Below are 56,984 nucleotides of genomic sequence, written 5' to 3'. Positions count from 1 at the left end.
CTCCGGTCTCGATCGGCGATGAGGTGGTCCTGTTCGGCGACCCCACCCTCGGCGTACCGTCCGCGACGGACTGGGCGGATGCCGCCGACACCATCAACTACGAGATCGTCACCCGCATCGGTCCGCGCGTCCCCCGGCGGACCTCGTGAGCGTGGACCCTGCGTTCCTCGGTCGACGAGAGATCGCGACCGCCGACGCGATGGAGCAGTTGGGCGTGCGGATCGGGGAACAGCTGGAAGCAGGCGACCTGCTCGTCCTGACGGGCCCGCTGGGCGCGGGGAAGACCACGTTCACCCGCGGCCTCGCCGAGGGGCTCGGAGTGCGCGGTCCCGTGCAGAGTCCGACCTTCGTCATAGCCCGCACGCATCCCTCGCTGGTCGGCGGAGCGCCACTCGTGCATGTCGACGCCTACCGGCTCGGTTCCGCCGCGGAGCTCGACGACCTCGATCTCGACCTCGAGCGATCGGTCGTGGTGGTGGAGTGGGGACGCGGTATGGCCGAGGAACTGGCCGACTCGTGGTGGGATGTCGAGGTGGAGCGCCCGGTCGGATCCTCCGATCTGGATCCGTCCGAGCTCGACGCCGACGCGCCGAGGATCGTCACGATCGTGCGAGAGAGCATCGTATGACCCCGGCCGTGGATCGCGCTCTCGTCGCCGTGATCGTCGAGGACGACCCCGATGTGCGATCCCTCCTGGAAGAGGTGTTCCTCGCCGCCGGTTTCGAGACGATCCTCACCGGTTCCGGGTTGGAGGGGCTCGCGGCCATCGAGCAGCACCAGCCGGTGATAACGACGCTCGACATCAATCTCCCCGGCATCGACGGCTTCGAGGTCGCACGACGCATCCGGCGGATCAGCGACACCTTCATCATCATGCTCTCCGCGCTCTCCGAGGAATCCGACGTGGTCCTCGGTCTCACGTCGGGAGCAGACGAGTATCTGGTGAAGCCGTTCCGTCCGCGCGAACTGCGTGCGCGCATCGAGGCGCTGCTGCGGCGCCCCCGCGTCGCCGATCCCCGCCCCTCGGAACCCCACCCTTACGAACCCCGCTCCGTGCTTCCCCGGCTCCCGGAGACCGGACGAGCGGCGGTCGAGCCCGACCCGGCGGCAGACGGTGCCACCGTCCTCACCTGGCGGGGCCGTGTCCATCGGGATCTCAGCCTCGACCTCGACACGCGGATGGTCCTGATCGGGCAGCGGCGCATCGACCTCACGCCGACCGAGTTCGACCTGCTCGCGATGCTGCTCGAGGCCGGGCTCCGCGTGCGCAGCAAAGCCGATCTCGCGCGAGGGTTGCGCGGGGCACCCGAGGGCTCGAACGAGTACGTGAGCGAGCCGGACAAACGGGCGATCGAGACCCATATCGCCAATCTGCGGCGCAAGCTCCGCGACAGCACGACGCAGCCGCGCTACATCGAGACGGTGCGCGGCGTCGGCTATCGTCTCACGCCGGCCGATGGTCCGTGAATGCCGCGGGGCGGGACCGTGGTTCCCCAACCACGGCCCCGGTTGCCTGCGAATCCCCACTCGCGTGGCCCCAGCGTCTGCGTTGTTCCCCAGTCGCAGTATCGGCCCCCACTCAGAATGCTAGGGGTGCGAGGCCACCTGAAGAGCGGGCTGCATCGATCTTTGAGTAATCTTGCGGCAAAGCTGAGGTTCGAGGGGGAGGGTGAGCGCTGATGGTCCGCACTGTGTCTATCTGGCGCTGGCAGCTCGTCTTCACCGGCAGCATCGTGGCGATCGTCGTGATGATCACCGCGTTCAAGCCGCAGACCTTCGCCAACCCACTGGTGGTCGCCGGCGTCGGTCTCGTGATCGTCACCACGCTCATGACCCTGGCGCTGCCGTGGCACCGGCTCCCGCGCACGGCCGCCACCGTCGTGCCGCTCCTGGACGCGCTCGCCGTGGGCTTCACGACCAACGCGCCCGACCTCCGCCTCGGGTTCCTCTGGGTCTTTCCCGTCGTGTGGCTGGCCAGCTACTTCACGATGCCCTGGGTGCTCGGAGGCATCGCCTTCATCAGCGCCACTCTCGTGCTGTTCGCCGATCAGAGCGGTACCCCGGCCGACATCCTGCTACGGCTGCTCACCCTCGTGATCACCCTGGGCTTCCTCGGGGTGACGGTCCGCATCGGCGCGCAGCGCTCCCGCGCCGCGCGCCGCCTCCTGCAGCGCCGATCCGAGCAGGTCAACCGCGCCGCCGAGCGGGCGGAGGCGAACCAGCGACGCGTCACGCAGATCGTCGACGCGCTGAGCGTGGCGCTCGTGGTCGTGACGACCGGCGGGCGCGTCCTGCAGATGAACGACGCCTACCGCACGCTCTACGGTCGTGATCGCTTCGGTGCCGCTCTGCCCTCGGCCGCGGTCGAGTACGACGCGCGGCGTGGCACGGCGCTTCCGCCATCGCGCACCTCGCTCGCCCGAGCCGCCGGTGGCGAGCGGCTGCAGGCGGAACGGGTGTGGCTGTTCGACGGCACGGGACAGTGGCGTGCGCTCGAGGTGAGCACACAGCCGATGGCCACCGCGGGAGAGGGCGAGGACATCACGCTCGTCGTGATCGACGACGTGACGGCGCTGCTCGAAGTCGACGAGGAACGACGCACCTTCAATGCGGTCGTCTCCCATGAACTGCGAAATCCGCTCACCGCGATCCTCGGTCACGTCGATCTGCTCCGCGAGCGCGACGACCTGCCGGGACGCGTGCCGGCGCAGCTCGAGATCATCGCGCACGCGGGTGAGCGGATGCAGGACCTGGTCTCGAGCATCCTGCAGCAGACGAGCCGCTCCGCGCAGGAGCCGTTCGCCCCGGTCGATCTGCGCGAGGTCGTCGAGGCGGCGGCCGCCTCGTACGCACCCGTCATCGCCGGCAACCGACAGGAGCTCGGGATCGGGGGCGCCGCACGCCTGGTGATCTCGGGCGATCCCTTCCGGCTGCGGCAGGTGCTCGACAACCTCCTCAGCAACGCCGCCAAGTACACCCCTGCAGGAGGGCGCATCGAAATCGGTCTGGGGACGGCCACGACGGGTCAGGCGGAGGTCACGATCGTCGACGACGGATTCGGGATGACCCCGGAGGATCTGTCACGGGTGTTCGAGCCCTACTTCCGCACCGAGAGCGCTGTGCGTGCCGGCATCAGCGGCACGGGACTGGGAATGGGGATCGTGCGCGAGATCGTCGCTGCGCATGAGGGCAGCATCGACGTCTCCAGCGAGATCGCGGTCGGCACCCGGGTGACACTCCGCTTCCCGCCGCGTTCCCCGGAAGAGGTGCAGACGTGAACCCGCTCGTCCCCGTCAACGTCGACATCACGACGAGCATGGTGGCCGTCGTCACCGTGCTCACGGTGATGGTCGTGGGCCTCGGCACCCTCGCCCGCCCGTCGAAGGCGACGGTGACCTGGGGAGCGGCCTTCGGCCTGGGGATGCTGGCGGCCTACCTCTGGCTCGCGGGCCAGCAGACCGAGGAACCGGTGTTGCGCGGAGCCGCTTCCGCGTTGATGCTCTGCTTCGAACCGCTGGTCTGGATCGGCCTGCGGATGCACCTCGGTCGGCGAGCGCGCTGGTGGCCGGTCGTCGTCTTCATCCTGGTCTCTCCCACGCTCCTGGTGGCCACGGCCGGCAGCGTCTGGTATCTGCCCTCGTTCCAGCTCGTCTTCCTCGGGAGCGCCGTCTTCGCAGGCCTGGTGGCCTACGAGCTGCTGCGGGACAGGCCGGCCGTCAGGGACATCGTGCTGCCGTTGGCCCTCGCTTCATGCGGCTTCGTCGTGGTGGCGGTCGTGAGCGCCGTGTCCGCCGTGGTCTCCGGTGGCGCCGGCACCGAGGCGCAGTTGAGCGCACTGCGCGGTATGAATGCCGTCGGCACGGTGGTGGTGAGCACGTGCGCGGCGTTCACCCTGGTGCTGCTGGTGCGTTCGGAGCAGAAGACGAGGGACGCCGATGACATCGCCGACCGCGCCCGTCGCCGGCTCCGCAAGGCCGAGGCGCAGAACGACCTGCCGTGGTCGGTCCTCGACATCCGGCTCGACGATCCGGCCGACCTCCGGGAGGCGTCGACGGGTTCCGCGTTCGCCATGATCGTCGACCGTTTCCATCACGACATCCAGGAGGGGCTCCCCGCGTCGGCCGACGCCGATCGGGTCGCCGACGGTCGCGCGATCGTCGTCATCCGCGGTGGCGACGAGTCGGTCCGGCACCACCTGCGGGGGATCCTGACCCGCATCTCGGTGATCGACAGGGAGACGGCGGTCACCGGGATCCGATCCTCGGCGAGCATCGGCTGGGCGACCGCCTCGGTCGTCGGTTACGACTACGACGCCCTCGTCGCCGCGGCGGGCAGAGCAGCGGTCAGGGCGCGGGATGCCGGCGGCGATCAGTGGAAGCGCGCCACCGCGGCGGATCTCACGTCGGCCTGAGGAGATGTCCGGCTAGGCGGGGCGGGATTCCCGGCCGCGGGCGAGGGCGGCGGCGATCGCTCCTTCGGCCTCGGCATCGGTCTCCGCGGCGGCGGACACGTTCTCGGCGACGACCGCCTCGATGATCTCGGTGCGCTGGATGCGCGTCTCGCGCGGTGCCTTCACGCCGATCCGCACGCTGTCGCCCTTGATCTCGAGCAGCGTGATCTCGATGTCGCCGTCGATGCGCACGCTCTCACCGATCCGCCTCGTCAAAACCAGCATTCGTTCAGCCTAGTGCTGCGGGGACGACGCCGACCGACGGCGTGGGGATGTCTCGTACGACACCGACGGTCTCGATCGTGAGGGCGGCCGCGGTCGCCTCGGTGTACGAGAGCACAGGGAGGCCGTCCGTCTGCGCCGAGACGAGGCGTCGCACGGCCGGCCGCAGCGACGGTGCGCACACCAGCACCGGCTCGCCGCCCTCGTGTACCGAGGCGACGGCCTGCTTCACGGAATCCACCACCGCCTCCATGCGCTGTGGATCGAACACGATCTGGCTGCCGTCGTCGCCCGGGCGCAGGCTCTCGAGCATCGCCTGTTCGAGCATCGGGTTGATCATCACCACGCGCAGGGTGCCGGCATCCGCGAAGCGGGCGGCGATCGCGGGGCCGAGCGCGGCCCGTGCGGCTTCGATCAGGCCCTCGGGGTCGGTGGAGACCCTGGCGCGCAGGGCGAGCGCCTCATAGATGCGGCTGAGGTCGTTGATCGGCACCCGTTCGGCGAGGAGGCCCTGCAGGACGCGCTGGACCTCGGCCAGGGACATCAGCGCGGGCGTGAGCTCCTCGACGGCAGCGGGGGAGACCTGTTTGAGGGCGTCCGTGAGCTGGCGCACGTCTTCGCGGCTGAGCAGGCGTGCGGCATGGGCGTGGATCACACTGGACAGGTGCGTGATGATCACGCTTGCCCTGTCGATCACGGTCGCACCGGCGAACTCGGCGCTGTGGCGCATCTCCATCGGGATCCACTTGCCTTCGAGCCCGAAGACCGGGTCGAGCGTCGCGGTGCCGGGGAGGCTGTCCAGCCCCTGCCCGAGGGCGAGCACGGAACCCACCGGCGCCGTGCCGCGGCCGGTCTCGACACCGGCGATGCGGATGACGTAGGTCGCCTGCGGCAGCTCGATGCTGTCGCGGGTGCGGACGGGCGGCGCGATGAGCCCGAGATCGAGGGCGATCCGGCGTCGGAGGGCCTTGACACGCGCGAGCAGATCGTCGGGTCCGCCGGTGACCAGATCGATGATGTCGGGGGCCAGGAGGATCTCGAGCGGATGCACGCGCATCTTCTCGATGAGTTCCTCGGGCTGGTCGGCCGGGGCGGCGGAGGGGCTCTGCGCGGCGGCGGCCGCCTCCTCGCGCTTCTGGGTCGCCTTGATGCGCTGGGCGATGAGGAGGAGGAGGGCGCCGATCGCGACGAACGGCAGCATCGGCATGTGCGGGATGAGCGACATGATGATCGCGGCGCAGCCGGCGATGATGAGCGCATTGCGGGATTGGCCGAGCTGGGCGGATGCCGCCGTCCCCATCTCCGCCTCCGCCGTGGAGCGGGTCACGATCATGCCGGTGGAGACCGCCATCAGCAGCGCCGGGATCTGCGTGACCAGACCGTCACCGATCGTGAGCAGGCTGTAGGTGTTCACGGCCTCGTCGATCGTCATGCCGTGCTGCACGATGCCGATGGCGATGCCGCCCACGACGTTGATGATGATGATGACGAGACCGGCGATCGCGTCGCCCTTCACGAACTTGGACGCACCGTCCATCGCTCCGTAGAAGTCGGCCTCGGCGGCGACCTCGGCGCGACGCTCGCGCGCCTCCGCATCGGTGATGAGTCCGGCGTTGAGATCGGCGTCGATGGCCATCTGCTTGCCGGGCATCGCATCGAGCGTGAATCGTGCACCGACCTCGGCGACGCGCTCTGCGCCCTTCGTCACCACGACGAACTGGATGACGACCAGGATGAGGAACACGACGGCGCCGATGATGAGCGAGCCGCCGACCGCGATGGCGCCGAACGCCTCGATCACCTGCCCTGCGTACGCCTCGCCGAGCACCAGACGGGTCGAGGCGACGTTCAGTCCCAACCGGAACAGCGTCGCCACGAGCAGCAGCGAGGGAAAGACGGAGAAATCGAGCGGCTTCTTGACGAACATCGACGTGAGCAGGATCACGAGCGCGAACATGATGTTCAGGATGATGAGGATGTCGAGCAGGAACGGCGGCACCGGCACGACGAGGAGCATGATGATGCCCACGACGCCGATCGGCACCCCGAGCTTGGGAAGCAGCTGTCTCATGCGGTCCTCCGGTAGGGAAGGGAGTGGATGCCGCGGGCCGCCCCGCGTCGTCGCAACGAGTCGACGAACACGAGCACGCGTGCCACGGCGTTGTACAGGTCTTCGGGGATCTCCTGGCCCAGCTCGCACGCGGCGTGCAGGGCCCGGGCGAGGGTGATCTCGCGCACCAGCGGCACACCGGCGCGCACGGCCTCGTCGCGGATGCGCTCGGCGATCACCCCGCTGCCCTTGGCGACGACCTTGGGGGCGGCGCGGCCGGGCTCGTACCGCAGGGCGATCGCGATGTGCGTCGGGTTGACCACGACGACGTCGGAGCCGGCGACGGCCGCGATCATGCGGTTGCGGCTGACGGCGAGCTGACGCGAACGTCGCTGCTGGCGGATCAGCGGATCGCCTTCGGAGTTCTTGTTCTCGTCGCGGATCTCGCGCTTGGTCATGCGTGTGTGCTTGCGGTTGCGGCGCATGACCACGAACATGTCGATCGCGGCGAGGGCCAGGCCGACCCCGATCGCGGTCTGCAGCAGCGCGGTCGTGCCCTCGCTCGCGGTGCCGAGCAGGCGGGAGATCGAGTGCGCGCCGCTCGCGGTCAGCACGGGCATCAGGCTCGCGATCACGAACCAGAGGGCGATGCCGATGGCCGCGGTCTTCATGAGGGCCTTGGCGCCCTCCCAGAGGGCCTGCATGCCGAACACCCGGCGGATCCCGGTGACGAGGTTGAACTGTTCGAAACGGCCGGTGAGCGGCTTCAGATGCACCCCGCCCTGGATGACCGCGCCGATCAGGGTGACGATCGCGACGGCGGCCAGCATCACGGTGAGCGTCGGGAGCACGGAGGCGAGTCCGCGCCCGAGGGCCGCCAGAGCCGCCTGCGGTGTCGGAGCATCGACCAGGGACGTCAGCGTGAGCAGCTGCTCGGTTCCCGCCGAAGCCCCCAGGGCGATGGCCGCCGGCATCGTGACGGCCGCCGCGCCGATCCCCAGCCAGGCGGTCAGATCCTGGCTGCGTGACAGCCGCCCCTTCTTGCGGGCCTCGCTGAGGTGCTTGTCCGTCGCCTTCTCGCTGCGTTCGCCGCTGTCCGTACCGCTCATTCGTGCACCCCCTGCATCATGCGCAGGGCCTGCGCGGCGAGGGAATCGACGATGCCGGGGAGGACGGCGTAGACGGCGCCCGCGAGCAGCAGCGTCAGCAGGATCTTGACCGGGAAGCCCATCGCGAACGCGTTCAGCGCGGGAGCGACGCGGGTGATGAGTCCCAGCCCGACATCGGCGAGGAACAGCACGAGCACCAGGGGCCCGGCGATCTGCACGGCGGCGAGCACCATCTGCGAGACCCCGTCGACGAGGAGCTCTGCGGGTCCCGCCGCCTGGAACATGCCGTCGACGGGCACGGCCTCGAAGCTGCGGGCGAGCCCGGCCAGGATCAGCTGATACCCGCCGGACGCGAACAGCAGCGTCAGCGCGGTCAGGTGGAAGAGCCGGGTGAACTGGGCGCCGTTCACGAGCGAGTGCGGGTCGAAAGCCTGAGCGAGCTGGAACCCGCCGAACACGTCGATCAGGCTGCCGGCCGCCTGCAGCGCCGAGAAGCACAACAGCACGAGGAAGCCGAGCAGGGCACCGGTGACCAGCTGCAGAACCAGGGCCCCGAGGAACGGGCCGGTGTCGAGGTTCACGTAGCCGGGGGCCACGGCCGTGCCCACCGCGAGGGAGAGCCCGATCGCGAGCATCGCCTTCACCCGCACCGGAATCGCCCCGTACGAGAACGGCGGGGCGATCATGATGAAGGCCGTGATGCGCACGGCGGTGAGCATCGTGGCTTCCAGCCAGGCGAAGTCGATCGGGATGTACACGTCGTCATCCGCTCAGCAGCGAGGGGATACGGGCGAACATCTCGTTCGTGAAGGCGATCATCTCCGCGATCATCCAGTTGCCCGCGATGAGCAGGGCGATCCCGACGGCGACGATCTTCGGCACGAACGACAGCGTCACCTCCTGCACCTGCGTGATCGACTGCAGCAGCGAGATGGCGAAGCCCACCACGAGGGCGGTGACCAGCACGGGCGCGGCGAGTTTCGCCGCGATGAGCAGCCCCTGCGTTCCGATGTCGATGACGGCTTCGGGACTCATCCCACCCCTCCGTAACTCTCGAGCAGCGCCCGGATGATGAGCCCCCAGCCGTCGACGAGGATGAACAGCAGGATCTTGAACGGCAGCGAGATCATCACGGGCGGGAGCATCATCATGCCCATCGACATCAGCGCCGCGGCCACGACGAGGTCGATGACCAGGAACGGGACGAAGATCACGAAGCCGATGATGAACGCGGCCCGCAGCTCGGAGATCATGAACGCGGGGATGAGCGTGTACATCGGGACGCTCGAAGGGTCCTCGGGGTTGGGCTGACCCGCCATCCGGGTCATCAGGGCGAGGTCCTCTTCGCGCGTGAAGCGGAGCATCCACTCCTGCAGAGGCAGTTGGCCGACGTCGATGGCCTGCGTGAAGGTGAGCGTGCCGTCGATGTAGGGCTGCACTGCCACCGTGTTGATCTCGGTGAGCACCGGCCACATGATGAACAGCGACAGGAAGAGCGACAGGCCGGCCAGCACCTGGTTGGGCGGGATGGTCGGCAGCGAGAGGGCATTCCTGGTCATCGCCAGCACCACGAAGATCTTCGTGAAAGACGACATCATCAGCAGGAGCGCGGGGGCGACCGAGAGCAGGGTGATGCCCAGCAGGGTCAGGATCGAGCCGGACGGACCGCCGTCGACGCCGTTGATGTCGATCGTGACGCCCTCGCCCGGGTCGTCCGGGGTCACCTGTGCGTGGGCGGCCGTGCCCGACAGGAGCGTCATCACGACGACCAGCACCGCGGCCGCGGCGAGGATCAGCGCGATTCGCCGCAGCGCGCGCCCGTCGACGACCCCACGGGCGACGCTCATCGGGTGCGCCGGATGGCCTCGGCGGTCTGCCGCCAGGTTTCGGGGGAGAGGATGGAGCCACGCAGCGGGTCGTTCCGGTGACGGACCCGGCGTTGCGGCGCCGGGGTCACGGGAGGGCCGGCCGCCGATTCGGTCAGGGCGGTGGCGGCGAGGATGCGGTCGAACTCCTCGGCGTCGGACGCCGCCTCTGACGTCGTCGCCGACCACGTCGACCGTGCGGTCTCCTCCGGCTCATCTGCGGGTCTGACCGGCAGACGGTCGACGACGTTCACGCCGTGCTCGGTGACGCCGAGCACGTACCGGGCGTCCTCCGTCTGGATCACGACGATCTGCGCCTTCGGGCCGACCCCCTGGCGCCCGAGCACCGTGATCGCCTCGCTGTCGCGGCGACGCGCCTGCGTGCGCGCGACGCGTCGCTGCAGGAACCACAGCACCCCGAGCACTGCGGCGAGCGAGAGCACGACCCGTAGGCCGAGCAGGAGGTCGTCCAGGGTCAGGCCTCGACGTTCTCGAGGATGCGGGTGATCCGCACCGCATAGTCCTGGTCGACGACGACGACCTCGCCGTGCGCGATGATGCGTCCGTTGAGCTTGATGTCGGCCGGAGCGCCGGCGGAGCGATCGAGCTCGACGATGCGTCCCGGTTCCAGATCGAGCACATCGCGCACCGCCATCCTGGTGCGCCCGATCTCGACGGTGAGCTCCATCTCGACGCCCGCGATGCGGTGCAGCCGCCGCGAGGACGAGGAGGCACCGGCGGGCGCGCGCGTCACGACGACGGCGAGCCGGCCGACCGTGTGGTCGGCGTCGTCCTGGAGGTCGAAGAGCTGCACGGCCGGGTCGGCGAAGAGGGAGGAGGCATCGCCGACCGTGCCTGCGCCGAGGGCACCGGCACCGAGCGCGCTGGTCGCGCTCTCCAGCGCGTCGCGCAGCCGGTCGGCCAGGGGCGTGCCGCCGAGGCCGTCGACCAGGATCTCGGGCTCGAACAGCTGTACCGCCAACTGCGCGCTCGCCTCACCGACGAACTGCACGACCAGGGCGTCGCCGGTGTCGCCGGAGACCTGCGAGGCGCGCGCGACGAGAGGGGAGGCGGTCGGCAACGATGCGGCGAAGGCGGCGGCGACGGCGGACTCGTAGGTGGTGGTGCTGGTCACGCGGGCTCCTCGGCGAAAGCGGGATCGGGGACGGTGGTGGTCACGACGCAGGCCAAGCGCGCTCCTGCGCTACCGACGGCTGCCGTGGCGACGGTCTGATCACCGACGGAGAGGACCATCGGACGATCGGCGGAGTGCGGGAACGCGATGACGTCGCCGACGGACAGATCCAGGACCTCGCGGGGCAGCACGGCTCGCGGTGCGAGTCGCAGCGCGAGTTCGACCGGGGCGATCTCGACCTGGCGACGGATCCGGGCGGGTGCCGCGGTGCGCTCGTCGTCGGACGGACGCACGGTGAAACCGGCGAGCACGGAGGCCGGCAGCATCACGCTCGTCGGCACGGTGCGACCGGCGAGACGCATCGAGAACCGTGCGACGATGACGGGTTCGCCGGATGCCGCCACCTGGGCGAACTGCGAGCTGTACTGGATGCCGCTGAAGGCGACCCCGGTGGGGAGAAGACCGTCGAGCGCACCGGTGAGGTGGTCGATCGCGTCGACGATCAGCGATCGGATCAGGGCCTGCTCGATCGGGGTGAACGTGCGGTCCTCTGAGGCTGCGGAAGCTCGTCCGCCCACCATCTGCACGATCCAGGCGGTCGCGGCGGAGGTCGGCAGCTGCACGATGAGGCGCTCTTCCGAGTCGGGCAGGGCGCACACGATCATCGTGGTCGTCGTCGGCAGCGACTGGGCGTACTCGCCGTATGTCATCATGCCGACGTGCTCGACCGCGATGGTGGCGCGCACGTGGATCTTCGCCGAGAGTTGCGCGGACCACTGGCGGGAGAAGGTCTCGAAGGCCAGTTCCAGGGCTCGGGTGTGCTCGCGCGAGAGGGTCGCCGAACGGCCGAAGTCGTACACCTCGACGTCGGCGCTCTTCGTAGCCGTTCCCGCGCGCACGTCGGAGCGCACGCTGTCCTCGATCACCACGAACCGGACTATCGGGCGGTGAACGGCGTGCGTTAGGTGAGAAGGCGGGTCAGGAGGACGGCTTTCCCGCCTGTGCCTGGGGGATGAGCGCGCGCACCTCCTCGTTCGCATCGGAGAGGACGACGATGTCGACCCGTCGGTTCTGGGCCAGGGCATCGGGGGAGTCGCCTGGGGCGACCGGCCTCGTGTCGCCGAATCCGACCGACTTCAGGTGCGCGGGCGGCAGCCCCGAGGCCTCGACGAGGTGCCGCAGCACCTGGGTGGAGCGTCCGGCGGACAGCTCCCAGTTCGTGGGGTACGGGGCGACCGATCCGCGCACGTCGGCGTGGCCCTCGACCGAGATCTCGTTGGCGGTGGTGACCAGCACCGAGCCGAGCGCGTCGAGGACGAGGAGCGCTTTCGCACTGAGCGTCGTGCTGTTCGTGTCGAAGAAGGTCTCGGCACTCACGAGGCCGATCGTGAGGCCGCGCTCATCGATCGTGAAGGTGACGTCGGCTTCGAGACCGTTCTGGGCGAGCACCTGACGCAGGCGCTCACGCAGCGCCGACAGCTCGTTGAACTCGGTCTGCGCAGCGGCGAGGTCGATGTCGGCGAAGTCCTCGCCCTTCTCATCGACCAGTTCGGGAGGCACGACCACGCCTGTCGTGGCGTCGATCTCGTCCGAGGGCTCCTGCCCGAAGCCGGTCGCGAGGGAGGCGCTGAGAGCCTCGAACTTCTCCTGGTCGACGGTCGACATCGCGAACAGCACGATGAACATGCACATCAGCACCGTGACCATGTCCATGTATGACGCCATCCACCGCTCGTCCGGACCGCTGTGCTCCTCCTGCGGCACGCGGCGACGGGCACGGACGCTCATGACGCCTGCTCCGTCTCCTCGGCTGCTCGGGTGCGGGCCTTCCGGCCGGAGCGGGCGGAGGAGCGTTCGGACACGAGGGCTCGCAGGCGCTCGCCGACGAACTGCGGCGGTGCGCCGGCCTGGATCGCGAGCATGCCCTCCATGAGCACGGTCATGCGTTCGAGCTCGAGCTCGCCGAGACGCTGGAGGCGTCCGCCGATGGGCAGCCAGATGAAGTTGGCCGAGAGCAGACCCCACAGCGTCGCGACGAACGCTGTCGCGATCATGGGACCGAGCGTGTCGGGCTTGTCGAGCTTCTCCAGCACGTGCGTGAGGGAGACGACGGTGCCGATGATGCCGACCGTGGGCGCGAAGCCGCCGAGCGTCATGTAGAAGCGTGAGGCGGTGCGGTTGCGGGCGGCGGTCGAGGTGAGCTCATCCTCCAGCAGCGTTCGCAGGTCTTCGGCGTCGGTCCCGTCCGCGATGCTCTGCAGTGCCTGGCGCAGGAACGGGTCCTTCTCGTCCTCGAGTCCCTGCTCGAGGGCGAGGAGCCCTTCGGCGCGCGCCTTCTCGGCGTAGCCGACCACCGTGTCGATCATGCTCGACGCGGTGCGGCGCTCGCCGCGGAAGGCGCGGGGGAGCGACTTGACCGCATGCAGCGCATCGCGCACCGTGCCGCTCGCGATGCCGACGGCGATCGTGGCTCCGAAGACCAGCACCATCGGGGCGGGGATCAGCAGCGATCCGATGGTGGCGCCCTCGAGGTTGATCATGGCGATCAGTGCGCCGAACGCGAGGACCAGTCCGAGGATGAGAGACGGATCCATCAGAGACCGACCTCGGCATCGGGGGCGGCGGAATCCGATCCGGCGGTGCTGATCAGAGCGGCGGCCGTGGCGAGCACTCCGGCGCGGAACCGGGTGATCTGCGCGATCACGTCATCCATCGTCTCGGTCACGACGAAGGTCGCACCGTCGACCATGATGAGCGTCGTGTCCGGCGTGGCCTGGACACGTTCGATCAGGTCGGGGTTCACCGCGAACCGCGAACGGTTCAGGCGCGTGAGGACGATCATGGGCTCCATCCTGGAAAGATCCGTCCGTGTTCCGGGGAGCACGGACCCGACGGCCCGTCCTGGGCTGTCGGGGGTGACTGTCGGCCGGCCGGCTCCGGTCGTTAGCAAGGCCCGGTTCGTGAGGTTCGCGCGACGAAGTTGCCGTCGGCGGAGAGCAGAAGCGCGAGCAGTCCGACATTACTCGTCTTTAATTGATCTAAACCTTAGTAACGAGTGCGATACTCGTCTTTGTGGACACTGATGCAAGTACGCCGGGAACCAGGTGGCCGGCACACACCGTGGAGACGCTTCCGTGGCGCCAACAGGTCCGTGGCGGCACACGGGAGGATCGGACGCTGGCATCCGTCGACGCCACGATCCCCCCGATGATCGCGGGTCTCGACTACGCCGCCCCCATGGCGACAGTCGTCGCCTCGGAGGGTGCTCTGCTTGCTATCGCGCAAGCGGATACCGACGCGGAGGGGCATTCGGCGGCGCTGAGCCGATTCATGATGCGCACAGAATCCGTCGCGTCGTCGAAGATCGAGCGGATCACCGCCAGCGCGACCGACTACGCCAGGGCGCTGGCCGGCAACCGTTCGAACGCCTCGGCCACGAGCATGGTGGCGGCGAGCACGGCACTGCATGGCCTCGTCGCCGGAGTCGGCGACCGAGGTCTGTTCGCGGTCGAGGACCTCCTCATCGCTCACCACGACTTGATGAAGGACGATCCCGTCGAAGCGGCGTATGCCGGTCGTCTGCGTGACATGCAGAACTGGATCGGGGGAAGCGACCACTCGCCGCGAGGTGCGCTTCATGTGCCACCGGCACCGCAACGAGTCGCCGCGTTGATGGACGACCTGATCGCTTTCCTCAACCGAGACGACATCCCGGTGATCGTGCAGGCGGCGATCGGACATGCGCAGTTCGAGTCCATCCATGCGTTCACGGATGGCAACGGTCGTCTCGGCCGCGCCCTCGTGTCGGCCGTGCTTCGTCGCCGTGGCGCTGCCGTCAACGCCGTCGTTCCCCTGGCGAGCGGGCTTCTCGCCAAACGGGACGAGTACTTCGCCGCGCTCGGCGACTATCGGCGGGGTGAGCCGTCGCCGCTCATTGCGCTGTTCGCCCGGGCGGCCCGCGCAGCGGCTTCGTGCTCGCGCGAATCCATCGCCCGCATCAAAGGTCTTCCAGCCGAGTGGGCGAACGAGCTGCGCCCGCGGGCCGGTTCTGCGGTCGCCGCGCTGATTCCCGGGTTCTACGATCACCCCGTCATGGCAGCAGGCGAGATCGAGCAGCGCTCAGGTTCGTCGGAGCAACAGGCCTACAAGGCCATCGCTCAGCTCGAAGCGGCAGGATTCGTGCAAGAGATCACCGGACGCAAGCGGGACCGTGTCTGGGTCGTCGCCGAACTGCTCGCGGAGCTCGACGACCTCGACCGGCGGATCCAGGCGGAGATGGGCAACTGAAGGGCCAACCGGCGGGACTGCGATCACGTGGGTGTCGCTCCGAGATGCTTCGTGCTCGCTGTGCGACCGAGACGGCTCAGCGGTCGGCGAGCAGGCGGTCGCGCACCTGACGACGCAGCACCTTGCCGATGAGCGACCGGGGGAGGTCGTCGACGGCGGTGATCCGGCGAGGCACCTTGTAGGGGGTGAGCCGGGTGCGGCAGAAGTCGCGCAGCGCATCCACGTCGAGGGCCGCACCGTCGCGGAGCACCACGGCGGCGGCGACCTCTTCTCCGCCGTGGGGTCGCGGCAGGCCGACGACCGCCGCGGCGACGACATCGGGGTGGGCGACCAGCGCGTCTTCCACCTCGCTGGGAGACACGTTGAACCCGCCGGTGATGATGAGCTCCTTGAGGCGGTCGACGATGCTCACGAACCCGTCGGAGGAGACCTGGGCGATGTCGCCGGATCGGAGCCAGCCGTCCGGCAGCAGGGCATCTGCCGTCTCGCCCGGACGCCCCCAGTACCCCTGGAAGACCTGCGGTCCGCGGATGAGGAGCTCGCCGGACTCGCCGGCGGGCAGGTCGACCGCAGGGTCCACCGGATCGACGATGCGGATCTCCGTGCTCGGGAAGGGCACCCCCACGGTGCCGGGGCGACGGGTGGGACCCATCGGATTGCCGAGCGCGACCGGTGAGCTCTCGGTCATGCCGTAGCCCTCGACGAGCAGGCCACCGGTCGCTTCCTCCCAGCGCTTCACGGTGGCCACCGGAAGGCTCATGGCCCCGGAGATCGCGAAGCGGACCGTCGAGAGGTCGATGGTCCCGCGGGCGGCCGCACGTGCGAGCGCGTCGTAGATCGGCGGCACGGCGGGAAGGAAGGTGGGCGGCGTCGTACGCGCCGCCGCGGTGACCAATCCCAGGTCGAACGTCGGGAAGAGGACGAGTCGCGCGCCGATGCTCATCGCGAAGGTGAGGCACAGGGTCATGCCGTAGGCGTGGAACAGCGGCAGCACGCCGTAGAACGTCTCCTCGCCGTCGACGAGACCCGGTACCCACGCCCGTCCCTGCATCGCGTTGGCACGGAGATTCGCGTGCGTGAGGATCGCTCCCTTCGGGACACCCGTCGTCCCGCTCGTGTATTGCAGCAGGGCGGTGTCTTCCAGGCCCGGTCCCGCCACCCGTCGGGAGAGGCGTCGGTGATCGGCGAGGCTCTTCCACGCGATCAGGTGCCGCGCCTTCGGGGCGCCGGTGAGCTTCGCCCTGGCCTCGCGGGCCCGGGGCAGGGGCAGGCGGAGCGCGAGGCGCTTCGACAGCGGCATCGCCGTGGTGATGTCGACGCTCACGATGTGCTCGACCTTGACATCGACGGGGAATCCGGCGACCGTGTCGACCGATTTGTCCCACACGACCGCGACGCGGGCGCCGTGATCCTCGAACTGATGCCGCAGCTCGCGCGCGGTGTAGAGCGGGTTGTGCTCGACCACGATCGCGCCGAGCCGGAGGATCGCGTAGAAGGCGACCACGTGCTGAGGGCAGTTGGGCAGCACCAGCGCCACCCGGTCGCCGTGGCCGACGCCGAGGCGCCGCAGACCCTCGGCCGCCCGCTCGACCTGCTCCCCGAGCTCGCGATAGGTCGTGACCGCTCCGAAGAAGTCCAGTGCCGGGCGCCGCCCGAAAGACTTCACAGTCGCCGACAGCATCTCGGGCAGAGTCTGCGACGGATCCGCGATCTCCGCGGGGACACCCTCCGCGTAGGAGTCGAGCCAGGGTCGGGAGGCGAGCGGGGATTCGGGCATGCCTCCATCCTGCCCGGGATCCCTATCAGCGGACACCGCATCCGTTCAGCCGAGGAAGAGGAGCACGATCGACAGGATGACGGAGGCCGCGCCGACCCCGGCCAGCGTGATCCCCAGCACCTGGAACGCATGCAGCAGGGGCCGTCGGGGTTCGAACCGCATCAGGCTCGGGTGCCGTTCACTGAGGAACGCGTCGGCTTCTTCCCGCCCGTGCCAATGGACCGATTCCTCCGCGCGCAGCGGGCGCTCCCAGAAGTCGCCGGCGGCGAACCAGCGTGCTCGCGCCCGGCCGCCGTCGTCCTCGACGATGACCACCTCGTGCGGCACCCAGGAGCCGTCGTGCAGTTTCACCAGGAGCACGATCGCGAGCAGCGGGAGCCCGATGCCGAGGCCGATCCACGAGAGGACCTCGGCGATGGTGCCGACAGCGTCGACCGCGTTCATGACCGGCTCCGTTCTCCCTCAGACGACAGTACCGGCGAAACCCGGCGGCCTAGGCTGACGGGGTGGACGAAGACACACGGAACGTGCAGGCGGCGCTGGCGAGCATCACCGAGCACTGGCAGCCGCATCGATTGACGAGCATCAACGACTACGACGTCAAGGTCGTCAAACTGCTCGGCGAGTTCGTCTGGCACACCCACCCCGATACCGACGAGCTCTTCATGGTGGTGCACGGAGAGCTGACGATCCAGCTGCGCGACCGCGATGTCGTGCTCGGACCGAACGATGTCTTCGTCGTCCCGAAGGGCGTCGAGCACTGCCCTCGCGCCGACCACGAGGTGCACGCGATCCTCTTCGAGCCGAAGGGCACCGTCAACACGGGCGATGCCGGCGGCGAGATGACCGCGGAGCTGCGCGAATTCGGATAGCCGGACGACCCGCAACCGGGAGCATCGTCCGCGCGGATCGAAGAGGTTCGCGCGGACTGCTCCGCGGTCCCTACTCCCGTGCGAAGGCGGCCTGCGCTTCGAGTTCGAGGTCGAGGTACTGCTCCTCGCTCACATCGACCGCCACACCGTGGATCCTTCCAGCGGTGAACGCGAAGGGAGCACGATAGGAACGGCTCACCGAGTCCGCGCTGTCGTATCCGATGCACAGTCCGTCTCCGCACAAGGTGAACTTCCCGACCTGGGCGCGCATGGGGCCGCTCGCCACCGCGTGGTCGTCGACATAGAGCGTCGTGGTGCCGATGGACTCCTTGTACTCGCCCGGTCCCTCGCGATGGAACTCCATGCCGAGGGAGTGCTTCCCTGCGGTGAGGGGCTCCGACACGAACGTCTGTTCCGGCGGGATGCCGAGGAAGTTGTAGACATAGTGCAGTCGTCCGTCCTGGATGAACAGCGCGTGGCCGCCGAACCGTGACCCGTGGGCGAAGATCACGCCTTCGGTGTCGTGTTCGATCTCGACGTCCGCGATGATCTTGAACGATCGGCCCCGCACGTTCACGGCGACACCCTCCGGCACCGCCCCGCTGTCGGGGTAGTAGATGTAGCGGTGGCGCGGAGGTTCGGAAGAGGGGCGCTCGATCGTGAGCTGCTCCATCGCGGTGCGGTCATCGATGGGGAGTCCGAAGTTGACGTCGGCTTCTTCGAACCAGGCGTCGACGAGCTCTCTGACCTTCTCGGGGTGGTCCGCCGCGACGTTCTTCGATTCCGAGCGGTCTCGGTCCACGTGGTACAGCTCCCACGCGTCCTCGTCGAAGCGACCGTGTCCGGTGATCGGGGCGTGCGTGGCGGCGACCTTCCAGCCGTCTTGCCAGAGTCCCCTGGTGCCGATCATGTTGTAGTACTGGCGCTTCTTCCGAGTGGGAGCGTCGGGGGCGGCGTCGAACGAGTACCGCATAGAGACGCCGGGCAGCGGGGCCTGCTCGACACCGCGATACACCTCGGGCATCTCCAAGCCGGCGACGTCGAGGATCGTGGGCACGATGTCCGTGGCGTGGTGGTACTGGTGACGGATCTCACCCTTCGCTTCTATGCCGGCGGGCCAGTGGATGATCATCGGATCGCAGGTGCCGCCGGAATACTGGCTGTAGCGCTTGAACATCTGGAACGGGGTGGAGAAAGCTGCTGCCCAGCCGGTCGGATAGTGGTTGTAGGCCTCGGGCCCTCCGAGGTCGTCGATGCGGGTGAGGTTCTCCGCGAGGTCGTCGGGGTAATTGTTGAAGAACTTGTTCTCGTTCACGGAACCATCGGACGACCCCTCTCCGGACGCGCCGTTGTCGGCGCAGTAGAAGATGATCGTGTTGTCGAGCTGGCCCGTCTCCTCCAGGTAGTCGACGATGCGTCCGATCTGTGAGTCGGTGTACTCGCTGAACCCGGCGAAGACCTCCGCCATGCGACGGAAGAGCGTCTTCTCGTCTTCGCTGAGCGTGTCCCAGGGCTTCACATGGTCCGCGGAGTTCGCCTGATCTTCCGGCATCGGATTGAACGGCGTCAGGTCGGTGTCCGCGGGCATGATGCCGCGCTCGATCATGCGGCCGAGAACCCATTCGCGGTAGGCGTCGTATCCGTCGTCGAAGGCGCCCTTGTACTTGTCGATGTACTCCTGGGGCGCCTGGTGCGGCGCGTGGTTGGCCCCAGGGCAGAACCACATGTACCAGGGCTTGGACGGGTTGGTCGCCTGCTGGGCGCGCAACATCTGCAACGCCTGATCCGCGAGGTCTTTGGAGAGGTGATACCCCTCTTCCGGGGTGTACGGCTGCTCGATGAAGTGATTGTCCTCAGCGAGGTCCGGATACCACTGGTTCGTCTCACCACCGAGGAACCCGTAGAAGCGGTCGTATCCCATCTGCAGCGGCCATTGGCGGCGGCTGCCGCCGGCGGCGTTGTCCTGTTCCGGGACGTTGTGATCTTTGCCGAGCCAGAACGTCGAGTAGCCGTTGTCCTGCAGGATGTGAGCCATCGGTGCGCAGTCATCGGGGATCCGGCCGGAGTTGCCCGGAAACCCGTTGGTCGACTCCATCAGCGAGGCGATGCTGTTGCGCGTGTGGTTGCGCCCCGTGAGGAAGACGGAGCGAGTGGGCGAGCACAGCGCGGTGGTGTGCCACTGCGTGTACGTGAGTCCGTTCGCGGCGAGCCGGTCGAGAGTGGGCATGTTGATCCGGCCGCCGTACGGCGACCACGATGCCATCCCGGTGTCGTCGTAGAGGATCACGAGGACGTTCGGGGCGTTCTCGGGCGCGGTCGGCAAGAGGTACGGCTTCCAGTCCGGCACCGAGTCCCGCACGTCGAGCGCGATCTTGCCGTTGAACTGTTCAGCCATGCCGGTACCCCCGTCTCGAGATGGGGCGGTGAACCCGCCACCATCCGCGACGCTACCCAGGCGTGTCCCGTCTGTGGGCCCCACGTCACCCCCAGGGGGTGACCCGGACGGGCTCGCCTCAGATCTTGATGGGGAAGGTCAGCAGCGTCGCGATCCCCGCGATGACGATGACCCCGCTCAAGCCGAGGAACACCCAGCGCCGCCATGGAGCCGCCTGGTGCTGCGAGAGAGCGGCGAAGAACAGGACGAGGGCGAAGAGCACCGTGAGGAGGGAGTAGTCGTCGCCGCGCTGATTGTTGGCGAGAGCCTCGTCGAACTTCGCGTCGGCGCGGGCGCTCAACTCTTCGGACTCGACCGAACCCGGCGGGACGTACTCGTTCATCACGAAGGGTCCTCGGGCAGTGCGACCTTCGGCCGTCCACGCGTCGAACGCGACGGCGAACTCTTCGGTGAAGCGTTCCTCGACGAACCGGACCAGGTCGTCGCGTCCCTCGGCCCCGGCGAGCACCCACTCGGTGTAGAGCGTGAGGTCGTACTGGCGCGCGGCTTGCGCCGTCGACTGCGCGGAGGCGGCTTGCACACGGGCGCTGGACGCCTGGCTGAACGCGATGGACATCTCTCCGCCCCATTTCGAGGCCTCGAACCCGCACCACGCCGTCAGCACCGCGGTCACCGAGAGCAGCACGACCGTCACGATATCGAGCACGCGGGTCGTGCGGACCGACTCTTTCCTGGCTTCCTGCGGCATGGCCCGATCCTCGTGCTCTTCGGCGGGATACGGAAGCGCTCGTTCATCCTGCCGGGGTGAAGGATCGCGGAAGACGCCGTGCTCTGACGGGTTCGTCGCGAGAGGGCGGGGCGATCATCAGGAACGGGTGAGGGAGTGCGCGCGTGCGCGGTTGCCCGCGCGTAGCGTGCAGCGTGTGGACGAGAGCATGGATGCGCCCGATCCGGAACGAGAGGGCCGACCGAAGCCGTCGCGGCTGCAGCTGGTGCTGCCCGCGAAGCCGCTGGCGTCGGGATTCGCCGTCGCGGTCGGCGTCCTCCTCGCGATCGCTCTGGCAGCCACCGTCGCCGGCATCTCGACCGTGCTCATCTCGATCTTCCTCGGGATGTTCCTCGCGCTCGGTCTCGATCCGTCGGTTCGAGCCTTCGAACGCCGGGGGATGAGTCGTGCCGCGGGGGTGACGATCGTGGCCGTGATCTTCCTCCTCGTCGTCGCGGTGATCCTGCTGCTGCTGGTGCCGGCGACGGTCCGTCAGATCTCGGCGGCGATCGAGGCGGCCCCGGAGACCATCGCGGCGGTGCAGCAGAGCGGGTGGTACCTGTCCCTCGAGGCGAGCCTCGGGATCGATCTCTCGGCCGTCATCGCAGAGGGCATTCGTTCCCTCACGACGCTGTCCTCCTTCCTGGCGATCTCGGGAGGAGTCCTGAAGGCGGGATTCGGTGTGATCGGAGCAGTGTCGAGCTTCGTCATGGTGGTCGTGCTCACCCTGTACTTCGTCTCCTCGCTGCAGAGCATCAAGGCAGCGGCGGCGCAACTGGTTCCGCTGTATCGGCGGGCTCGGTTCACCGAGGTGCTGGAGGAGATCACGCGATCAGTCGGCGGTGTGGTCGCGGGCGGCGTCACCCTGTCGGCGATAAACGCCCTCGTCGTCTTCGTGATCCAACTCGCGGTCGGTTCGTCGGTTCCGGCGGTGATGGCGATCATCGCCTTCTTCGTCACTCTGGTGCCGATGATCGGCTCTCTCGTGTTCCTGATCATCGGCGGCGTAGCGACGCTGTTCGTCAGCCCGACGGCCGCGGTGGTCTTCGTGGTCGCGTACCTCGTGTACATCCAGGTGGAGGCGTACATCGTCACGCCGCGGATCATGGGCAAGGCGGCGGCCGTGCCCGGTGTGCTCGTGATCATCGGTGCGATGGTGGGGGCGACCCTCCTGGGCCTGCTCGGGGCGCTCGTCGCCATCCCGTTGACGGCATCGATGCTGATCGTCATCCGCAAGGTGTGGATCCCGCGGCAGAACAGCCGGACCGAACCTCCCGGCGACGAGACGGTCAGGTGAGGGCGACCCCGTGACGTCGACGGCGGACCAGGAGTCCCCCGGCGAGGATGAGCAGGATCCCGATCCCTGCGAACAGGGATACGGCGGGCCCGTCGACTCCGGTGGACGGGAGGCCGCCGCCGCCGTCCGGATTCGGATCCGGGGGTGGAACGAGGTACACGTTCGTGATCGCCGCGATCTGAGACGTCGGCGGCTCACCTCCGGTGGCCGGGGCGGTGATCGTGACGATCTGGCCGTCGTTGAGCCTCGACCCCTCTCCGAAGGCACCGACCGCGCCGGTCTCGGACACTCGGCACACCGAGCCCAACGGGATACCGTCGAGGCGCGTGCGAAGGTCGTCCGCGCTCGACACGGTGAGGGTGCCGCCTGCGGGGAGCACGAGGGGAACGCCGGCGACCGTGCACTCGACGAGGAAATCGAAGCTGTCCGGAGCTCGCCCCGTGTCGCCGGCCAGCACCTTCTGCACCCCGAGGTCGCCATCGAGCAGGGTGACCCCGGCCTGCACTGGGGCCACGGAGTACTCGCGCCCTCCTGCATCCGTGCCCACCGCGCCCATCTGATTCCACGCGAAGCCCCCGGCATCGGGGACGGTGATCGGAGCGAGGTCCGGATACTCCGGCGATTCCGGGACGTTCTGCGTCTCATAGTGCAGCGACAGCACCTGGCCAGGGCCGAACGACCCGGCCGCCGTGGCGGTGAAGTCGATCGTGACCCGGATTCCGGTCACCTCCTCCCACGCGCCGGCGTAGGAGCGGACGGGCACCCAGGTCGCGGTGGTGTCGCAGAGCAGATCGCCGAACCATGCCGAGCTCGATCCCGTGCCCACGCAGGGCGAAGCCGAGGTCGTGACGTCCAGGGTCAGGGTCGCTCCGACAGGGAGGATGTTCGCGGCCAGGGACTCGGGGAGGAGCACCGGGTCGAATGTGGTGTTGCGTGCAGCGCCGGTCGCCAGCAGCCGGTCGCCGATCCGCGGCAGGGGATCGACGATCGATACGGTCTCGAATCCGACCGTGCCGCTGTTCACGACGGAGAGCCGCCAGTCGTCCGTGGCGCCGACAGCGGTGTAGGCGGCGCACGGTGTGCGGGTGTAGCCGTCAGGGTCGAGCGGACAGGCCGCGTCGGGGTTGTTCAGGTTGACCTCGCCGTCGACCAGGTCGCCGTCGACTTCGCCCTTGACGTACTTGTACGCCGCGAGGGATCCTCCCGGTGACGGCTGGACATAGTTGGTCGTTCCGCACTGGTCGTCGTCGAGGCCGGATACCGTGCCCTCCCCGTTGCCGGACGCATTCGTGCATGCGGTGAGCGCCTCATCGGTCGTGACGACGAACGTGTTGGTCGTGAACTCGTCGAGGGCGAGTCCCGGGGCCAGCACGAGGTTCACGGTGATCGTGAAGACCTCACCGGGTGACATCCGATTCCCGGCCTCCGGCCAGGTGAAGGTCACGTTCTTGCCGGTGTCGTCGATCAGAGCCGACACGTCCGTCGACAGCGTGCCCCCCGCCGAGGTCTGATAGGTCGGCGGGGAGAAGTCCCAGTCGAGGTACTCGGGGAGCGTGTCGACGACCTGGTCGATCGTGAGGAAACCGGTGCCGGTGTTGGTGAACTGCAGCGTCCACGGGAGGCTGGCGCCGATGGACACGACGTGGCTGGTTCCGGGCTGCGACTTCACGACATCGAGCTCGTGCGTGCCGGGATCGATCGTCAGGTCGGCATCGGCGTCGGCATCGGCATCCGCATACAGTCCATCGAGTCGCTCGCTCACGACCGTCGCCGTGTTCGGGAGCGTCGTCGGCAACGACAGGTCAGTGCCGTCTCGCTGCGTCGTGAGCGCGACGATGTCGAACGCGAGCTGCGCGGTCCAGTCGTCGGGCGGCGCATTGCGGGAGAAGACCTCTCCGGCGGCATTGCGGAACACCGCCCGAAGGCCGACGATCGCGGCCGGGTCCGCCGCCGTGGGGAGCGCCGCAGTCGCCGCGAACGCACCTTCGACCCAGGTCGATCCCACGAGCGCGTCGATCCGCACCTGGTCGGCACCGGCCGGCAGCACCACGCTCAGCGCAGGGTCGGGAGCCAGCTGCACCGCGTTCCAGAAGGCGGCGTCCGCATCCGTGATGGTGACCTGCTGGGTCGCCGCTGTGGAAGAGCCGTCCGTCGCGTCGAGCGTCACGGTGACGGGGTCTTGCAGCTGGGTCTCGAGAATCGATTCCGGATCGATGGTCTTCGCGAGCGTCGCGTCGAGCAGGGCGCTGACGAGCACCACGGTGTCGTTCGCGGTGTCGCTCGGCGTCGACGCGTTGCCGGAAGGAGTGAGGACCGGGTCATAGGACTGGGCGATCACGTCGTTGGCGACGGTGCCGGGCTCCACGAGCTGATCGGCATCCGAACGCTCGTACTGCCGCACCTTGGTGACGATCCCGACGCTCAGGTCCTCCCCGGCGCGGATGCTGCCGCCCTCGATCGTGGGGTCGATGCCGTGGAACACGACGCTGACCCCGACCACGGTGGCGAGATCGCCGGCGGTGAGCGTTCCCGCGTCGGTCACGGAGAGCGTGCGGGTGCTGAGCGTGCCATCGGTCGCACGGTCCCAGAGCGTGACGGTCGACGCGGCGGGGTCCACCTGTTCGACCGGATAGGCGAAGGTGAGCGATTGCACGGTGAGGCGCTCGTAGGGGTTGGTGTCCGCGTCGTAGACCGCGTCGTCGAACGGATCATCCGCCCAGGCGCCGGGAGCACTCACGCACTGGTCCGCCGCTCCGGCCGCGCAGGGGATCGGATCGGTCACGCGCACGTACGACGCGCGTGCGGTGCTGTCGTTTCTGGCATCGATGTCGAACGTCACGTCCGGATAGTTCGCGGGGTCGACGTCGGCGGACTCCGGGATCGTCACGCTCGACGGCGTGACGGTCTTCTCCACCGAGACGAGGGGCGGCTGGTCGATCAGGGTGATGTTGTCCTGCTCCGAGTCGCTGCCGTTGCCCGCTGCCGAGGTCCAGTCACCGCGGAGGCTGTTCCACACGATGCCGGGGTCGGGGTCGTTGAAGGTCTCGTCGGCGCTCACCCAGCGGTCGCCTGTCGCTGTGTCGTCGCGCACGACGTTGCGCAGCTCCCAGGTGAGGAAGGTCGGCCGATATTCTCCGACAGCGGAGGTCGCGAGTCCGGAGCCTGGTTCGGGTCGCGTGGGATCCGTGCTCGCCGTGCGTGCGGCGTCATCGGGCTCGTAGACCAGGCGGACTCCCGTCGTCCCGGCGGTCTGCGCGGGCGTGAGCGTGTAGCCGACGAATCCGTCGGCTCCCATCCAGGTTCCTCCCGGCGCGGCGATGGGGGTCCACACGCCATCGACGAAGAGCCAGACCTCGGTGATGTCGTCCCAGGCGAGCAGGGGATCGTCGGCGAGAGTGACCGGATCGATTCTCAGCAGGTCGAAAGCCTGGAACACGGTGCTCGCTGCGCCCGGGGGATCCATGTCCGGAGCCGTGGCGGGATCGGTGAGGACGAGGGTGTCGATCCCGCGGGTCCCGGTCCGCCACTCGTTGCGCGTGGAGACGATCGCGCCGGACTGCGCATCGAGGAAGTCGGCATCGGTGGTCTTGTCGCTCGTCTGGACCCACCGCTTGTTCGCGTCGACGCCCACGCCCTCGCCGGTGGCGGGAGTCTGCACACCGATCGTGTCCTGGTCGGTCACGACATCGCTGTCGATCCCCTCAGGCAGGCCGTCGACCTCGCCGTGGCTCTGCGCGCTCGCCTCGTTCTCATAGACGGTGGGCTCCTGCGCGGACTGCTCGTCCTCGGGGGCATCCCGCGGGTCGGTAGGGCCGGATCCGTCGCGCAGGTCGGCCCGCGCATCGAAGACGACGTTCGGCACGACGCTGAACCCCTGGGAGAATCCGTCCGGGTTGTCGAAGGTGAACCGTATCCCGGTGACGTCGGAGGGGAGATCGGGTGGCGTGAGCGCGGCCGCGAACTCTGCACGGCTCATCTGGAACGTCTGCGCGGTCTCGCCTGTGCTGACCGTGGCGAGCGTCGCCCACGATCCGTCCGGCCGCTGGTACTCGACCGTCGCGGTGGTGTTCGGCGGGACCTGGGTGGGCGCGATCGCCACGATGTCGAATGCGTTCCAGAAGTCGTCCGCCTGGTCGTCTCGCCAGGAGTCCTCGACGACGATCTGAGTCGGATCCACCTGCGCGACGCCCGTCTCGGTGGTCGCGGTCAGGCTGGCGACCACACTGTTGCCCGGTTCGACGGCGCCGCCCGGCGTGATCTGCTTGTCGAGCGCGACCCCGATCTGCGGGAAGTAGACCGTGATGTCATCGGCCGCTGCGTCGTCAGCGGTACCCACGTCGTTGGTCGCGGTCACGTCGATGCTGTTCGTCCGCTGGTGCGTCGGTGCTTCGGTGCTGACGAGCGCGAGCGAGGGCTCGATTCCCACGTCGATCGTCGCGACCGTGCCGGCAGGGATCTGGCCGGTGAAGTCGATGACGAAACCGGTGACGGTGCCTGTGGGCGGGGTCGGCGCGTCCCCGTCCGCGAACGGGACGGGAGGCTGCGCGACCCCGTCGATGTACCAGGTGATCGTGCCGGCGGTGGCTCCGTCCGGGTACGGGATGCCGGAGGGGAAGCCGCCGAAGAGCATCTCGGCGTCGAAGAAGCCGAGATCGGAGATGCTGAGGCTCTGCACAGGGCCGTTCGACGTGTTCGTCGCCGTGAGCTCCGCCATCGCGTCTCCGCCGGCGGGGAGCTCCGCCGGAGTGATCGTCTTGCCCGCGACCACGTCGACGGTCAGCGGACCGATCTCGTAGGGCGCCGTTGCCTCGTCGCTCGCCGTCGCACCGCCGGGTGCGTTCACGGTGGACGTGACGCTGTTCGTGACGGAGGCGCCCGTGGCGAGCGAGCTCTCGTCGTTGCGATCCGTCGCGCGCTGCTCCACGGTGAAGCCCGTGGAGGCTGCGGAATCCGAGGCGATCGTGCCACCGGCATAGGTCAGGCGGATGCCGCCGACATCACCGGGATCGACGCCGGCGGGCAGCTCGGGAGCGCTGCCCGGTGTGCCGGTCTGCCAACTCCACGTCCCCGTTCCCTCGTCGTAGACATACGCATCGACCTGGACCGTGGTCGCGTCCGGGGGAAGGGTCGTGGAGACGAACCCTTGGAAGTCGACGATGCGGAAAGGATTGTCGGCGCTGAGGGTCGCCGCTCCGTCGACGGCGCCCGTCGGCTCCTGGATCACGAGTGCGTCGCCGCCGATGTTCGACTGGTTCTGCGCGCCGATCGTGATCTGGGAGGTCGCACCGGCGTCGAACTGCTGCGCGGCGGGCGACCAGTTCTTGCTGGCCTCGACGCCGATCACGGTGTCGATCGTGACGACCGCATCCGCCGTGTCCGAGATGGTCGCGGGGACGTCTCCTGGACCGTTGTCCCAGTCCGCCGTCGCCGTGTTCGTCACGGTGTCGCCGTTGTACGCCCAGTCGGCGGGCAGGTCGAGCGGTGCGCGCAGCACCACGCTGAGCTTGAGGGTTCCGCCGGCCTCGAGGCCGACCCCGCCATCCACGGGCTGCTCGAAGACGACCCTGACCGAGCAGTCGTCGGTGACCTCGACGGGTACACCGCCTTCTTCGACGCATCCGGTCGTCGTGACGTTCAGCGGCAGAGTGGAGGGGGTGTACGACGAGCCGACGAACTCGAAGCCGGCGAACTCGGCCGGAAGGGTGTCCGTGAGGACCACGTTGAGGCAGTCCACGTCGTCGCAGACCAGATCGACCGTGTAGGTGAACTCATCGCCGGGCTGCAGGGAGTCCTGCGTATCGAGTCCGTCGACGAGCTTGTCGATGCGGAGCGAGGATTCTGCGGCCTGGGCGGCCAGCGGGACGACCAGTCCGGCACCGACGAGCCCGATGATGGCGATGAGTGCCAAGAGGAAGCGGCGCAGCTGGTTCTCGGCGGGTCGATTCGTCCTGGACATTGTGCTCGTTTCGTGGGGAAGCCGCGAGGGCAACGAAGGAGTACAGGCTGCCGATGCCGCATGAGCGGATCAGATGTGGTGCGACGCCGGAGCCCACGTGGTCATGTCCTGAGGATTCTATGTAAGCGCACACCTGCGGTCCAGGGGATGCGTCGTCGCTCTCACCCGCAGCGGGTGAGAGCGACGACGCAGACGTGATGTGCGAGGGCGGGGTCAGCGCTTGAGGTTCGTGAGCTCCTGCAGCACCTCGTCGCTGGTGGTGATGATGCGGGCGTTCGCCTGGAAGCCGCGCTGCGCGACGATCAGGTTGGTGAACTCCTGCGACAGGTCGACGTTCGACATCTCGAGCGCGCCGCTGATGATGCCGCCGAGCCCGTCGGTGCCGGCCTGACCGAGCGTCGGCTCTCCGGAGTTCCCGCTCGGGCGGTACTGGGAGGATCCGGCCTTCTCGAGTCCGCCCGGGTTGACGAATCCTGCCAGTGCGACGCGGGCGAGCACCTCGGTGTCGCCGTTGCTGAACGTGCCGACGAGGCTGCCGTCGTTCATCAGCGCGTACGAGCTCAGCGTGCCGGCCGGCTTGCCGTTCTGCTCCTTGATCGCGACATCGCTGACGTCGGCGAACCCGGTGACCGCCGAGAGGTCGACCGTGACCCCGCCGGAGACGATGGAGGAGGCCGCCGGCTGCTTGCCGTCGGTGAACGTGAGGGCGGTGTTGGTGCCGCCGGGCTCGGTGACGTTCCAGCCCGTGGCGGTGCGGGTGAAGGTGAGACGGAGCGACGTGGCCGTGCCCTCGGCGTCGTAGGTCTTGATGTCGCGCACCAGCTGCTCGCCGACGGTGGCACCGGAGGGCAGGTTGCCGGTGACGCGGGCGGTGGTGGTGGCGGTGGCAGGGCTGAGCGCTCCGACCGGAAGGCGGATGTCGCCGATGCCCTGACCGGGCACGATCACTCCGTTCTGGGCCGTCCAACCCTGCACGAGAGCGCCGTCCGCCGAGACCAGCTTGCCGCTCGCGTCGAACGAGAAGCCGCCGTTGCGGGTGTACAGGGTCTCGCCACCCGAGCGCACGACGAAGAACCCGTCGCCGGCGATCATGAGGTTGGTCGGCACGCCGGTGGGCTGCGGAGCCCCGGAGGCGAAGTTCGTGCTGATGCCGGCGACCTGCACGCCGAGACCGACCTGGGCGGGGTTCTGCCCGCCGGCGGCCTGCTGCGGCATCATCGAGTTGCGCACGAGCTGCGAGAGCGAGTCCTGGAACTGCACGGCCGAGGCCTTGAACCCGGTCGTGTTGACGTTGGCGATGTTGTTGCCGGTGACGTCGAGCATGGTCTGGTGCGAACGCAGACCCGAGATTCCGGCGAACAGAGAGCGGAGCATGGTGATGCCTTTCTGGAAGGGACTGGTCAGGACTGCGAACGGGGAGCGAGGGCGACGCCGGAGACGGCGTCAAGCGGGATGGAGGCGTCGCCGATGGTGACGAGGGGCACGGCGCCGGCGTAGGACACCGAGGTGACGATGCCCTTCTGTGTGACACCCTTCTCATCGACGTACTGCGCTTCATGGCCGATCAGAGCGGCTGCGGTCTGGCGCATGCTGAGCGCGAAGCTCTCGGTCGAGGTCGCCGTGAGCGCGGTCAACTGCTCCATCGAGGCCAGCTGCGTGGTCTGCGAGATCATCTCGTTGGTGTTCATGGGCGAACTCGGATCCTGGTTCGTGAGCTGTGTGACCAGCAGCTTCAGGAACACCTCGGAGTCGAGAGTCTTCTTGCGCTCCGTCGGGGGCGTGGTGCTGCCCGTCTGCACGCCGGAGGGCGGGATGGTGCCGGAGATGGGGTCGACCGTGGTCATGGGTTCCTCTCGGATCAGGCGAAGACGTCGATGCCGCCGTGCGGCGCGATGAGGGACGGGGGAGATGCGGGGTCTGCGGGTGACGACGGATCAGTCGGCAGAGCGCCGTCGGACGTGGTGGGCAGGGCATTCGCGTCGCGACCCGTGCCGGTTCCCGGCTGGCCGCCGTGCGTCCCGGTGGCGCCGTTCCCGGAACCGCCGTTGCTCCCGGGACCGGCGTTGTTCCCGGAACCGGTGCCGTTGCCCGGGGCGGAATGCTGCGGGTTCGACGACGCCGGGCCGTCGTCCGCGCTCGACAGCAGGAGCGAGGCGTGCGGTGCCGCAGCGGCCAGGTCGCGGCGCAGGTCGATGAGGATCGCACGGAGCGCCTCTCTGCCGAGGTCGTTCGGCGCGTGCAGCTCGATGTGGATGGCACCGCCGGAGATGTGCGCCCGCACGGTCACGGGACCGAGGTTCTCGGGGGACACCGTCAGGGTGAGGCTGTGGTCGCCGTCCGGAGCCTGGGCGAGCGACACCACGGGCGCGGCGATCTGCGGGAGCAGCGCGGGCCGGGCGGTGGGGACCGCGACCGGAGCCGCCACGGAGGTCACGGGCGCAGGGGCAGGCGTGGTGCCCACGGGAGGGAGGGCCGCGTCACCCGGCGTCGCTGTCGGCGTGGCTGTCGGCGAGGGAGACGCCGTGGCGACGGGAGTCGAGGTCGCCGCAGCAGCGGATGTCGCGGCATCCGGGAAGCTGTCGCCGACGGTCACGGACGTCTCCGACGTTCCTGTCCGGGTTGTCGGGATCGGGGCTCCGGGACCGCCGAGGACGGTCGGGGTCGGATTCCCACCGACGCTGATGCGGGGGACGGTCGGGAGAGCCGGGTTCGCCGACGGCGCTGCGTGGCCGGCCGTGCCGATCGCGGCCGTCACCGCAGGCGCGACGCCTCCCGGAACAGGAGCGGCCGTAGGTCCGGGAGTGGAACTCTGCGACGACGCGAGCATGCGGGTCTCTGCGTTCGCGGGGACCGCTGCCGGGGCCGCCGACGAAGAAACCGGAGCGCCGTTCGACCCGGTGTGCGTGGCGAGGCCTGCGGCACCGGCCTCGTGCTCGAGTGTCCCCTCGGCGGTCGTCGTCGGATCCGCGCCGTCCGGCGCAGGCCCCGGCACGAGGGGGGCTCGGGCCGCAGAGCCGTCGATGCAGACCACGGCACCATCCGGAGACGCCGGGTGACTCGGCGTGGGCGCAGGGAGGACAGGCGGGGGAGACGGGATCGGCGCGTCCGACGCCGAACCGTCCGCCGATGATCCGCCGGCAGATGATCCGTCGGCAGACGACGCGGCAGGCGACGCGGCGGATGATCCGGCGAGAGCATCATCGGTCGAGGCGCGCGAGGCATCCAGGATGACGTCGGCGAATGCCGCAGCTCCCGGCGTGACCTGCCGGGAGTGGGCGGGTGTACCCGATGCGCGATTCGTCCGCGCGCCGAGCAGATCCACGATGCCGAGAGACGTCATGCCTGGCCCTCCCTGTCCGTCTGGGCGCGCGCGCCGATCTCGTCGAGTTCGGCCTGCTCCGCGTGCAGCTCGGCGGCCCGCACCTGCAGTGCGTGCGCCTGGGCGAGCCTGTCGAGTCCGCGCATCGCTCGTCGCGCGTCCGCGTGCTCGGTCCGCGCCTGATCGACCGTCTGCTCCTGCAGCTCCGAAAGCGTCGCGAGGTCGGCGAGCAGGGTCCGGCCGGCCACACGGGCGGCAGCGAGGGCGGCGAGGGAGCGCACGTCGACGGCCTCGCTCCCGACGCCCGACAGGTGCGCGCGCAGCGAGCGGTCGCGGGCCTCGGTGTGCTGGGCGTCGATCACGGCGCGCGAGAGCCGCTGAGCCGCCGCGCGCTCCTGGATCTCGCGTACGCGCAGCAGACCGGCCAGGGAGAAGGACCGCGTCATGAGACTCCTCCGAACGCCGTGACGAGTTCGTCCAGCCGCCGCCAGGATTCGCCGATCTCGCTCGTCTCGTCGAGGGACTGGGTGAGGAAGGCGCTGATGGCCTTCTCGTGGGCGATCGCCGCGTCGATGCGGGCGTCCGCCCCGGCCTGGTACGCGCCGATGTCGATGAGATCGTTCGCGCGCCGCCGCGCCGCGAGCACGGCGCGCAGCGTGGCCGCCTGCGCCCGGCGTTCGGGAGCGGTGACCTTGCCGGCCACCCGCGACACCGAGCCGAGCACGTCGATCGCGGGATGGTGACCGGAGAGAGCGAGGGCGCGATCGAGCACCACGTGACCGTCGAGGATCGACCGGACGGTGTCGGCGATGGGCTCGTTGTGGTCGTCGCCGTCGACGAGCACGGTGTAGATGCCGGTGATCGAGCCACGGGTGTCGGTGCCCGCCCGCTCGAGCAGGCCGGCGAGGAGGGAGAACGTGGAAGGCGGATAGCCCCGGGTGGCGGGAGGTTCCCCGGCCGAGAGGCCGATCTCCCGCTGCGCCATCGCCACGCGGGTGAGCGAGTCCATCATCAGGATGGCGTGGGCGCCGTCGTCGCGGAACGCCTCGGCGATCCGCGTGGCGGTGTAGGCCGCACGGATGCGCGCCATGGCCGGCTGGTCCGAGGTCGAGACGACGACGACCGAGCGGGCGAGCCCGTCGGGTCCCAGATCGTCTTCGATGAATTCGCGCACCTCGCGACCGCGCTCGCCGACGAGGGCGATCACGGTGACTTCCGCCTCGGTGCCGCGCGCGATCATCGACAGCAGCGAGGACTTGCCCACACCGGAGCCGGCGAAGAGGCCGACACGCTGTCCGCGTCCGACGCTCACGAGCGTGTCGAGCGCGCGCACGCCGAGGGGAAGAGGCGAGTCGATCCGGTCGCGCCCCATGATCGAGGGCGGAGCATGGTCGAGGCCCACGGGGACGGCACCGGTCAGGGGCCCCTTCCCGTCGATCGGGCGCCCCAGCCCGTCGAGGACCCGTCCGAGCAGCGCGGTACCGGTCGGTACACGCAGCGCCCCTCCGCGTGCGCGCGCCGGAGCGCCGACCGTGAGGCCGGCGACGGGGGAGAGCGGCATGCATCGCAGTCCGCCCTCGCCGATCGCAACGACCTCGGCATCGATGCCGTCGAGGGTCACGACGTCGCCGACCGCTCCCTCGAGTCCGCGCACCTGCACACTCAGCCCGCGCACCTGGGAGACCTCCCCGACACGCTCCGGTCGCACCGCTTCGCGCACCGCGTCCCAGGCGTTCATGCACCGGCCTCGGCGAGGGCGCGGCGGGCGCGCTCGAGCGCACGGGCGACGCGGGCGTCGATGTGCCCGTGGGGCAGGGTCGCGATGGCGTCACCCCGGGCGAGCGTGTCGTCGGCGATGAGCGCGATGCCGGCCGGTTCGGCTGCCGATCCTCGAAGCGTCCGGAGGTCGTCCGGGTGCAGGCGCACCTCGCGGATCTCCGACGGGTCGACACCGCTGACGGCTCGTCGCGCGGCGGCTGCGGCGGAGGCGCCGGCATCGGAGAGCTCCCCGGCGACGATCAGCTCCGCGAGCTCGATCGCGCACCGCAGCACGTGGTCCTGCGCGGCCGTGGTCAGCTCGCGCTCGCGCTCGTTCAGCGACCGAGCGGCGGCGTGGAGCACGGCGACCGCGCGCGCGACCTCTCCGGCTTCGACCGCCTCACGGGCGGCCCATGCCTCCTCCGCCACGCGCTGTGCCGCCTCCGCCTCGGCGCGGCCGGCGCGAAAGCCTTCCGCGTGTCCGTCGGCATAGCCGCGCATTTTCGCCCTGGCATGCTCCTCTCCGCTCCCGCGTCCGTCGAGACGCGGGAACAGCACCGGCGAGAAGGCGTCAGTAGACATACTCGTCCTCGTCCGCGCGCTGCACGGTGATGTCGCCGGCCGCCTCGAGCGCGCGGATCGTGCGCACGATCTCGGCTCTGGCCTCCTCCACCTGGGACACACGCACCGGTCCGAGGGTGCGGGCTTCCTCGTCGAGGTTCTCCCTGTTCCGCTCGGAGACGTTGCGCCGGATGAGGTCGGCGATGGGCTGGTGCGCACCCTTCAGCGCGAGGGCGAGCGAGCGGATGTCCATGCCCCGCAGCACACGCTGCGTGTCGCGGTCGTCGAGCTTGACGATGTCGGCGAAGGTGAACATGCGCGAGCGGATGTCCTCCGCGAGGGCACTGTCCCTGTCCTCGATGCTCGCCAGGAGGGCCTTCTCGACCGTCGCCCCGGAGCGGGCGATGATCTCGACGAGCGGTTCCACACCGCCGAGCACTTCGGGGGTGTCGCGTGCGGCGAACGTCCCGGTCCGCGCCTTGAGCGCATCCGCCACGATCGCGATGGCCTCCTGCGATGCGGTTCCCATCGTCGCGATCGCATGCGCGACATCGGTGCGGGTGGGGTCGGGAAGGGCGGCCAGCACCGCGGCGGCGCGGTCGGTCGGCAGGTGGGCGAGCACCAGGGCGACGGTCTGCGGGAGCTCGCCGTCCAGAAGGGTCGCCAGCTGCGCAGGGTCGGCGGATCCGAGGAATTCGAAGGACGACGTCATCGAGGAGGAACCGACTCTGCCGAGCACGGCGGCGGCACGTTCGGCGCCGAACGTCGCCTCCAGCAGTCCTGCGGCGATGTCGCGGCCGCCACGGGCGGGCGGCAGGTGGCCCGAGGCGATCCGGTGGAACTGTCCGAGAGCCCGCGCTGTGGTCGCCGCATCGAGGTTCTGCAGGTCGATGATCTCGGCGGCGACGGCCTCCGCCTCGGATTCGGAGAGGTGCTTCATCACCTCGATCGCCTGCGCGCGATCGAGGTTCATCAGCACGACCGCCGCCGTCTGCCTGTCGGTCAGTCCGGTCATACCTGCTGCCTGTCGTCGATGAGGGTCCGCAGCAGGTCGGCCGTGCGCTTCGGGTCCTGCCGGGTGAGGGAGTCGATCTCGGCGCGGCGGCGCTCGAGGCTGACCTGCGCGGGTTCCGGGTCGGGCTCCGGCTCCGGGTCGGGAGTCGTCTCGAGGAAGGCGAGCGGAGTGGTCGGCGCCTGGTCGATCGCCGCGGTGGCGCCGGCATCGAGGACGGTGAGCGCGGGCGGGCGCTCGCCGAAGAGCTGGTCGAACTCGGTGTCGGCGCTGCTGCGTCGGCGTGCACGGATGATGAGGGCGGCGAGGCCGGCGAGCAGGGGGATGGCGATGGCGGCGGCGATGATGATCGTGTTCAGCAGCGCGGCCTGACGTGCGGCCCCCTCGGCGTCCTTCGCGGCCTGGAGCGCGGCCTGCGCCGCTTCGGAGCTGGTCTGGTTGAACGAGACGAGCTCGACCGCGATCGAGTCTCCGCGTTCGGTGTCGATACCGGCGGCGCTCTCGACGAGGTCGCTCAGCTGAGCGGTGCTCAGGTCACCGCCCGCACCCGCGTCGACCGCGACCGAGACCGACTGGCGCAGCAGCGATCCGGCGGGAGTGGACGTGCTCTGCGTGCTCTTGTTGACGGCGTTGGTCTTCGAGGTCTCGGTGGACTCGGAGGTTCCGTCGCCGTCGGCGGACGGGACGGCGATGTTGTCGGGGCCGAGCACGCCGGCGTTCGAGCTCGAGCCGTTCTGCCGGTCGGTCCTGGTCTGCTCCGTGAGCGGGGGAGCGCCTTCGGCCGGGGTGTAGGTCTCTTCGACGCGCTCGTTGACCGAGTGATCGATCTCGGCGACGACGGTCACCTTGGCGTTGCCGGGCCCGACGACGGTGTCGAGCATCTGCTGCACGTTCGCGGTGACTCGCGCCTCGTAGTCGCTGGCCTGCTGGTCGATGCCGCCGGTGGTTCCGACGCCCGCGGCGGAGAGGGTCTGTCCGCTCTGGTCCACGACGGCGACGTTTTCGGGCTTCATGCCGCTGACCGCGGCAGAGGTCAGGTGCACGATCGCCTCGACCTGCTTCGGCGACAGCGTCGAGCTGCCGGAGGTCTCCACGAAGACGGAGGCGGTGGGATCGACGGTCTCCGAGACGAAGACGCTCTCCTCGGGGATCGCGAGCTGCACCGATGCGGCGGTCACACCCTTGATCGAGGAGATCGTCGCGGCGAGCTCGCCCTCGATGGCCCGCTTGAAGGTCACCGACTGCTGGAACTCGCTCGTCGTGACGCCCATCTTGTCCAGCAGCGAGTATCCGCCGGAGCTGGTGCCGGGGAGCCCCGCCGACGCGGCGGCGAGCCGCTGGTCGTAGACGTCCTTCTCGGGGACGAGGACGGTCGCTCCTCCGTCGGCGAGTTCGTACGGCACCGATGACGACCGCAGCTGTTCGACCACGGCGTTCGCGTCGGAGGCGCTCATGCCGGAGAACAGCGGCGTGTACGTCGGGCGGCTGAGCCAGCTGGAGAGCGCGACGATGCCGAGGGCGAGCACGGCGACGCCGATGATGGCGATCGTGCGCTGGGCGAGCGAGAAGCCCGCGATCACGCGTCCGATGCGCTGGAACACGTTCGTGACGGCCTGGGGCATCAGGCTTGCATCCGCATGATCTCGTTGAACGCGTCGACACCCTTGTTGCGCACGGCGGCGACGAGTTCGAGGGTCACGGATGCGCGCGAGGACGCGATCATCGCGGAGTGGATGTCGTCGAGGTCGCCGGTGACGGCCGCGACTTTGAGTTTGTCGGACTCGGACTGCAGCGAACGCAGCTCGTCGATGGCCCCGGTCACGCTGCTCGCGAAGGCGGTGTCGTCGGTGGCCGTGGTCGTCGCGGGGGCGGGCGGGGCGAGCGTGAAACCGGAGGAGATGGCTTCGATGCCGGGGAGTGAGGCCATCAGCTGCGTCCGATCTGGAGGGCGGATTCGTAGGAGTTGCGTGCGCGGTCGACGATGGCCGCACTCGCCTGGTAGCCGCGCTGGGCGAGGATGAGCTGGCTCATCTGGTCGCCCAGGTCGATGTCGGGGTAGCGCACGTAGCCGTCCGCGTCCGCGAGAGGGTGGTCGGGCTGATGGACGAGGCGTCCCTGCGCGCTGCCCTGCGCGGTTCCGGCCACGTAGACGCCGGGGGACTGGTCGCTCGTCTGCGCGAGGATGTACCTCGCGCGGAACGCCGCACCGTTGCTGGGAGCAGCGGTGTTGATGTTGGCGATGTTGTCGCTGATGGCGTCGAGCCACTTGCGGTGCACGGTCAGGCCGGTGCCGGCGATGCCGATCGCGTCGAAGGTCATGAGGTCCTCATCGCGGTGCGCATCGACGTGAACGATCCGTTCACGGCCTGCGTCGCGAACTGATAGCGCAGCATCGTGTCGATGCTGGACAGGGTTTCGGTGTCGAGGTTGACGTTGTTGCCGTTCAGGCGCGTGGGTTCGAGCGAGGTGCCGACCGTCGCGCCGACCCGTCCGTCGCCCGCATCGATCGAGCGGGCGAGCGCCTCTTCGAACTGCACGCGCTTGGCGTGATAGTTCGGGGTGTTGATGTTGGCGATGTTGTCGGAGATCGCGCGCTGGCGCTGCGCGAGGCCGTCGAGCGCACTCGTCAGTGCGTTGATGGTCACAGAATCGAACACGAACCGGCTCCCCGTGTGTGGCTGGTATGGCCGATCCATGGCCGAGTCTTGCGAGCCATCCGTGCTCGCCCTGCTCTATCGGCAGGGTCGTCCGCGATGTTAGGAAGCGGTTTCACCCGTCGACGTCGAGGTAGGCGGGCTCTTCGGGACGGCGCGTGCTCGGGATGCGGCTCACGGCGCCGAGATGCCGACGCATGCCGTCGAGGTCGGAACGGGCACGGTCCATCGCTGAGCGCTGGAGGTCGATCACCCGCCGGGCGTGGTCGGCGAGAGAAGCGGGAAGCGGCGTGCGCGGGGGCGTCCATGGGGCGAGGGTGGCCTCGGCGGCGGCACCGGGCGCGGCGTCGAGGATCTGCTCGGCCTCCTGCTCGAGTCGGTCGAGCAGCGAGGTCCACTCTTCCACGCTCACGCCCGCGCCTCGGCCACCGTGCGCGCGGCCTCGTGCCAGGCGTCGCGCAGGGGGGAGATGATCTCGTGGCAGGCGTGCGTGCGCTCGGGATCGCGACCGATGTTGGCCCCGATGAGCGTCTGCGACAGGAACACGTACAGCGAGCGCAGACCCGCACTGCCGTTCCAGTCGTCGGTGAGCGACGAGGACAGTTCCGAGACGATCGCCTGCGCGTGCTGCAGCTGGGCGTTCGCCTCCTCCCAGTCCTCGGCGCGCTGGGCGACCTCTCCGCGTTCAATGTCGAGCAGGAGGCGGTCGTAGAGCATCGTGACGAGACGCTCGGGCGGTGCCGACAGCACGGCGTCGTCACGGTAGCGCTGCTGGGCGCGCATGGCGGCGTTCATGCTCACTTCCCGGAGTTCGAGCTCGAGCCCGGCAGGGCGGCGATCTGGGACGACAGGTACGAGGACTGCGACTGCAGCTGCGACAGCATGACCTCGAGGCGGGCGTAGGTGCGCTCGAGAGTGGACTTGCGCTGCGCGAGGCGGACGTCCCAGCGTTCCATCTGCTCGCCGAGACCCTTCACCTCGCTCTCCTGCCCGGTGATGCGCGTGGTGAGCAGGCCCTCGTACTTGTCGGAGTAGACCTTCGAGGTGTCCTGCACCCGCGAGGCGATGTCGGAGAACAGCCCTGCGACCGCGTCGGGGTCCTTCGCGAGTGCCTCGGCGAACTTCTTCTCGTCGAAGCTGAGCACGCCGTACATGTCGGTCGAGATGCCGATAGACGACGGGGAGACGCCGTTCACGGGGTGCTGCACCGCGTCGGCGAGGGCCGTGCGGAGTCCTCGGACCGCGCTGTCGCCGGTGAACACGCCCAGGGTGGTCTTGTCGCCCTGCTTGGCGGCGACGGTCGCCTTCGAGCCGTTGTCGATGCGGGTCAGGATGTCCTTGACGGCGGCGATGAAGTCGGCGGACGCCTTGGTGCGTGCCGCGGTGTCGACGGCGACGCCGATGGTGACGGGGGCGGTGGAGACGGCGGAGACGGTCACGTCGACGCCGTCGAACAGGTCGGTGAACGTGTTGCTCGACGACGTCAGCACCTGCTCGGCGCTGGTGCCCGCCCACAGCCGCACCTGCGCATCGGCGCCGACGTCGATGACGGCTGCTCCTGCTTCGGTGGAGATGTCGGAGGCGGTGCCCGCAGCGACCGCCGCGGTGTCTCCGCGATAGGCGCGGAACTGTCCGGCTTCCCCGGAATCGGCGGCACGAAGCTGCAGGCGGTGCATGGGGTTGCCGTCGGCGTCGCGTCCGGCGGGAACGGCCGCGGCGACGATGCCGAAGCCCGCTTCGTTCACGGCCCGCGCGACATCCTGCATCGACGTGGAGTCGGCCGTGACCTGCACGCGCTCGCCCTTCGCGTTCTCGAGGGTGATCACGGGCGGGTCGACGGGCCAGCCGTTGGAGGCGGCCGAGACGATGGTGTGGTTCTTGGCGACCTTGTCGACGACGATGTCGGCCGCGAGCGGCGCCGCGCCCTCGCGGGTGGCGACCGTGACCGTGGGAGAGGACGACGTGGTGGTGAAGCGGGCCAGCCCGTCGCGCGTCGCGGCCTTCTCCGCCGCCGTGGCGAGGTTCTGCACGGCGGTGTTCAGCGTCCGCAGCTGGGTGACGATGCCGTTCTTGTCATCCATCTTCGCCTTGAGCAGCGAACGGGGGATGGCCGCGACATCCATCAGCGCCTTGATGACCTCGGTGGTCTTCAGGCCGGAGACGAGGCCGTCGAGCGAGAGGGACATGGTCGCCTTTCCAGGTCGGGAGCGGACAGGGTCCGGGCGCCGGTGGGCGCCCGGACCCTATGGCATGGTTCAGCGCAGGAGCTGGAGCACGCCCTGGTTGGCCTGGTTGGCCTGGGCCAGCATCGCCGTACCTGCCTGGGACAGGATGTTCTTCGACGTGAACTTGACCATCTCGGACGCCATGTCGGTGTCGCGGATACGGCTCTCGGCAGCGGCGAGGTTCTCCGCCGACACGTTGAGGCTGTTGATGGTCGACTCGAAGCGGTTCTGCAGCGCACCGTAGCCGGCACGTGCGGTCGAGACCGCCTGGATCTGCGTGTCGATGCCCGCCAGTGCGGTACCGTACGTCGCCGCGTCCGTCATGGTCGCCGCGAGCGTCTTGATGTCGGCACCGAGGGTGGCGAAGTCGGTCAGGGCGACCGAGATCTGGTCCTCGGCGGCGACGGAGCCCGCACCGACCTGGAACGTCAGCGTGTCGCCACCCGAGAGCAGCTTGATGCCGTTGAAGTTCGTGCTGCCGGCGATCCGGGTGAGCTCATCACCGAGGGTGTTGATCTCCTTCTGGATCGCGTCGCGCGACTTCGCGTTGTTCGAGTCGTTCGCACCCTGAGCGGTCAGGTCGCGAACGCGCTGCAGGATCGAGTGGACCTCGGTCAGGGCGCCTTCCGCGGTCTGGATGACCGAGATGCCGTCCTGGGCGTTGCGTGCCGCGACGTTCAGACCGTTGACCTGCGAACGCAGGCCCTCGGAGATCGCGAGGCCTGCAGCGTCGTCGGCCGCGCGGTTGATGCGGAAGCCGCTGGACAGCTTCTCGAGCGACTTCGACAGGTCGTTCTGGGTGTTGGACAGGTTGCGGTAGGCGTTGAGGGCCGACACGTTCGTGCTGATCTGCATACCCATAAGGGTTCTCCTCCGTGAATGGTGTTGTGCGGGAGACCATCCGTGGTCTCCCGGTCACACCTATCGGCGGAGGGGACGCGAGCGTTAGCCGTGCGTATAGGAATCGGCTCAGGCGGGTGCCGGATCGCGGAAGACCCCGGCGATCCGGGAACCCGCGACGTCGGCGATCCGTGTGAAGTAGGCATCGCGGGCGCCGGCGGAGACCCGCGTCGTGGTGGTCGGTGCGGTCCCTTCGGCGAAGAACCGATCCAGGGCGTCGCGCAACAACCGGATCGCCTCCGACCGCTGCTGCGACACGGCCGAGTGCGTCACGCCCAGCTCTTCGGCGATCTCCTTGACCGGACGCTCGTCGAAGTAGACGGCCTGCACGATCCGGCGCATCCGTTCGGGAAGGGCGGCGACGGCCTGTTCGAGCACCTCGCGCCGTTCCCCGATCAGAGCGGATTCCTCGGGGAGGGGGATGTCGGCGGCGACGTCCCGGGCCGAGGTGTCGTCGATGGTGGTGAGCGTCCTGGCGGCATCGCCGAGCGCTTCGATGACGACCTCCTTCGGAACGCCCATCGCCGTGGCGACCTCGGTCGCCGTGGCGGTCCGGCCGAGACCGGCGGTCAGGGTCTCGCGGACGGCGACGGTCTCCTTGATGCGTTTGCGGATGCCCCGGGAGGCCCAGTCCATCGAGCGCATCTCGTCGGCGAAGGCGCCGAGGATGCGACGACGGGCATAGGCGCCGAAGGGCACTCCGAGCTCGGGGTCGAAGGCCTCGGCCGCGGTCACGAGCGCGAGCGCTCCGACGGCGGCGAGCTCGTCGCGGGGGATGTGGGTGGCACGGGCATGGGTCTCGGCGGCGAGGTATCCGACCAGAGGGAGGTTGCTCTCGATGAGCAGATTGCGCTCAGCGCGCGACGACATGGGGGATGATCCACCTCTCTGGATGCACTCCGGAAGTTCCGAGGAGATGAACAGATGCACATATCACACTTCTCGTGATCTGTACATGGGGAGAACTGTCCATCGCCGTTCCACATAGTAACGTTAGGCGAGCGCTGGCCGATAGTGACCTTTGGCCGCGTTGTCAGGCGGGGCGATCACTGGGGAAAAGGGGATCATGGGAGCCAACGAACTATCGATACAGCTGTGGCGCGAGCGCGAACTGCTCGAGATGCTGCTCTTCAAACTCGATGAGCAGCAGTTGCTGCTCGCCGCCGGAAGATCCCAATGGATCCAGTTTGCCGCGCGCGAGATCGATCAGGTACTCGACAGGCTGCGTGGCGCGGGGCTCGCCCGCACCGTCGAGGTCGCGACCGTCGCCGAGGAGTGGGGAGCTCCCGACGCGACGACCATCCGCGAACTGATCGCGCACGCCCCCGAAGGCGCATGGCAGGAGGTCTTCGCCGACCACCTGCGCGCGCTCACGAAGCTCGCCGCCGAGGTCGAGCAGATGCGCGACGCCAACGCCGAGCAGCTCAGCGGCGTGCTCCGCGCGACGCAGGAGACCATCGCCGCACTCGGACACGACACCGGCGAGTACACGACCAAGGGTGACCGCGCACGCGACGACGCTGCGCGCATCATCGACACCGAGATGTGACCGAGAGGGGATCATGTCGACCTTCAGTGGACTGAACACGGCGGCCAGCGGATTGGCCGCCGCCCGGCGCGGCATGGACGTGGTCGGGCAGAACATCGCCAACCAGAAGACCGAGGGATACACGCGCCAGCGCGTGACGACCTCCGCGGTCGCCGCGATCGCGCAGACCGGCCGTTTCAGCGTCGGCGCCCTCCCGGGGCACGGCGTGTCCATCGACGGGGTGGCGCGACTGGGTGACGCTCTTCTCGACGCCAGGGTGCGTGACGCCCTCGGTGCCTCGGGGTACTGGTCCACCCGGGCCGTGGCCGCGACCACGATCGAGGCGTCGCTGGCCGAGCCGACCGCGAACGGACTCGCGGCGCGGCTGTCGAAGTTCTGGTCGGGCTGGCAGGATCTCGCGAACACCCCGGATTCGGGTGCGGCGGCGTCGAGCATCCTCGAATCGGCGAAGGAGCTCGCCTCGCACATCGCCGGCGGGTATCGCAACGTCGCCACGCAATGGAGCAACGCCCGCGACTCCGCCGATCGCACGGTCTCGCAGGTGAACGCGACCGCCGACCAGATCGCGGTGCTCAACGACGAGATCCGCGACGCGCTCGCCTCCGGTCGCTCGGCGAACGAGCTGATGGATCAACGCAGCGTCCTCGCGCAGAACGTGGCGAGGATGTCCGGGGCGGCGGCGACGATCGAGGCCGACGGCACGATGACGGTCCGCCTCGGTGGCAACGCACTGGTCTCGGGTTCCGACGCCCGCCATCTCGTGTTGACGGGCCCGGCCTCGATCGACTCCGGTCAGCGCTTCAGCCTTTCCTGGGCGTCCGCGCCCGATCTCCCCGTGTCGATCGACGGCGGCGAGCTCGGCGCCTCGCTCTCGGTTCTGGCACCCGCGGCCGACGGCGGCATGCTCGCCGGACTCGCGGCGACCTACGACACGGTGGCGACGGCCCTCGCCGACGCGATGAACGCGCAGCACCGGGCGGGCGTCACCTCCACGGGCCAGGCCGGCGGCGACTTCTTCACGCTCCCCGCCACCGGATCCGCAGCGCTCGGTCTGAAGGTCGCGGTCGGATCCGCCTCCGAACTGGCGCTCGCCGCCCCGGGGTCGGGGGCGTTGGACGCGACGAACGCCGACCTGATCTCCCAGATCGGCCGGCGGGCCGGCTCTCCCGATGCGATCTGGTCCGATCAGGTCACCCGGTTCGGCGTCGCGACGGCCGCCGACGTGCAGCGCGCCAAGCTCTCCGATTCCGCTGCGGTCGCCGCGGTCGGCGCACAGCAGTCGGTCGCGGCTGTCGACGGCGACGAGGAGACGATCAGCCTGCTCACCTACCAGACCGCCTACCAGGCCGCAGCCCGCGTGATGACCGCGGTGGATGAGGCGCTCGACGTGCTCATCAACCGCACGGGTCTCGTCGGACGCTGAGCGAAGGAGCACCGTGATCTCTCGAGTGACGTCATCCGCGATGACGCAGACGGCCATGCGCCAGCTGCAGTCCAACCTCTCCGAGCTGGCGCGTCTGCAGGAGCAGGCGACGTCCCAGCGCGCGTTCGCCGCCCCATCCGACGATCCGGCAGCCGCGGCAGCCGCACTCGCACTGCATGCCGAACAGCGGCGCACCGAGCAGTATGCCCGCAACATCGACGACGGCCTGGCCTGGGTCACCGCCGCCGACACGGCCATCACCGCGAGCACGGCCCTGCTGGGGCGCGTCCGCGACCTCACCGCCCAGGGAGCGAACGACGGTGCGCTCGACGCCACCGCCAAGGAGGCCCTCGCCGTCGAGCTCGAGGGCATCCGCAAAGAGCTCCTCTCCCAGGCCAACACCCGGCTGCTCGGACGCTCCGTGTTCGCCGGTACCTCCGACACCGCGGCCTTCGCTGCCGATTACAGCCACAGCGGGGTGCCCGGAGCCGAGGTCACCCGACGGGTGTCGGACGCGGCATCCGTCCGCGTCGACACCGACGGCGCCGCCGTGTACGGCACCGGAGACGACTCGGTCTTCGCCCTCGTCGACAAGATCGTCGCCGACCTCCGATCCGGCACGAACGTCGGTCCCCGGCTCGGCGAGATCGACGGTCGCCGTACGGCCATGCTCGCGGTGCAGGGCTCCGTGGGCACCAGGCAGGCTCAGATCGAACGCGCCAAGGAGGCGGCAGTGCAGAATTCCGTGTCCCTCGAGTCCCGCAGGACGGCGGTGGAGGACGTCGATTCGATCGAGGTGCTCGTGCGCCTGCAGGCACAGGAGCTCGTGTACCGCTCGGCGCTCGCCGTGAATGCGCGCGTCCTCCAGCCCTCGCTCATGGACTTCCTCCGATGACCGCCGCACTGACCTTCCTCGCCCCGCCGCCGGGACTCGCCCCCCACGTCGACTTCGCGCTCGCACCCGTCGACGGATCCGACGGGCTCTTCTCGATGCGCGCCGTCGACGACTCCGCCTTGCGCCTCTACCTCGTCGATCCCCGGAGCGTCCTGAGCGAGTACGCGCCGACCCTGACCGACGAGCAGGCGGAGGGGCTTGCGCTGGGATCGCCGGATGACGCGCTGATCCTCGTGGTCGCCCATCCGTCCGCTGAGGGGGTGAGCGTGAATCTCCTCGCCCCGGTGATCGTCAACCGGACGACGGGAGCCGCATCGCAGGTGATCCTCGAGGATCAGGACTACCCGCTGCGCGCCCCGCTCGGCTGACCCCGGACCTGGGCTCCCGTCGGCCGCTCTCCTCAGGCGGCGGCGGCTAATCTGGAGTCGTGATCCTTGCCGTCGATACTTCCCTGGGCACGGCTGTCGCCCTCATCGATGCCGACGGGACGCGCCGCGCCGAAGCCGGTGCCGTCGACCCGCTCGGCCATGCCGAGGTCATCGGCGACCTCCTCGTCCGTGCTCTCCACGAGGCGGGCGATGCCCAGATCACCCACGTGGTCGCGGGCATGGGACCCGGTCCCTTCACCGGGCTGCGCATCGGCATCGCCGCAGCGCGCACCTTCGCCCTCGGGCGCGGACTGCCGGTGATCCCCGTCCCCAGCCATCTCGCGGCAGCACTCACTGCTCTCGAGGCCGACGCCGCGACCGTACCGTTCGCGATCGTGACGGACGCCCGCCGCCGCGAGGTCGCCATCACCGTGTTCCACGGCCTCGACGACGACGGCATCCCGGTGATCGTCTCCGACACCGTGCTCGTGCGGGCCACAGAGGCCGACGCGTACCTCGACGGCATCCGACGTATCGATGTGGCGACGCTCTCCGGGACGGATCTGGCGCGGGTCGGCGCACGCGCGCTCGCGGCCGGTCGCGCCCTCGCCGGCGACGAGCCTCTCTACATGCGTCACCCCGACGTCACGCTCCCCGGCGCCCCGAAGAAGGTGGGCACATGACGCTTCGCAACGCCACTGTCGAAGACCTCGACGCGATCATGGCGATCGAGAACCGGTCGTTCCCGTCGGACGCCTGGAGCTCGGAGACCATGGCCGCCGAGCTGGCGAGCCCGCACGGACGGTACCTGGTCGACGAGCATGAGGGGGCGGTGGTCGGGTACGGCGGGGTGCGCGCCCTGCAGGGAAGCGCCGACGCCGACGTCCAGACCATCGCGTTGCTCGCCGAGTACCGCGGCCAGGGGCGGGGCAGGACGCTGCTGCGTGCGCTGCTCGCGGCGGCCTCGGAGCGTGGTGCGCGCGAGATCTTCCTCGAGGTGAGGGCCGACAACCCCTCTGCCGAGGGGCTCTACCTGGCCGAGGGTTTCGAAGAGATCGCCCGCCGCCCGCATTACTATCAGCCCGACGACGTCGATGCGATCGTGATGCGTCGAGAACTGCCAGGTCACCCGGTGCCGGGCGCCACGGCCGAGGAGGCGAAGTCATGAGCGAACCGCTGGTCCTCGGCATCGAGACGAGCTGCGACGAGACGGGCATCGGCATCGTACGCGGACGTACCCTGCTCTCGAACACCATCGCCTCGAGCATGGACGAGCACGCGCGATACGGCGGCGTCGTGCCCGAGGTCGCCGCCCGAGCGCACCTCGAGGCGCTGCAGCCGGCGATCGATGCGGCACTCGCCGAGGCCGATGTGCGCCTGGACGACCTCGACGCGGTCGCCGTCACGAGCGGCCCTGGGCTCGCCGGGGCCCTGATGGTCGGCGTCGGCGCGGCGAAGGGCCTGGCGGTCTCGCTCGACAAGCCCCTGTACGCGGTGAACCATCTGGTCGGGCACATCGCCGCCGACATCCTCACCGCCGATTCCGCTCCGCTCGAGTATCCGACCGTCGCGCTGCTCGTGTCCGGTGGACACACCTCGCTGCTGCATGTGCGCGATCTCACCACCGACGTCGAGCTGCTGGGGGAGACGATGGACGACGCGGCGGGAGAGGCGTTCGACAAGGTCGCCCGTCTGCTGTCGCTGCCGTATCCCGGCGGACCGGAGATCGACCGGGCAGCGGCCGACGGTGACCCGAACGCGATCCGGTTCCCCCGCGGGCTGTCCCGTGCCTCCGACCTGGCGAAGCACCGCTACGACTTCTCGTTCTCGGGGCTGAAGACGGCGGTGGCCCGCTGGGTCGAGCGCTGTGAAGCCGAGGGGGTCGAGGTCCCGGTCGCCGATGTCGCTGCGAGCTTCCGGGAAGCAGTGGTGGACGTTCTGGTCACGAAGGCGCTGGCCGCCTGCGCCGACCTCGGTGTGCCGCGGCTGCTGCTCGGAGGCGGCGTGATCGCCAACCGGCGTCTGCGCGAGGTCGCTCTGGAACGGGCCGGAGCCGCGGGGGTCACGGTGCGCATTCCGCCACTGTCCCTGTGCACCGACAACGGCGCGATGATCGCGGCGCTCGCCGCCGAGCTGATCTCGTCCGGCCGCCGTCCGTCCACCCTGGACTTCGGTGCGGACTCGACGCTTCCCGTGACCGAGATCCAGATCGCGGAGGCGGTGTCGGCATGAGCGACGTTTCCGGCTCTCCCGAGGCGACACCCTCGACGACGCCGGCGGCGCGCATCGAACGTCCCAGCGGCGAGGTCGAGCATCCGGCCGGCAGCGCTCGTCTGCCCGGCGCCCGCCGTGACGGCTACACCAAGATGCCGACCGGGCCGGTCGGCATCGAACCGGTCGTCGCGACCGGGCCGGACATCGATGCGCCCGATGACACGGAGTGGGAGCCGTCGACGGGATCCGTGCCGATCGACGACACCCGTCTCGCTCCGTGGGCGCTGTTGGCCGCGATCGTGGCTCTCGGGGCATCGTTCTTCGTCGGCTGGGGCATCCCCGTCGCGGTGGTCTCGGTGATCGCGGCGATCATGTCGCTGCGTCGCCCTGTCGAGAGCCGGGCGATCGCGCGGTGGGCGCTCGTGCTCGGTCTCTGCGCCACGGTCTACAGCTTGGGCTGGCTGGTCTGGGCTGGCATGCAGTTCGAGAGACTCGGCTGACCGGTGCTGGACGGGGCGGAGCTCGAGGAACTGCGCTCCCTGCAGGCGCGGGCCTATGCCCGGGACTCCTCGCTCACGGGCGCCGACGCGGTCAGACTGCGCGAGCTGGAGGAGCGCCGGGTCGCGCGTCCGATCGCGCCGCGCGGCGAGGCGTCACCCGTCGATGCCGTGACTTCCTCCGCGTCGGAGGCGGCTGGACGATCCCCGGTCGATCTCCCGGACGCCGGAACCGAGCGCCAGGGCACGCATGCCGCCGAGGTGTCGGATGCGGAGACGTCTGTTGCGGAGGGGGCGTCGGCCGACGCAGCCTCGCACGACATCGCCCCGCGCGTCCTCCCACTGCTGCGCGTGCACTGGCGGGCGGCCGCGATCGCCGTCGCGGTGCTGCTGATCGTCGGTGTGGGGTGCGGCTGGATGCTCTTCGGCAGATCCGGCACCGCTTCGGTCGCCCTGAGTGCGCAGCAGCAGGAATGGCAGAGCGCCCTGATCGCGGGTGGGCGCTACGATCAGGGATCCCTGCGCGCCCTCGCGGTGGAACAGGGCGCCGTCATCTGGGCGGCGACCAAGGACGACGGAGAGAGCACGTGCCTGCTCGTGGCGACATCCCCGTCGGCCCTGCCCACCTGCGAGCGCACCGAGACGGTCGAGAGGACGGGGCTCTTCGGCGCGGTCACGCTGGAGTCGAAGGACGAGATCAGACGCGAGCTCAATGTGCAGCTGATGTTCGCCCCCTCCGGGGAGCCCGCCGTCGCCGTCCACACGTCGGAGTACGGCCCCGGCACCACCAACGGCGTCATCTACGAGAACGCCGAGGAAGCGGAGAAGGCGAAGCGGATCGCCGGGCAGGGGTTCGAGATCAACTCGCTCTGGGTCATCGGCTACGACGGAGAGGTGCCGGTGTGGACGGGGATGGAGCTCGAGGGCTTCCAGACCTGCCTGATCTACGACGGCTCGGACGACCGCTTCCCGCGCGTCTGCGCGGATGCACTCACGATGCAGGAGCAGGGTGCCACGCTGGTGCTGAACGTGCTCGACGATGCGAGCGGCGAGCTCGTGCGCCTCGAGCTTCCGACCGCGAGCAACGGGAACTCCTCTCTGACGATCAGGCGTGAGGGGGGTGCTGGCCGTGCAGGGGGAGGCTGACGCCGACGAGCTCCGCGCGCTCCGGCGCAGGGCCTACGCCCGCGACGGTGTGGTGACGGATGACGAGCTCCGGCGGTTGCGTGAGCTCGAGGACGCTCGACGATCCGCGATGTCGACGAGCACGCCGACTCCTGCGGAGCCACTCGCGGTGAGCATCGGCCCGGAGCGTCCTCTGTCTGAGTCTGAGCCGGTGGATGCGCCTGAGCCGGTGGATGCGCCTGAGCCTGAGCCTGAGCCTGAGCTTGAGCCTGCGCCTGAGTCTGAGCCTGAGCCGGTGCCGGTGCCGGTGCCGGTGCCGGTGCCGGTGCCGGTGCCTGAGCTTGAGCCTGCGCCTGAGTCTGAGCCGGTGGATGCGCCACGGTCATGGGGCGCGGTTCGCCGTGCCCTTCGGCGCTATCGGTGGGGCGTGTCGGCGCTCGCCGTCCTGCTTCTGGCGCTCGGTACCGCCATCGGTGGGGTCGTGTTCGCGCCACGAGACGGGAGCATCCCGCTCACGGCAGCGCAGCAGGAACGCCGAGAGGTGCTCGCCGCGGCCGACTTCGACCCCGGCTCGCTCCGTGCTGTCGCTCGGGACGAGGAGGCCCTGGCGTGGTACGCGACCAAGGACGACGGCAGCATCGTGTGCGTGATCCTCGATGCGGGCGAACAGTCGCAGTCGAACTGTCTGCCGGTCGCCGACACCGGACGCGGCCTGAGCGTGTCGTTTCCCGTGCCGCTCGCCGCGCCGGACGACGACCCGGACGGCGACCCGCGTGGCGTGGGGGGTGTGAACGCCACGATGCTCGTATCGACGACGGGGGAGCCGATGGTCGTGCTCCAGCACTGGTCGATGCCCTCCACGGCGCCCTCGCAGTTCGCGGGCGACGAGCGCACGCGGGCAGAGGAACTGGTGGATGAGGGGTTCGCGTTCACGATCGAGATCGTGGGCTACTTCCGCACGGCCCCGGTGTGGGTCGGGGACCGTCTCTCGGACGAGGGCGAGATCGAGAAGTGCCTCGTCGTCGACGCCGTCGATCTGACGGCGTGCGCATCTCTCGACGCGGCAGCGGAATCCGGGATCGAAGCGCGGATCGATGACGTCGACGGGGCTTCCGGCGGGGTCGTCGGCTCGTCGGTGCTCGAGGCGCGGTTCACGAGGTGGCAGACGCCCTATCTGACCATCACCGACGCGCCGGTGACCGGCGCGGAGCCGGGGGATACCGTCCGGGTCGACGCGCCTCCCGGTGACCCCATCGTGGTCGAGCCGCCGGGTCGCGACGCGGAGCGTTGAGCGGGGGTCAGTTCGCTGCGGGCACCCGGTCGGCGAGGATCGCGCGGCGCTGATCGCCGATGCGGGCCAGGATGAGTGTCGCCTCCTGATCCCCACGCAGCGTGAGCTTCTTGCGGAAAGCGGCGGGATCCACGTCGACTCCGCGCTTCTTGATCTCCAGGCGCCCGATGCCCTGCGCCTGCAGGGCGGCGTTGATCGCCTTGGGGTGGGCCGGGAGGGTCTCGCGCACCCGGAAGGACTGCACGAAAGGACTCGTCAACGCCGCGTCGGAGGTCAGATAGGCGATGTGCTCGTCGAGCATCCCCGCCTCCAGGCTCCGGGCGACCTCGCCGATCAGCCGCGCACGGATCACGGCGCCGTCCGGTTCGTGCACGAACGCGCCGAGCTCGCGCACGGGTTCATCGGGGGCGTCCGCCGGCGCCGTCAGCTCGTGCGAGCGCTCGTCGCGGATCACGAGGGCCGCCCGCCGCACCCCTTCCCGGGCGAGCGCGCCGCTCCAGACGACCAGTTCGACCACGCTGCCGTCGGCGCTGACCCACTGCGCCTCGGCGTCGACCGGCAGAGCGTCGCGGTCGTGTGCCGGTCCGAGCTTGATACCGGTCGGATGGTGAGCCGCCACCTCGAATGCCCAGTCCAGCGAGGGGGAGTAGTCGTCGGCCGAGACGCGTCGGGTCTCGCTGTGACCCGAAGTGCGTCTGGCCGGGTCCATCCAGACCGCGCTCCCCGGGTCCAGCGACGAGAAGGCGTCTTCGGCCGTGCGATGGTCGACGACCGCGCTGTCGCCGAACGGGGCCAGGTTGTAGGCGGCGATCGCCGAGGTCACGTCGTCGGCATCGACGGCGCGCACATCGAGTCCGGCGCCGGCGAAGGCCAGGGCGTCACCGCCGATTCCGCAGCCGAGGTCGGCGACACGGGTGAAACCGGCGTGACGGATCCGCTGCGCATGCCGGGCTGCGACGCCCAGCCTCGTCGCCTGCTCCAGCCCCGCGCGGGTGAACAGCATGCGTGCGGCGAAGGGCCCGAACTTCGCGGTGGCCCTGGAGCGCAGGCGGGCCTGGCCGACGACGGCGGAGACCAGCTCGGGGGAGTGGCCGCCCGCGCGCAGCCGCGAGATGGTGCGGGCGACATCGGCGGTCGATTCGATGGGCCCGACCGCGTCGAGCAGTTCGAGACCGGCGGGGGTCAGCAGGGCGCGCAGCTCGGACATCTCCACCCGCTCAGCCTAATTGCCCGTGCGAGTCGTCGAACTGCGGCGCGCACTGGCACTCGCATTGCGTGAGTGCCAGCCGAGCGCCTAGACTGGATTAGCACTCTCGGGTTGAGAGTGCGAACAAGTCTTTCGTGTCAGCGTCAAGAAAGAAGAGGTAGACCGTGTCGGTTTCCATCAAGCCGCTCGAGGACCGCATCGTCATCAAGCAGGTCGAGGCCGAGCAGACCACCGCGAGTGGCCTGGTCATCCCCGACACCGCCAAGGAGAAGCCCCAGGAGGGCGAGGTCGTGGCGGTCGGCCCCGGCCGCATCGACGACAACGGCAACCGTGTTCCGCTCGACGTCGCTGTCGGCGACCGCGTGCTCTACAGCAAGTACGGCGGCACCGAGGTGAAGTTCGGCGCAGACGAGTTCCTCGTCCTGTCGGCTCGCGACGTCCTGGCGGTCGTCGTCCGCTGATCTGCGGAACCTGATTCCCGTCTCTCCTGAGGGGCGGGCAAGGCCATCGAAGGGGCCCGGATGCGTATCGCATCCGGGCCCCTTCTGCATCCGCCAGCGAGCGTCCGATTCCTGCCGAACTGCGATCGACGGGCCGGCGGCGCGGTTCGCGACGCCGCCGCGGGCATAGGGTTGTGCGGTGCCACCACAGACCACCCGCGCCGCGCAGACCGCCGGCGTCGCCTACGCCGGTGGGGCCTACCTCCTCTGGGGTGTGCTTCCCCTCTACTTCCTCCTCCTGGTTCCGACGGGGCCGTGGGAGGTCGTCGCCTGGCGCGTCCTGCTGTCGTTCGTCTTCTGCCTCCTGCTGCTCACGGTCATGCGTGGCTGGGCGGCGTTCGGCGTCATCATCCGGCAACCCCGGCTGCTGGGCTGGACGGCGCTCGCGGGGCTGCTGATCTACGTCAACTGGCAGGTGTTCCTGATCGGAACCCTCAGCGGCAACGTCGTCGAGACGAGTCTGGGCTACTTCATCAACCCGATCACGACCGTCCTGCTCGGCGTCTTCGTGCTGAAGGAGCGCATCCGCCGATTGCAGTGGGCGGCGATCGGCATCGCCGCGATCGCCGTCGTCGTGATCGTCGTCGCCTACGGGGAGTTCCCGTGGATCGCGCTGTCACTCACCGCGTCCTTCGGGGTCTACGGACTCATCAAGAAGAAGATCGGCCCTGCCGTCGATGCGGTCAGCGGTCTGACACTGGAGTCGTTCTGGCTGATCCCCATCGCGGTGGTGCAGCTGATCGTCGTCGCACAGACCACGGGGATCACGATGGGGACGAACGGTTGGGCGCACGCGCTGCTGCTGGCCTTCGCCGGTGTCGCCACGGCCGTCCCGCTGCTGCTCTTCGCCGCGGGGACCCGACGCATCAACCTCACCGTGATCGGCATGATCCAGTTCATCACCCCCGTGATGCAGTTCCTCATCGGCGTCCTGGTGCTGCATGAGCCGATGCCGGCCGAACGCTGGGCGGGCTTCATCATCGTGTGGATCGCGATCGGCGTCTTCATCGTCGACCTGCTGCTCGCCGCGCGTCGGGGGCGCAGGATTCCCCGGGCCGAACCCGCCTGATCCCCGGATTCATCCGCCGAGGGACCGGGTGTCGGATCGTTAACGCACCGAGATACTTGCGACCCCTGTGCGCGGGACTCACGCCCTAGTGTTAGAGCACCCGATTGTGGCCACAATCCACGTTCAGTTACGCAAGGGAGCATCATGAACGCATTGAAGGGCTCGCGCACAGCGAAGGTCTTCGCCGGGATCGCACTGATCAGTGCATCCGCCATCGTCATCGCCGGCTGCAGCAGCACTCCGAGCTCGGAGAGCGGCGGCAGCGACAAGCCCGCCGCCGATCTGACGCTCAAGCTCGGTTCGCTGCTTCCGCAGACGGGTTCGCTGGCGTTCCTCGGCCCGCCCATGGAGTCCGGTGTCGGGCTCGCCGTCCAGGAGGTCAACGACGCCGCCGCCGGCGTCACGATCGACCTGACGGCCGAAGACGAGGGCGACACCGACACCAAGGCCTACGAGACGTCGATCACCAAGCTGCAGGGCGCGGGCGTCTCCGCCATCGTCGGCGCCGCGGCGTCGGGCGTCTCCAAGCTCATCCTCGACGGCAACGTGAGCGCAGGCATCCTGCAGATCTCGGCGTCGAACACGTCGCCCGACTTCACCACGTGGGATGACAACGGCCTGTACTTCCGCACCGCCCCCAGTGACCTGCTGCAGGGCGAGGTGCTCGGCAACCTGATCGCCGAGGACGGCGCGAAGACGCTCGGCATCATCTACCAGAACGACGCGTACGGCACCGGCCTCAACGACGCCATCACGAAGACGTTCGAGAGCACCGGCGGCGAGGTCGTCGAGTCGGTCTCGTTCAACGTGGGCGACGCGCAGTTCGACGCGCAGGTCGAGTCGATCAAGGCGCAGAACCCCGACGCGGTCGCGATCGTGTCGTTCGACCAGTTCAAGACCATCGCACCGCTGCTGGTGAACGCCGGCATCTCGGCCGACAAGTTCTACATGGTCGACGGCAACCTGTCCGACTACGGCACGGAGATCCCGGTCTCGCTCGAGGGCGCGCAGGGAACCAAGGCCGGTCCTGCGCTCGCGGATGACTTCACCTCGCGTCTGCAGGACTACTGGACCGGCGAGGGCAACCCCGAGGTCAAGGACTTCACCTACGCGGCTGAGGCATACGACGCCGTCATCCTCGTGGCTCTGGCGTCGCTGGCGGCGGGCTCCACCGAGGGCGCGGACATCGCGGCCAAGATGCAGGAGGTCTCGGGCGGTTCCGGCGACGGCAAGAAGTGCACCAGTTTCGCCGAGTGCGCCAAGATCATCAACGACGGCGGCACGGCCGACTACGACGGCTACTCCGGCGACATCACCTTCGATGAGGCCGGCGACCCGCAGGGCGCATCGATCGGCATCTACAAGTACGGTGCCGACAACATGATCACCCGCACCAACTGATCAGACGATCACATGACGAAGGCCCCGGATCCGATCCGGGGCCTTTGTCGTGTGATGTCCTGTCGTGGTGTCGCCGCGTCGGCGTCGGCGGTTCAGGCCGCGTCGGTGCCGAGCGTTCCGAGGTAGAGACCGATCACCTTCGGGTCGTTCAGCAGATCCCGACCGGTGCCCTCGTGGGCATCCTTGCCCTGGTCGAGCACATACCCGCGGTCGCAGATCTGCAGGCAGCGTCGGGCGTTCTGCTCCACCATGATCGTCGTGACGCCGGCCTTGTTGATGTCGGACACCCGGATGAACGCGTCATCCTGACGCACGGGGGAGAGACCTGCCGACGGCTCGTCGAGCAGCAGAACCGACGGGTCCATCATCAGCGCGCGCGACATCGCGACCATCTGCCGCTCGCCGCCGGAGAGGGAGCCTGCGCGCTGCTTGAGCCGCTTTCCCAACTCGGCGAAGATGCCGGTCACGAATTCGAGCCGCTCCGTGTAGATCTTGGGGTTCTGGTAGAGCCCCATCTGCAGGTTCTCCTCGATCGAGAGAGAGGGGAAGACGTTGTTCGTCTGCGGAACGAAGGCGACCCCGCGCCGGACGAGCTTGTCGGCTTTCAGGCCCACGATGCTCTCGCCCTTCACCGTGATGTCGCCGCTGCGTACGTTCACCAGACCGAAGATGGCCTTCAGCAGGGTCGACTTGCCGGCGCCGTTCGGGCCGATGATCCCGATCAGTTCCCCCTGGCGGGCGATGAGGTTCGCACCGTTGAGGATGTTCACTCCGGGGAGGTATCCGGCATGGACATCGGTCAGCTCGACGACGACGTCGTCCTGCGGCACGGCCTGCGGTGCGTTGGTCGGCGTCTCCGCGCTCATGCGCTGCCCTTCCCCTCGGTCCCGGAGACCGGATCGCTCGCTTCGAGCTCGGCCTCCGCTTCTGCTTCGATCTTCTCGCGGAGTCTGACCGCCGCGGCGTCCTCGAGCACGGGGATGCGCCCGGTGACCGCTCCCAAGTCGAGGTCCTGATGCGCACCGAGGTAGGCATCGACGACCGCCGGGTTCTCCATGACCTCGTCGGGAGGCCCTTCCGCGACGACGCGGCCCTCGGCCATCACGATCACCCAGTCCGCGATGTGGCGGACCATGTGCATGTCGTGCTCGACGAAGAGCACGGTCATCCCCTGCTCCTTCAAGTCGAGGATGTGGTCGAGAAGCGATTGTGTGAGGGCGGGATTGACGCCGGCCATCGGCTCGTCGAGCATCACCAGCGTCGGATCGCTCATCAGCGCTCTGGCCATCTCGAGGAGCTTGCGCTGACCGCCCGAGAGCGACGCGGCGAAGTCCTTCTCCTTGGCGTCGAGCTTGAAGCGTGTCAGCAGTTCCCGTGCCTTGCCTTCGATCTCGGTGTCCTGTGCGCGCCAGAGGAAGGGGAACAGGCTCGACCAGAAGCCCTCGCCGCGCTGATGCGGAGCACCGAGCTTCATGTTCTCGAGGACGGTCAGCAGCGAGAGCGACTTGGTCAGCTGGAACGTGCGCACCTGCCCCATCCTGGCCACCTTGAACGACGGCACTCCGGAGAGGCTGGTGCCGTCGAACGACCAGGTGCCGCTGTTGGGCTTGTCGAATCCGCAGAGCAGGTTGAAGAGCGTCGTCTTGCCCGCGCCGTTCGGGCCGATCAGAGCGGTGATCGCGCCACGGGGCACTTCGAGGTGATCGACGTCGACGGCGGTCAGGCCACCGAAACGACGCTGGACCGCATCGATGACGAGGATCGGATCCACCTTGGCGACGCCGGGCTTGACCTCTCCCTTGGTCAGGCCGGTCGTCTTCGGGCGGCGGATGCTCCCCGTGGACGGCGCAGCCGTCGCGGCGTCATCGCCGGGGCCGGGGACCTGTTCGGGGGTCAGTTCATTTGACAAAGGTCATCTCCCTCTTGTCGCCGAGGATGCCCTGGGGGCGGAAGATCACGAGCAGCATGAGCGCGATGCCGACGAAGACGAACACCAGCGTCGATGCCTGGCTGTCGGACATCGGCAGCAGCCCTGCTTTCGCCATCGAGGGGAGCAGGTTGGCCATGAAGGCGAACACCACCCAGAACAGCACCGCTCCCAGCGTGGGGCCGAACACCGTGGCCGCGCCGCCGAGAAGGAGGATGGTCCACAGGAAGAACGTCAGCGACGTCGAGTAGCTGCCGGGGACGACCGCGGAGGGGAGTACGAAGATGATCCCGCCCGCGGCGCCGATCACACCACCCACCACGAGCGCCTGCATCTTATAGGCGAAGACGTTCTTGCCGAGCGAGCGCACCGCGTCCTCGTCCTCGCGGATGCCCTTGAGCACACGACCCCACGGGCTGCGCATCAGCGCCCACACCAGGAGGATGGCGACCGCCAGGACGATCACGCCGAAGACGCGGTTCCAGAGATCGTTCGCGCTGTACATCCAGGGGCCGAACCCGTAGGTGCCCGTGGGGATGGGGTTCGCATCGCGGAATCCGCCGTTGTACTGCGCGAGGCCGTCGGCGCTGTTGGTCCATTCGTCGAACAGCTGCGTCGTGAACAGGAGGCGGACGATCTCACCGGCCGCGATCGTCGCGATCGCGAGATAGTCGGCACGCAGGCGCAGCGTCGGGATGCCCAGGAGGACGGCGAAGAACGCGCCGCCGAGCAGACCGATGAGCATGCCGATCCACCAGGGCAGGCCGAAGCTCAGCACCGAGATGGCGTAGCCGTAGCCGCCGATGGCCATGAAGGCGGCCATGCCGAAGTTGAGCAGACCCGCGTATCCGAAGTGCACGGCGAGGCCGGTCGCCGCGAGGGCGTAGGCGATCGTGACCGGGCTGAAC

58 protein-coding genes (2 of these 58 running past the window's edge) are annotated in these 56,984 nt (G+C 69.1%); 21 read left to right on the top strand and 37 right to left on the bottom strand.

Annotated features, from left to right (window positions below; all coding sequences use genetic code 11):
- The 5 genes from alr to L687_RS27190 all read left to right on the top strand — a co-directional run.
- On the top strand, positions 1-149 hold the end of the coding sequence (gene alr / locus L687_RS27210) for an alanine racemase (protein WP_021198965.1). It extends 958 nt beyond the left edge of the window; 149 of the gene's 1,107 nt are visible here — the last part of the coding sequence; its start codon lies beyond the left edge, outside the window; it ends in the stop codon at positions 147-149.
- Positions 146-628 (top strand): tRNA (adenosine(37)-N6)-threonylcarbamoyltransferase complex ATPase subunit type 1 TsaE, encoded by a 483-nt coding sequence (gene tsaE, locus L687_RS27205; protein ID WP_021198964.1) that lies wholly within the window; start codon positions 146-148, stop codon positions 626-628. Before alr ends, tsaE begins: the two co-directional genes overlap by 4 nt.
- Entirely contained in the window at positions 625-1,467 is an 843-nt protein-coding gene (locus L687_RS27200; protein ID WP_021198963.1) for a response regulator transcription factor, read from the top strand. The genes tsaE and L687_RS27200 overlap by 4 nt, the downstream gene beginning before the upstream one ends.
- 212 nt (positions 1,468-1,679) lie before the next feature.
- On the top strand, positions 1,680-3,278 hold the full coding sequence (locus L687_RS27195) for a sensor histidine kinase (RefSeq protein WP_021198962.1): 1,599 nt from the start codon (positions 1,680-1,682) through the stop codon (positions 3,276-3,278).
- Positions 3,275-4,411 (top strand): hypothetical protein, encoded by a 1,137-nt coding sequence (locus L687_RS27190; RefSeq protein WP_021198961.1) that lies wholly within the window; start codon positions 3,275-3,277, stop codon positions 4,409-4,411. The genes L687_RS27195 and L687_RS27190 overlap by 4 nt, the downstream gene beginning before the upstream one ends.
- Positions 4,412-4,423: 12 nt before the next feature.
- Here the strand turns inward: L687_RS27190 and csrA are convergent, their stop codons facing one another.
- Genes csrA through L687_RS27130 form a run of 12 tightly spaced genes read right to left on the bottom strand, consistent with a single transcriptional unit; the run spans position 4,424 to position 13,673 of the window.
- The gene (gene csrA / locus L687_RS27185) at positions 4,424-4,675 is read right to left on the bottom strand and encodes a carbon storage regulator CsrA (protein WP_029258637.1); all 252 of its coding nucleotides are present in this window, start codon (positions 4,673-4,675) and stop codon (positions 4,424-4,426) included.
- A gap of 4 nt (positions 4,676-4,679) precedes the next feature.
- A complete protein-coding gene (locus tag L687_RS27180) occupies positions 4,680-6,743 on the bottom strand; it encodes a flagellar biosynthesis protein FlhA (RefSeq protein ID WP_021198959.1) in 2,064 nt (687 codons plus the stop codon).
- Positions 6,740-7,831, bottom strand: a complete 1,092-nt coding sequence (locus L687_RS27175) for an EscU/YscU/HrcU family type III secretion system export apparatus switch protein (RefSeq protein ID WP_021198958.1) — start codon at positions 7,829-7,831, stop codon at positions 6,740-6,742. The genes L687_RS27180 and L687_RS27175 overlap by 4 nt, the downstream gene beginning before the upstream one ends.
- Positions 7,828-8,589, bottom strand: a complete 762-nt coding sequence (locus L687_RS27170; protein WP_021198957.1) for a flagellar biosynthetic protein FliR — start codon at positions 8,587-8,589, stop codon at positions 7,828-7,830. Before L687_RS27170 ends, L687_RS27175 begins: the two co-directional genes overlap by 4 nt.
- 4 nt (positions 8,590-8,593) lie before the next feature.
- Positions 8,594-8,866, bottom strand: a complete 273-nt coding sequence (gene fliQ, locus L687_RS27165) for a flagellar biosynthesis protein FliQ (protein ID WP_021198956.1) — start codon at positions 8,864-8,866, stop codon at positions 8,594-8,596.
- Positions 8,863-9,678: a flagellar type III secretion system pore protein FliP gene (gene fliP / locus L687_RS27160; RefSeq protein ID WP_021198955.1), complete on the bottom strand. Its 816-nt coding sequence runs from the start codon at positions 9,676-9,678 to the stop codon at positions 8,863-8,865. Before fliP ends, fliQ begins: the two co-directional genes overlap by 4 nt.
- Positions 9,675-10,139: a FliO/MopB family protein gene (locus L687_RS27155; RefSeq protein WP_021198954.1), complete on the bottom strand. Its 465-nt coding sequence runs from the start codon at positions 10,137-10,139 to the stop codon at positions 9,675-9,677. Before L687_RS27155 ends, fliP begins: the two co-directional genes overlap by 4 nt.
- Positions 10,140-10,171: 32 nt before the next feature.
- Positions 10,172-10,831 (bottom strand): flagellar motor switch protein FliN, encoded by a 660-nt coding sequence (gene fliN / locus L687_RS27150; RefSeq protein WP_021198953.1) that lies wholly within the window; start codon positions 10,829-10,831, stop codon positions 10,172-10,174.
- Positions 10,828-11,760, bottom strand: coding sequence for a flagellar motor switch protein FliM (locus tag L687_RS27145; RefSeq protein ID WP_021198952.1), 933 nt, complete (start codon positions 11,758-11,760; stop codon positions 10,828-10,830). The genes fliN and L687_RS27145 overlap by 4 nt, the downstream gene beginning before the upstream one ends.
- 49 nt (positions 11,761-11,809) lie before the next feature.
- Entirely contained in the window at positions 11,810-12,619 is an 810-nt protein-coding gene (locus L687_RS27140) for an OmpA/MotB family protein (RefSeq protein WP_021198951.1), read from the bottom strand.
- Positions 12,616-13,425, bottom strand: a complete 810-nt coding sequence (locus tag L687_RS27135; protein WP_021198950.1) for a motility protein A — start codon at positions 13,423-13,425, stop codon at positions 12,616-12,618. The genes L687_RS27140 and L687_RS27135 overlap by 4 nt, the downstream gene beginning before the upstream one ends.
- Positions 13,425-13,673, bottom strand: a complete 249-nt coding sequence (locus tag L687_RS27130) for a flagellar FlbD family protein (RefSeq protein WP_021198949.1) — start codon at positions 13,671-13,673, stop codon at positions 13,425-13,427. The genes L687_RS27135 and L687_RS27130 overlap by 1 nt, the downstream gene beginning before the upstream one ends.
- Positions 13,674-13,903: 230 nt before the next feature.
- Here L687_RS27130 and L687_RS27125 point away from each other — a divergent pair, with 230 nt between their 5' ends.
- Positions 13,904-15,118, top strand: a complete 1,215-nt coding sequence (locus L687_RS27125; RefSeq protein WP_031206865.1) for a Fic family protein — start codon at positions 13,904-13,906, stop codon at positions 15,116-15,118.
- A 76-nt stretch (positions 15,119-15,194) separates the two neighbouring features.
- Here the strand turns inward: L687_RS27125 and L687_RS27120 are convergent, their stop codons facing one another.
- Together L687_RS27120 and L687_RS27115 are read right to left on the bottom strand one after the other, a co-directional pair.
- Positions 15,195-16,895 (bottom strand): long-chain-fatty-acid--CoA ligase, encoded by a 1,701-nt coding sequence (locus L687_RS27120; protein ID WP_021198947.1) that lies wholly within the window; start codon positions 16,893-16,895, stop codon positions 15,195-15,197.
- 45 nt (positions 16,896-16,940) lie between these two features.
- Entirely contained in the window at positions 16,941-17,339 is a 399-nt protein-coding gene (locus tag L687_RS27115; protein ID WP_021198946.1) for a hypothetical protein, read from the bottom strand.
- 62 nt (positions 17,340-17,401) lie between these two features.
- Here L687_RS27115 and L687_RS27110 point away from each other — a divergent pair, with 62 nt between their 5' ends.
- Complete coding sequence (locus tag L687_RS27110) at positions 17,402-17,767, top strand: cupin domain-containing protein (RefSeq protein ID WP_021198945.1); 366 nt, start codon at positions 17,402-17,404, stop codon at positions 17,765-17,767.
- A gap of 70 nt (positions 17,768-17,837) precedes the next feature.
- Here L687_RS27110 and L687_RS27105 read toward each other — a convergent pair whose 3' ends face one another.
- Both L687_RS27105 and L687_RS27100 read right to left on the bottom strand, forming a co-directional pair.
- Positions 17,838-20,162 (bottom strand): arylsulfatase, encoded by a 2,325-nt coding sequence (locus L687_RS27105; protein WP_021198944.1) that lies wholly within the window; start codon positions 20,160-20,162, stop codon positions 17,838-17,840.
- A gap of 118 nt (positions 20,163-20,280) precedes the next feature.
- Complete coding sequence (locus tag L687_RS27100; RefSeq protein WP_021198943.1) at positions 20,281-20,910, bottom strand: hypothetical protein; 630 nt, start codon at positions 20,908-20,910, stop codon at positions 20,281-20,283.
- A 175-nt stretch (positions 20,911-21,085) separates the two neighbouring features.
- On the opposite strand from L687_RS27100, the gene L687_RS27095 reads away from it, so the two are divergent.
- Positions 21,086-22,225 (top strand): AI-2E family transporter, encoded by a 1,140-nt coding sequence (locus L687_RS27095; protein ID WP_167540689.1) that lies wholly within the window; start codon positions 21,086-21,088, stop codon positions 22,223-22,225.
- Here L687_RS27095 and L687_RS0121150 read toward each other — a convergent pair.
- The 17 genes from L687_RS0121150 to L687_RS27020 form a co-directional block, all read right to left on the bottom strand.
- A complete protein-coding gene (locus L687_RS0121150; RefSeq protein WP_031206860.1) occupies positions 22,218-28,181 on the bottom strand; it encodes a DUF5979 domain-containing protein in 5,964 nt (1,987 codons plus the stop codon). The two genes, L687_RS27095 and L687_RS0121150, sit on opposite strands and share 8 nt — an antisense overlap.
- A 213-nt stretch (positions 28,182-28,394) precedes the next feature.
- A complete protein-coding gene (locus tag L687_RS27090; RefSeq protein ID WP_021198941.1) occupies positions 28,395-29,555 on the bottom strand; it encodes a flagellar hook protein FlgE in 1,161 nt (386 codons plus the stop codon).
- A 26-nt stretch (positions 29,556-29,581) separates the two neighbouring features.
- Positions 29,582-30,025, bottom strand: coding sequence for a flagellar hook assembly protein FlgD (locus L687_RS27085; RefSeq protein ID WP_021198940.1), 444 nt, complete (start codon positions 30,023-30,025; stop codon positions 29,582-29,584).
- A gap of 14 nt (positions 30,026-30,039) precedes the next feature.
- Positions 30,040-31,521 carry a flagellar hook-length control protein FliK gene (locus L687_RS0121145; protein WP_031206859.1) on the bottom strand — a complete coding sequence of 494 codons (1,482 nt, stop codon included), beginning with the start codon at positions 31,519-31,521 and terminating at the stop codon, positions 30,040-30,042.
- Entirely contained in the window at positions 31,518-31,946 is a 429-nt protein-coding gene (locus L687_RS27080; protein ID WP_021198939.1) for a hypothetical protein, read from the bottom strand. Before L687_RS27080 ends, L687_RS0121145 begins: the two co-directional genes overlap by 4 nt.
- A complete protein-coding gene (locus L687_RS27075; RefSeq protein WP_021198938.1) occupies positions 31,943-33,238 on the bottom strand; it encodes a FliI/YscN family ATPase in 1,296 nt (431 codons plus the stop codon). The genes L687_RS27080 and L687_RS27075 overlap by 4 nt, the downstream gene beginning before the upstream one ends.
- Entirely contained in the window at positions 33,235-33,840 is a 606-nt protein-coding gene (locus L687_RS27070; protein WP_081859756.1) for a FliH/SctL family protein, read from the bottom strand. The genes L687_RS27075 and L687_RS27070 overlap by 4 nt, the downstream gene beginning before the upstream one ends.
- A complete protein-coding gene (fliG, locus tag L687_RS27065; RefSeq protein ID WP_021198936.1) occupies positions 33,830-34,834 on the bottom strand; it encodes a flagellar motor switch protein FliG in 1,005 nt (334 codons plus the stop codon). Before fliG ends, L687_RS27070 begins: the two co-directional genes overlap by 11 nt.
- Positions 34,831-36,453 carry a flagellar basal-body MS-ring/collar protein FliF gene (gene fliF / locus L687_RS27060; RefSeq protein ID WP_021198935.1) on the bottom strand — a complete coding sequence of 541 codons (1,623 nt, stop codon included), beginning with the start codon at positions 36,451-36,453 and terminating at the stop codon, positions 34,831-34,833. The genes fliG and fliF overlap by 4 nt, the downstream gene beginning before the upstream one ends.
- A complete protein-coding gene (fliE, locus tag L687_RS27055) occupies positions 36,453-36,758 on the bottom strand; it encodes a flagellar hook-basal body complex protein FliE (RefSeq protein WP_021198934.1) in 306 nt (101 codons plus the stop codon). Before fliE ends, fliF begins: the two co-directional genes overlap by 1 nt.
- Positions 36,758-37,150: a flagellar basal body rod protein FlgC gene (locus L687_RS27050; protein ID WP_021198933.1), complete on the bottom strand. Its 393-nt coding sequence runs from the start codon at positions 37,148-37,150 to the stop codon at positions 36,758-36,760. Before L687_RS27050 ends, fliE begins: the two co-directional genes overlap by 1 nt.
- A complete protein-coding gene (locus L687_RS27045; protein ID WP_021198932.1) occupies positions 37,147-37,488 on the bottom strand; it encodes a flagellar basal body rod protein FlgB in 342 nt (113 codons plus the stop codon). The genes L687_RS27050 and L687_RS27045 overlap by 4 nt, the downstream gene beginning before the upstream one ends.
- Positions 37,489-37,600: 112 nt before the next feature.
- Positions 37,601-37,897, bottom strand: coding sequence for a hypothetical protein (locus tag L687_RS27040; RefSeq protein WP_021198931.1), 297 nt, complete (start codon positions 37,895-37,897; stop codon positions 37,601-37,603).
- Positions 37,894-38,280: a flagellar export chaperone FliS gene (gene fliS / locus L687_RS27035; RefSeq protein ID WP_031206856.1), complete on the bottom strand. Its 387-nt coding sequence runs from the start codon at positions 38,278-38,280 to the stop codon at positions 37,894-37,896. Before fliS ends, L687_RS27040 begins: the two co-directional genes overlap by 4 nt.
- Positions 38,281-38,282: 2 nt before the next feature.
- Positions 38,283-39,671, bottom strand: coding sequence for a flagellar filament capping protein FliD (gene fliD / locus L687_RS27030; RefSeq protein WP_021198929.1), 1,389 nt, complete (start codon positions 39,669-39,671; stop codon positions 38,283-38,285).
- Between the two features lie 69 nt (positions 39,672-39,740).
- Positions 39,741-40,571 (bottom strand): flagellin N-terminal helical domain-containing protein, encoded by an 831-nt coding sequence (locus L687_RS27025; protein ID WP_021198928.1) that lies wholly within the window; start codon positions 40,569-40,571, stop codon positions 39,741-39,743.
- A gap of 108 nt (positions 40,572-40,679) precedes the next feature.
- Positions 40,680-41,480 (bottom strand): sigma-70 family RNA polymerase sigma factor, encoded by an 801-nt coding sequence (locus tag L687_RS27020; protein WP_021198927.1) that lies wholly within the window; start codon positions 41,478-41,480, stop codon positions 40,680-40,682.
- Positions 41,481-41,676: 196 nt separating this feature from the next.
- Between L687_RS27020 and L687_RS27015 the strand changes: the two genes are divergently transcribed.
- From L687_RS27015 to L687_RS26970, 10 genes are all read left to right on the top strand, one after another.
- Positions 41,677-42,159: a flagellar protein FlgN gene (locus L687_RS27015; protein WP_021198926.1), complete on the top strand. Its 483-nt coding sequence runs from the start codon at positions 41,677-41,679 to the stop codon at positions 42,157-42,159.
- Between the two features lie 13 nt (positions 42,160-42,172).
- Positions 42,173-43,582, top strand: a complete 1,410-nt coding sequence (gene flgK, locus L687_RS27010) for a flagellar hook-associated protein FlgK (RefSeq protein WP_021198925.1) — start codon at positions 42,173-42,175, stop codon at positions 43,580-43,582.
- Positions 43,583-43,595: 13 nt separating this feature from the next.
- The gene (locus L687_RS27005; RefSeq protein ID WP_029258616.1) at positions 43,596-44,477 is read left to right on the top strand and encodes a flagellin N-terminal helical domain-containing protein; all 882 of its coding nucleotides are present in this window, start codon (positions 43,596-43,598) and stop codon (positions 44,475-44,477) included.
- Positions 44,474-44,845 carry a flagellar assembly protein FliW gene (locus L687_RS27000; RefSeq protein WP_021198923.1) on the top strand — a complete coding sequence of 124 codons (372 nt, stop codon included), beginning with the start codon at positions 44,474-44,476 and terminating at the stop codon, positions 44,843-44,845. The genes L687_RS27005 and L687_RS27000 overlap by 4 nt, the downstream gene beginning before the upstream one ends.
- A gap of 59 nt (positions 44,846-44,904) precedes the next feature.
- On the top strand, positions 44,905-45,528 hold the full coding sequence (gene tsaB, locus L687_RS26995; protein ID WP_021198922.1) for a tRNA (adenosine(37)-N6)-threonylcarbamoyltransferase complex dimerization subunit type 1 TsaB: 624 nt from the start codon (positions 44,905-44,907) through the stop codon (positions 45,526-45,528).
- Positions 45,525-46,013 (top strand): ribosomal protein S18-alanine N-acetyltransferase, encoded by a 489-nt coding sequence (gene rimI, locus L687_RS26990; protein ID WP_021198921.1) that lies wholly within the window; start codon positions 45,525-45,527, stop codon positions 46,011-46,013. The genes tsaB and rimI overlap by 4 nt, the downstream gene beginning before the upstream one ends.
- Positions 46,010-47,077: a tRNA (adenosine(37)-N6)-threonylcarbamoyltransferase complex transferase subunit TsaD gene (gene tsaD / locus L687_RS26985; RefSeq protein ID WP_021198920.1), complete on the top strand. Its 1,068-nt coding sequence runs from the start codon at positions 46,010-46,012 to the stop codon at positions 47,075-47,077. Before rimI ends, tsaD begins: the two co-directional genes overlap by 4 nt.
- The gene (locus L687_RS26980) at positions 47,074-47,559 is read left to right on the top strand and encodes a hypothetical protein (RefSeq protein WP_021198919.1); all 486 of its coding nucleotides are present in this window, start codon (positions 47,074-47,076) and stop codon (positions 47,557-47,559) included. Before tsaD ends, L687_RS26980 begins: the two co-directional genes overlap by 4 nt.
- A gap of 3 nt (positions 47,560-47,562) precedes the next feature.
- Positions 47,563-48,702: a hypothetical protein gene (locus tag L687_RS26975; protein WP_021198918.1), complete on the top strand. Its 1,140-nt coding sequence runs from the start codon at positions 47,563-47,565 to the stop codon at positions 48,700-48,702.
- Between the two features lie 406 nt (positions 48,703-49,108).
- Positions 49,109-49,972, top strand: coding sequence for a hypothetical protein (locus L687_RS26970; RefSeq protein WP_152525863.1), 864 nt, complete (start codon positions 49,109-49,111; stop codon positions 49,970-49,972).
- A gap of 7 nt (positions 49,973-49,979) precedes the next feature.
- Here the strand turns inward: L687_RS26970 and L687_RS26965 are convergent, their stop codons facing one another.
- Complete coding sequence (locus L687_RS26965; protein WP_031206853.1) at positions 49,980-51,185, bottom strand: THUMP-like domain-containing protein; 1,206 nt, start codon at positions 51,183-51,185, stop codon at positions 49,980-49,982.
- Positions 51,186-51,343: 158 nt separating this feature from the next.
- On the opposite strand from L687_RS26965, the gene groES reads away from it, so the two are divergent.
- The 3 genes from groES to L687_RS26950 all read left to right on the top strand — a co-directional run bounded on the left by groES (position 51,344) and on the right by L687_RS26950 (position 54,149).
- A complete protein-coding gene (gene groES, locus L687_RS26960) occupies positions 51,344-51,640 on the top strand; it encodes a co-chaperone GroES (RefSeq protein ID WP_017203655.1) in 297 nt (98 codons plus the stop codon).
- A 178-nt stretch (positions 51,641-51,818) separates the two neighbouring features.
- Positions 51,819-52,748: an EamA family transporter RarD gene (rarD, locus tag L687_RS26955; RefSeq protein ID WP_021198915.1), complete on the top strand. Its 930-nt coding sequence runs from the start codon at positions 51,819-51,821 to the stop codon at positions 52,746-52,748.
- Between the two features lie 144 nt (positions 52,749-52,892).
- Entirely contained in the window at positions 52,893-54,149 is a 1,257-nt protein-coding gene (locus L687_RS26950; RefSeq protein WP_021198914.1) for an ABC transporter substrate-binding protein, read from the top strand.
- A 92-nt stretch (positions 54,150-54,241) separates the two neighbouring features.
- On the opposite strand, the gene L687_RS26945 is transcribed toward L687_RS26950, so the two are convergent.
- From L687_RS26945 to L687_RS26935, 3 genes are all read right to left on the bottom strand, one after another.
- Complete coding sequence (locus tag L687_RS26945; protein ID WP_021198913.1) at positions 54,242-55,015, bottom strand: ABC transporter ATP-binding protein; 774 nt, start codon at positions 55,013-55,015, stop codon at positions 54,242-54,244.
- Entirely contained in the window at positions 55,012-55,980 is a 969-nt protein-coding gene (locus tag L687_RS26940) for an ABC transporter ATP-binding protein (protein ID WP_046398881.1), read from the bottom strand. Before L687_RS26940 ends, L687_RS26945 begins: the two co-directional genes overlap by 4 nt.
- A gap of 67 nt (positions 55,981-56,047) precedes the next feature.
- Positions 56,048-56,984, bottom strand: partial view of a branched-chain amino acid ABC transporter permease gene (locus L687_RS26935; protein WP_021198911.1) — the 3' portion only. It continues 41 nt past the right edge of the window; only the last 937 of its 978 coding nucleotides appear in the window; its start codon lies beyond the right edge, outside the window — the gene reads right to left on this strand; its stop codon occupies positions 56,048-56,050.

It is taken from the genome of Microbacterium maritypicum MF109, assembly GCF_000455825.1.
Lineage (GTDB): Bacteria > Actinomycetota > Actinomycetes > Actinomycetales > Microbacteriaceae > Microbacterium > Microbacterium maritypicum_A.
The sequence above is the reverse complement of the archived record's forward strand: the minus strand, read 5'-3'. Positions and strand labels throughout refer to the sequence as shown.

Coding starts and splice junctions, on each gene's coding strand:
- fliS (WP_031206856.1), bottom strand. CDS start 38,280: ATGAACGCCGCCATGCGCGCCCAGCAGCGCTACCGTGACGACGCCGTG.
- tsaD (WP_021198920.1), top strand. CDS start 46,010: ATGAGCGAACCGCTGGTCCTCGGCATCGAGACGAGCTGCGACGAGACG.
- L687_RS26980 (WP_021198919.1), top strand. CDS start 47,074: ATGAGCGACGTTTCCGGCTCTCCCGAGGCGACACCCTCGACGACGCCG.
- L687_RS27000 (WP_021198923.1), top strand. CDS start 44,474: ATGACCGCCGCACTGACCTTCCTCGCCCCGCCGCCGGGACTCGCCCCC.
- fliE (WP_021198934.1), bottom strand. CDS start 36,758: ATGGCCTCACTCCCCGGCATCGAAGCCATCTCCTCCGGTTTCACGCTC.
- L687_RS27120 (WP_021198947.1), bottom strand. CDS start 16,895: ATGCCCGAATCCCCGCTCGCCTCCCGACCCTGGCTCGACTCCTACGCG.
- L687_RS0121150 (WP_031206860.1), bottom strand. CDS start 28,181: ATGTCCAGGACGAATCGACCCGCCGAGAACCAGCTGCGCCGCTTCCTC.
- L687_RS27075 (WP_021198938.1), bottom strand. CDS start 33,238: ATGAACGCCTGGGACGCGGTGCGCGAAGCGGTGCGACCGGAGCGTGTC.
- L687_RS0121145 (WP_031206859.1), bottom strand. CDS start 31,521: ATGACGTCTCTCGGCATCGTGGATCTGCTCGGCGCGCGGACGAATCGC.
- L687_RS27200 (WP_021198963.1), top strand. CDS start 625: ATGACCCCGGCCGTGGATCGCGCTCTCGTCGCCGTGATCGTCGAGGAC.
- L687_RS27130 (WP_021198949.1), bottom strand. CDS start 13,673: ATGATCGTCCTCACGCGCCTGAACCGTTCGCGGTTCGCGGTGAACCCC.
- L687_RS27195 (WP_021198962.1), top strand. CDS start 1,680: ATGGTCCGCACTGTGTCTATCTGGCGCTGGCAGCTCGTCTTCACCGGC.
- fliG (WP_021198936.1), bottom strand. CDS start 34,834: ATGACCGGACTGACCGACAGGCAGACGGCGGCGGTCGTGCTGATGAAC.
- rimI (WP_021198921.1), top strand. CDS start 45,525: ATGACGCTTCGCAACGCCACTGTCGAAGACCTCGACGCGATCATGGCG.
- fliQ (WP_021198956.1), bottom strand. CDS start 8,866: ATGAGTCCCGAAGCCGTCATCGACATCGGAACGCAGGGGCTGCTCATC.
- L687_RS27080 (WP_021198939.1), bottom strand. CDS start 31,946: ATGACGCGGTCCTTCTCCCTGGCCGGTCTGCTGCGCGTACGCGAGATC.
- csrA (WP_029258637.1), bottom strand. CDS start 4,675: ATGCTGGTTTTGACGAGGCGGATCGGTGAGAGCGTGCGCATCGACGGC.
- L687_RS26950 (WP_021198914.1), top strand. CDS start 52,893: ATGAACGCATTGAAGGGCTCGCGCACAGCGAAGGTCTTCGCCGGGATC.
- L687_RS27020 (WP_021198927.1), bottom strand. CDS start 41,480: ATGTCGTCGCGCGCTGAGCGCAATCTGCTCATCGAGAGCAACCTCCCT.
- L687_RS27175 (WP_021198958.1), bottom strand. CDS start 7,831: ATGAGCGGTACGGACAGCGGCGAACGCAGCGAGAAGGCGACGGACAAG.
- L687_RS27050 (WP_021198933.1), bottom strand. CDS start 37,150: ATGACCTTCGACGCGATCGGCATCGCCGGCACCGGCCTGACCGTGCAC.
- fliD (WP_021198929.1), bottom strand. CDS start 39,671: ATGTCCCTCTCGCTCGACGGCCTCGTCTCCGGCCTGAAGACCACCGAG.
- L687_RS27180 (WP_021198959.1), bottom strand. CDS start 6,743: ATGAGACAGCTGCTTCCCAAGCTCGGGGTGCCGATCGGCGTCGTGGGC.
- L687_RS27015 (WP_021198926.1), top strand. CDS start 41,677: ATGGGAGCCAACGAACTATCGATACAGCTGTGGCGCGAGCGCGAACTG.
- L687_RS27135 (WP_021198950.1), bottom strand. CDS start 13,425: ATGGATCCGTCTCTCATCCTCGGACTGGTCCTCGCGTTCGGCGCACTG.
- fliP (WP_021198955.1), bottom strand. CDS start 9,678: ATGAGCGTCGCCCGTGGGGTCGTCGACGGGCGCGCGCTGCGGCGAATC.
- L687_RS27025 (WP_021198928.1), bottom strand. CDS start 40,571: ATGGGTATGCAGATCAGCACGAACGTGTCGGCCCTCAACGCCTACCGC.
- L687_RS27140 (WP_021198951.1), bottom strand. CDS start 12,619: ATGAGCGTCCGTGCCCGTCGCCGCGTGCCGCAGGAGGAGCACAGCGGT.
- L687_RS27100 (WP_021198943.1), bottom strand. CDS start 20,910: ATGCCGCAGGAAGCCAGGAAAGAGTCGGTCCGCACGACCCGCGTGCTC.
- L687_RS27070 (WP_081859756.1), bottom strand. CDS start 33,840: ATGTCTACTGACGCCTTCTCGCCGGTGCTGTTCCCGCGTCTCGACGGA.
- L687_RS27115 (WP_021198946.1), bottom strand. CDS start 17,339: ATGAACGCGGTCGACGCTGTCGGCACCATCGCCGAGGTCCTCTCGTGG.
- L687_RS27090 (WP_021198941.1), bottom strand. CDS start 29,555: ATGCTCCGCTCTCTGTTCGCCGGAATCTCGGGTCTGCGTTCGCACCAG.
- flgK (WP_021198925.1), top strand. CDS start 42,173: ATGTCGACCTTCAGTGGACTGAACACGGCGGCCAGCGGATTGGCCGCC.
- L687_RS27085 (WP_021198940.1), bottom strand. CDS start 30,025: ATGACCACGGTCGACCCCATCTCCGGCACCATCCCGCCCTCCGGCGTG.
- L687_RS27105 (WP_021198944.1), bottom strand. CDS start 20,162: ATGGCTGAACAGTTCAACGGCAAGATCGCGCTCGACGTGCGGGACTCG.
- fliF (WP_021198935.1), bottom strand. CDS start 36,453: ATGCCCCAGGCCGTCACGAACGTGTTCCAGCGCATCGGACGCGTGATC.
- L687_RS26945 (WP_021198913.1), bottom strand. CDS start 55,015: ATGAGCGCGGAGACGCCGACCAACGCACCGCAGGCCGTGCCGCAGGAC.